The 57,671-nt window shown below is 61.4% G+C and carries 46 protein-coding genes (1 of these 46 running past the window's edge); 28 read left to right on the top strand and 18 right to left on the bottom strand.

Features of this window, described 5'->3' with window-relative positions:
- Window positions 1-1,839, top strand: the 3' portion of a protein-coding gene (locus VSP_RS01275; protein ID WP_009958191.1) for a beta strand repeat-containing protein. Its footprint begins 804 nt before the window's first position; the window shows 1,839 of its 2,643 coding nt (coding positions 805-2,643); its start codon lies off the left edge, out of view; the stop codon is at window positions 1,837-1,839.
- A gap of 15 nt (window positions 1,840-1,854) precedes the next feature.
- Here VSP_RS01275 and VSP_RS01280 read toward each other — a convergent pair whose 3' ends face one another.
- From VSP_RS01280 to VSP_RS01295, 4 genes are all read right to left on the bottom strand, one after another.
- Window positions 1,855-4,218 (bottom strand): hypothetical protein, encoded by a 2,364-nt coding sequence (locus VSP_RS01280; RefSeq protein WP_009958192.1) that lies wholly within the window; start codon window positions 4,216-4,218, stop codon window positions 1,855-1,857.
- Window positions 4,219-4,318: 100 nt separating this feature from the next.
- Window positions 4,319-5,797, bottom strand: coding sequence for a glycoside hydrolase family protein (locus VSP_RS01285; protein WP_009958193.1), 1,479 nt, complete (start codon window positions 5,795-5,797; stop codon window positions 4,319-4,321).
- A 24-nt stretch (window positions 5,798-5,821) separates the two neighbouring features.
- Window positions 5,822-7,012, bottom strand: coding sequence for a sialidase family protein (locus tag VSP_RS01290; protein WP_198141289.1), 1,191 nt, complete (start codon window positions 7,010-7,012; stop codon window positions 5,822-5,824).
- 26 nt (window positions 7,013-7,038) lie between these two features.
- Window positions 7,039-8,196: a sialidase family protein gene (locus VSP_RS01295; RefSeq protein WP_009958198.1), complete on the bottom strand. Its 1,158-nt coding sequence runs from the start codon at window positions 8,194-8,196 to the stop codon at window positions 7,039-7,041.
- Window positions 8,197-8,399: 203 nt separating this feature from the next.
- Between VSP_RS01295 and VSP_RS01300 the strand changes: the two genes are divergently transcribed.
- The 4 genes from VSP_RS01300 to VSP_RS01315 are packed head-to-tail and all read left to right on the top strand — an operon-like array spanning window position 8,400 to window position 11,984.
- The gene (locus VSP_RS01300) at window positions 8,400-9,398 is read left to right on the top strand and encodes a Gfo/Idh/MocA family protein (RefSeq protein ID WP_009958199.1); all 999 of its coding nucleotides are present in this window, start codon (window positions 8,400-8,402) and stop codon (window positions 9,396-9,398) included.
- Complete coding sequence (locus VSP_RS01305; RefSeq protein WP_009958201.1) at window positions 9,395-10,357, top strand: Gfo/Idh/MocA family protein; 963 nt, start codon at window positions 9,395-9,397, stop codon at window positions 10,355-10,357. Before VSP_RS01300 ends, VSP_RS01305 begins: the two co-directional genes overlap by 4 nt.
- 26 nt (window positions 10,358-10,383) lie before the next feature.
- Window positions 10,384-11,196: an HpcH/HpaI aldolase family protein gene (locus tag VSP_RS33330; protein ID WP_009958202.1), complete on the top strand. Its 813-nt coding sequence runs from the start codon at window positions 10,384-10,386 to the stop codon at window positions 11,194-11,196.
- Between the two features lie 8 nt (window positions 11,197-11,204).
- Window positions 11,205-11,984 (top strand): SDR family oxidoreductase, encoded by a 780-nt coding sequence (locus tag VSP_RS01315; protein WP_075087735.1) that lies wholly within the window; start codon window positions 11,205-11,207, stop codon window positions 11,982-11,984.
- 362 nt (window positions 11,985-12,346) lie between these two features.
- Here the strand turns inward: VSP_RS01315 and VSP_RS01320 are convergent, their stop codons facing one another.
- The 4 genes from VSP_RS01320 to VSP_RS01335 are packed head-to-tail and all read right to left on the bottom strand — an operon-like array spanning window position 12,347 to window position 15,208.
- Window positions 12,347-13,339, bottom strand: coding sequence for a Kelch repeat-containing protein (locus VSP_RS01320; RefSeq protein WP_009958204.1), 993 nt, complete (start codon window positions 13,337-13,339; stop codon window positions 12,347-12,349).
- Window positions 13,336-13,908, bottom strand: coding sequence for a hypothetical protein (locus tag VSP_RS01325; RefSeq protein ID WP_009958205.1), 573 nt, complete (start codon window positions 13,906-13,908; stop codon window positions 13,336-13,338). The genes VSP_RS01320 and VSP_RS01325 overlap by 4 nt, the downstream gene beginning before the upstream one ends.
- On the bottom strand, window positions 13,905-14,420 hold the full coding sequence (locus VSP_RS01330) for a hypothetical protein (protein ID WP_009958207.1): 516 nt from the start codon (window positions 14,418-14,420) through the stop codon (window positions 13,905-13,907). The genes VSP_RS01325 and VSP_RS01330 overlap by 4 nt, the downstream gene beginning before the upstream one ends.
- The gene (locus VSP_RS01335) at window positions 14,417-15,208 is read right to left on the bottom strand and encodes an HpcH/HpaI aldolase family protein (RefSeq protein ID WP_009958208.1); all 792 of its coding nucleotides are present in this window, start codon (window positions 15,206-15,208) and stop codon (window positions 14,417-14,419) included. The genes VSP_RS01330 and VSP_RS01335 overlap by 4 nt, the downstream gene beginning before the upstream one ends.
- Before the next feature lie 110 nt (window positions 15,209-15,318).
- Between VSP_RS01335 and VSP_RS01340 the strand changes: the two genes are divergently transcribed.
- Complete coding sequence (locus tag VSP_RS01340) at window positions 15,319-16,797, top strand: sodium:solute symporter family transporter (protein WP_009958210.1); 1,479 nt, start codon at window positions 15,319-15,321, stop codon at window positions 16,795-16,797.
- Here VSP_RS01340 and VSP_RS01345 read toward each other — a convergent pair.
- From VSP_RS01345 to VSP_RS01355, 3 genes are read right to left on the bottom strand one after another with little or no spacing between them, the layout of a single operon-like run.
- On the bottom strand, window positions 16,769-17,530 hold the full coding sequence (locus VSP_RS01345; RefSeq protein WP_009958211.1) for an SDR family NAD(P)-dependent oxidoreductase: 762 nt from the start codon (window positions 17,528-17,530) through the stop codon (window positions 16,769-16,771). The genes VSP_RS01340 and VSP_RS01345 overlap by 29 nt on opposite strands.
- Window positions 17,508-18,482: an amidohydrolase family protein gene (locus VSP_RS01350; RefSeq protein WP_009958212.1), complete on the bottom strand. Its 975-nt coding sequence runs from the start codon at window positions 18,480-18,482 to the stop codon at window positions 17,508-17,510. The genes VSP_RS01345 and VSP_RS01350 overlap by 23 nt, the downstream gene beginning before the upstream one ends.
- Window positions 18,483-18,506: 24 nt before the next feature.
- A complete protein-coding gene (locus VSP_RS01355) occupies window positions 18,507-19,289 on the bottom strand; it encodes an SDR family oxidoreductase (RefSeq protein ID WP_009958213.1) in 783 nt (260 codons plus the stop codon).
- 122 nt (window positions 19,290-19,411) lie between these two features.
- Between VSP_RS01355 and VSP_RS01360 the strand changes: the two genes are divergently transcribed.
- The 10 genes from VSP_RS01360 (at window position 19,412) to VSP_RS43895 (ending at window position 29,028) form a co-directional block, all read left to right on the top strand.
- Window positions 19,412-20,503 (top strand): substrate-binding domain-containing protein, encoded by a 1,092-nt coding sequence (locus tag VSP_RS01360; protein ID WP_009958215.1) that lies wholly within the window; start codon window positions 19,412-19,414, stop codon window positions 20,501-20,503.
- A 27-nt stretch (window positions 20,504-20,530) separates the two neighbouring features.
- Complete coding sequence (locus VSP_RS01365) at window positions 20,531-21,166, top strand: flavin reductase family protein (protein ID WP_009958216.1); 636 nt, start codon at window positions 20,531-20,533, stop codon at window positions 21,164-21,166.
- Window positions 21,167-21,244: 78 nt separating this feature from the next.
- Window positions 21,245-21,985: a Bax inhibitor-1/YccA family protein gene (locus VSP_RS01370; RefSeq protein WP_009958217.1), complete on the top strand. Its 741-nt coding sequence runs from the start codon at window positions 21,245-21,247 to the stop codon at window positions 21,983-21,985.
- Window positions 21,986-22,182: 197 nt separating this feature from the next.
- A complete protein-coding gene (locus VSP_RS01375) occupies window positions 22,183-22,605 on the top strand; it encodes an antitoxin Xre/MbcA/ParS toxin-binding domain-containing protein (RefSeq protein ID WP_157210677.1) in 423 nt (140 codons plus the stop codon).
- Window positions 22,606-22,697: 92 nt separating this feature from the next.
- Window positions 22,698-23,207, top strand: a complete 510-nt coding sequence (locus VSP_RS01380) for an RES family NAD+ phosphorylase (RefSeq protein WP_009958219.1) — start codon at window positions 22,698-22,700, stop codon at window positions 23,205-23,207.
- 101 nt (window positions 23,208-23,308) lie between these two features.
- Window positions 23,309-24,046 (top strand): 3-keto-disaccharide hydrolase, encoded by a 738-nt coding sequence (locus VSP_RS01385; RefSeq protein ID WP_009958221.1) that lies wholly within the window; start codon window positions 23,309-23,311, stop codon window positions 24,044-24,046.
- 104 nt (window positions 24,047-24,150) lie between these two features.
- Window positions 24,151-26,901 carry a DEAD/DEAH box helicase gene (locus VSP_RS01390; protein ID WP_009958222.1) on the top strand — a complete coding sequence of 917 codons (2,751 nt, stop codon included), beginning with the start codon at window positions 24,151-24,153 and terminating at the stop codon, window positions 26,899-26,901.
- An 18-nt stretch (window positions 26,902-26,919) separates the two neighbouring features.
- Window positions 26,920-27,837, top strand: coding sequence for an SWIM zinc finger family protein (locus VSP_RS01395; protein WP_009958223.1), 918 nt, complete (start codon window positions 26,920-26,922; stop codon window positions 27,835-27,837).
- Between the two features lie 51 nt (window positions 27,838-27,888).
- Complete coding sequence (locus VSP_RS01400; RefSeq protein WP_009958224.1) at window positions 27,889-28,659, top strand: SH3 domain-containing protein; 771 nt, start codon at window positions 27,889-27,891, stop codon at window positions 28,657-28,659.
- Between the two features lie 180 nt (window positions 28,660-28,839).
- Window positions 28,840-29,028: an addiction module protein gene (locus tag VSP_RS43895; protein WP_081452340.1), complete on the top strand. Its 189-nt coding sequence runs from the start codon at window positions 28,840-28,842 to the stop codon at window positions 29,026-29,028.
- A gap of 614 nt (window positions 29,029-29,642) precedes the next feature.
- Here the strand turns inward: VSP_RS43895 and VSP_RS01405 are convergent.
- From VSP_RS01405 to VSP_RS01415, 3 genes are all read right to left on the bottom strand, one after another.
- Window positions 29,643-30,338 (bottom strand): hypothetical protein, encoded by a 696-nt coding sequence (locus VSP_RS01405; protein ID WP_009958226.1) that lies wholly within the window; start codon window positions 30,336-30,338, stop codon window positions 29,643-29,645.
- A gap of 126 nt (window positions 30,339-30,464) precedes the next feature.
- Entirely contained in the window at window positions 30,465-30,881 is a 417-nt protein-coding gene (locus VSP_RS01410) for a type II toxin-antitoxin system VapC family toxin (RefSeq protein WP_009958227.1), read from the bottom strand.
- Window positions 30,878-31,120 carry an AbrB/MazE/SpoVT family DNA-binding domain-containing protein gene (locus tag VSP_RS01415; protein WP_198141290.1) on the bottom strand — a complete coding sequence of 81 codons (243 nt, stop codon included), beginning with the start codon at window positions 31,118-31,120 and terminating at the stop codon, window positions 30,878-30,880. Before VSP_RS01415 ends, VSP_RS01410 begins: the two co-directional genes overlap by 4 nt.
- Window positions 31,121-31,363: 243 nt before the next feature.
- Here VSP_RS01415 and VSP_RS01420 point away from each other — a divergent pair, with 243 nt between their 5' ends.
- The 11 genes from VSP_RS01420 to VSP_RS01475 all read left to right on the top strand — a co-directional run bounded on the left by VSP_RS01420 (window position 31,364) and on the right by VSP_RS01475 (window position 50,493).
- On the top strand, window positions 31,364-35,881 hold the full coding sequence (locus tag VSP_RS01420) for a PVC-type heme-binding CxxCH protein (RefSeq protein ID WP_009958230.1): 4,518 nt from the start codon (window positions 31,364-31,366) through the stop codon (window positions 35,879-35,881).
- A gap of 472 nt (window positions 35,882-36,353) precedes the next feature.
- Window positions 36,354-37,721, top strand: coding sequence for a tRNA (N6-isopentenyl adenosine(37)-C2)-methylthiotransferase MiaB (gene miaB / locus VSP_RS01430; RefSeq protein WP_009958233.1), 1,368 nt, complete (start codon window positions 36,354-36,356; stop codon window positions 37,719-37,721).
- A gap of 32 nt (window positions 37,722-37,753) precedes the next feature.
- The gene (locus VSP_RS33335; protein WP_009958234.1) at window positions 37,754-38,350 is read left to right on the top strand and encodes a hypothetical protein; all 597 of its coding nucleotides are present in this window, start codon (window positions 37,754-37,756) and stop codon (window positions 38,348-38,350) included.
- Between the two features lie 52 nt (window positions 38,351-38,402).
- Window positions 38,403-39,362, top strand: coding sequence for a glycosyltransferase family 9 protein (locus VSP_RS38755; RefSeq protein WP_009958235.1), 960 nt, complete (start codon window positions 38,403-38,405; stop codon window positions 39,360-39,362).
- Window positions 39,363-39,392: 30 nt separating this feature from the next.
- Window positions 39,393-40,052 (top strand): adenylate kinase family protein, encoded by a 660-nt coding sequence (locus VSP_RS01445; RefSeq protein WP_009958236.1) that lies wholly within the window; start codon window positions 39,393-39,395, stop codon window positions 40,050-40,052.
- A gap of 24 nt (window positions 40,053-40,076) precedes the next feature.
- Window positions 40,077-41,021, top strand: a complete 945-nt coding sequence (gene fmt / locus VSP_RS01450) for a methionyl-tRNA formyltransferase (RefSeq protein WP_009958237.1) — start codon at window positions 40,077-40,079, stop codon at window positions 41,019-41,021.
- 101 nt (window positions 41,022-41,122) lie between these two features.
- On the top strand, window positions 41,123-41,788 hold the full coding sequence (locus VSP_RS01455) for a hypothetical protein (protein WP_157210679.1): 666 nt from the start codon (window positions 41,123-41,125) through the stop codon (window positions 41,786-41,788).
- Between the two features lie 164 nt (window positions 41,789-41,952).
- Window positions 41,953-43,479, top strand: coding sequence for a S1C family serine protease (locus VSP_RS01460; RefSeq protein ID WP_009958240.1), 1,527 nt, complete (start codon window positions 41,953-41,955; stop codon window positions 43,477-43,479).
- 68 nt (window positions 43,480-43,547) lie between these two features.
- Window positions 43,548-45,149 carry a PDZ domain-containing protein gene (locus VSP_RS01465; RefSeq protein WP_009958241.1) on the top strand — a complete coding sequence of 534 codons (1,602 nt, stop codon included), beginning with the start codon at window positions 43,548-43,550 and terminating at the stop codon, window positions 45,147-45,149.
- A gap of 814 nt (window positions 45,150-45,963) precedes the next feature.
- Window positions 45,964-48,990, top strand: a complete 3,027-nt coding sequence (locus tag VSP_RS01470; protein WP_198141291.1) for a DUF1553 domain-containing protein — start codon at window positions 45,964-45,966, stop codon at window positions 48,988-48,990.
- A gap of 18 nt (window positions 48,991-49,008) precedes the next feature.
- On the top strand, window positions 49,009-50,493 hold the full coding sequence (locus VSP_RS01475) for a DUF1501 domain-containing protein (RefSeq protein ID WP_009958243.1): 1,485 nt from the start codon (window positions 49,009-49,011) through the stop codon (window positions 50,491-50,493).
- Between the two features lie 223 nt (window positions 50,494-50,716).
- Here VSP_RS01475 and accD read toward each other — a convergent pair whose 3' ends face one another.
- The gene (gene accD, locus VSP_RS01480; RefSeq protein ID WP_009958245.1) at window positions 50,717-51,562 is read right to left on the bottom strand and encodes an acetyl-CoA carboxylase, carboxyltransferase subunit beta; all 846 of its coding nucleotides are present in this window, start codon (window positions 51,560-51,562) and stop codon (window positions 50,717-50,719) included.
- 137 nt (window positions 51,563-51,699) lie between these two features.
- Window positions 51,700-53,106, bottom strand: a complete 1,407-nt coding sequence (locus VSP_RS01485) for an aspartate aminotransferase family protein (RefSeq protein ID WP_009958246.1) — start codon at window positions 53,104-53,106, stop codon at window positions 51,700-51,702.
- 212 nt (window positions 53,107-53,318) lie between these two features.
- Here VSP_RS01485 and VSP_RS01490 point away from each other — a divergent pair, with 212 nt between their 5' ends.
- The gene (locus VSP_RS01490; protein WP_198141292.1) at window positions 53,319-54,071 is read left to right on the top strand and encodes an AraC family transcriptional regulator; all 753 of its coding nucleotides are present in this window, start codon (window positions 53,319-53,321) and stop codon (window positions 54,069-54,071) included.
- Between the two features lie 430 nt (window positions 54,072-54,501).
- Here VSP_RS01490 and VSP_RS01495 read toward each other — a convergent pair whose 3' ends face one another.
- Both VSP_RS01495 and VSP_RS01500 read right to left on the bottom strand, forming a co-directional pair.
- Window positions 54,502-54,972: an OsmC family protein gene (locus VSP_RS01495; protein WP_009958248.1), complete on the bottom strand. Its 471-nt coding sequence runs from the start codon at window positions 54,970-54,972 to the stop codon at window positions 54,502-54,504.
- A gap of 793 nt (window positions 54,973-55,765) precedes the next feature.
- Window positions 55,766-57,430, bottom strand: coding sequence for an FAD-dependent oxidoreductase (locus VSP_RS01500; RefSeq protein WP_009958249.1), 1,665 nt, complete (start codon window positions 57,428-57,430; stop codon window positions 55,766-55,768).
- Window positions 57,431-57,671 lie beyond the last annotated feature (241 nt).

The following is a 57,671-nucleotide window of genomic DNA, read 5'->3' on the forward strand; positions in this document are numbered from 1 at the left end:
AGCACGGCGGATCTGGTGCTGGAAGGAGTGATCAATGGCAATGACAACTTCACCTTCGGAGGCGCAGCCGTAAAGTCACTCAAAGGGGTGAATACCTTCTCGGGCACCGTCACCCTGAATGCCGGGACGCTTGAGTTCAATTCGGTGGCGGACTCCGGCACGGCAAGCGCCCTGGGTCAGGGGACCATCATCAACGCTGGCAATGCGGCGGCGGCGGTGACGCTGCGCTATTCTGGCACAGAGGCTGGGGGACACTCCACCAACCGGACCCTCAATCTCAGTGGCACGGCGGGTTCAGGGGTGACGTTGGAGGCCAACGGCACTGGCGCGCTGAAGTTCACGGCCGACTCCACCGCAACCGGCGCTGGTGCGAAGACGCTGACACTGGGCGGCACCAGTGCCACTGGCGTGCAGAACGAGTTCCAAGGAGCGATTGTGAATGGTAGCGGCACGACGAGCGTGACCAAGACCGGGAGCAATGAATGGACGATCTCAGGCACCAACACGTACACGGGGCTGACCACCGTGAGCGGCGGTACCCTGACGGTGAAAGGAGATCAGAGTGCTGCGACGGGCGGCTATCTGCTCAATGCAAGCACTGCTTCCGCCTTGGATTTCGCCAGCGGGGCGACCATCAACGCCATTGCGGGCAAGAGCATCTCGGTGGCGACGGGTGCCAGCGTCAACCTTACTCTGAGCTCGGCGGCCACTGTGACCAATGCGGGCACATTGAGCCTTGGGCGCGGCGCATTGTTGAATATGACCGCAGGCACCTGGGCCCAGAGTGGTGCGCTCAGTGTGACGGGCAACGGCGGCTTCAATGGACGGCTGTCAATCACCGGAGGTGTCTTCACCTACACAGGCTCGAGTGCTTCGATCGGGTTCGATGGTTCCACGGGATCCCTGGTCGCTGTCTCTGGTACGGGTGAGCTGCGCTTTCAAGGTACGGGTGATGTGGCGGTGGGGCGTGGGGTGGTGAGTGCCAGCAGCAACGTCGCGGGTGAGATCACCGTGGGGGCGGGCGGCACGGTGGTGACCCAGCAGAAGTTTGTGCAGAACGTAGAGGAAGGGCGGATCAATCTCTCCGGCGGGACAGTGAAACTCTCCGCGAACCTGGCCGACTTTTCCGACAATCTGGCTCTGGTGCTCAGCACCGCCACGGCCACCAGGTTCGACACCAATGGATTCACCACTGCCATTGATGATGTCATCTCTGGCACGGGGGTAGGCGGCCTGGACAAGCAGGGAACTGGCAACTTGAAACTCAGCGGAGGCAACACCTACACAGGTGGCACCAGGGTCTCTGGCGGCATGCTGACGGCCAATCACGTGAATGCCCTGGGATCGGGCGCGGTTACGATCACCTCAGGGGTCAGTTTGAAGGTGGGAGATGGGGCAGCAGGGCAGCAACTGGTCTTTGGTTCCACCCTGGTGAATGACGGCTCCATCCTCATGGACCTCTTCAGCACCAGCGGCAGCAGCGGTCTTGATACGGCCTCCTCGGACTATCTCACCTTCAACGGGGCCTTCTCAGGTGATCTGGGGAACATCACACTCACCAACCTTTCTGGATCCGAGGCGTTCGCGGTGGGCGCGAAGTTCCACCTGGTGGATTGGTCTGCTGTCACGGCTGGCATCGCAGAGCGCAGTTTTTCATTCAGCTACGACAGCAGTTTCGCGGGTCTGGGCAGCGCGTACACCTTTGACGAGTCCAGTTTCCTCTCCGGCGGCTACATCACGGTGGCTGCCGTGCCAGAGCCCGGCAAGGCCGTCCTGCTTCTTCTGGGCGGGCTGGGTATTCTCCGCCGCCGCAGGCTTCAGAAGCAGGGGGCTTGCTGAGGCCCCCGGCTGGAGTCACTCTCCGGTGGCGGGCTGTCCAGCCTGGGTGCGGGGTGGCGGTGAGGACGTTGTTTCCTCTGTCTGGCTGGCAGCTGGAGCAGGATCCATCAGGTGTCCGTATCCCAGGCTTTCCAGTGCCTGTTGCACCTCCGCGGGATCATACGGTGGCTCCTCTGGCGACGGATCCGGCTGGTCCAGCAGGAGGCCTTCCGGTGGTCCGCCCGACGAGGTTGCGGCGGCGGCACTTTCCGGAGCGGGAGACTCACGCTCCCGGAGGAGGGGACCAGCACTTTCGGGCTCCTGAGGGGCTGACGAATGCGGAGCATCCGTCTCTAGAAGGCCGAACTCATTCTTCCTGGCATCCGGGGCCCCAGTACCAGAGGCGGAGTCATCGTAGTCCGGCAGCCCTTGATGGGTGGAGATGATGACGGCCCCCACCGAGGGATTGCCGGTGGTGCCGTGCACGGTGATGGCCACCATGGAACCTTCGAGGTGGCCCTGACCATTCTCACCCTGCACCTGGGCCACCACCACCTCGGTATGGCCTGCATCAAGGTAGCCGTAGTGTTCAGGGCCGGCATGGAAACTCCACGTGCCGTCCACGCTGAGCTGGAAGCCGGCGGGGAGCTCGCCAATGTACGAATACTGGAACAGGCCGGCCGCTGCCTCAGCATGCACTCCCAGTGATCCCTGCACCGTAGAGCCGCCTTCCATGCCGCTCATGACCATGGCGCTGAGCAGGGGCATGGCACTGGTGCCGTGCAGGGTAATGCTGATCGCCTTGGTGTCGAACGTAGTGCCGTGGTCATCAATGGCAGTCACGGGCACCGTGATGATGCGCACCGTGCCTTCACGAACGTCCGCGTAGGATGGGTGCGCGGAATCAAATGACCACGTACCATCCGGGCGCAACGAGAAGCCGGGCACGAGACTGGAGGTGCGAAAGGAGAGATGGGCGGGGCTGCCCGGCCCCTGCTGAAGGCGATCATGCAGGACGCAGCCGCCATGAGGAATGCCATGTGCGGAGATGCCTGAGGCCACAGCCCCGTCTTCCCGGCCATTGATGCCCACCACCAGCTCACGCAGGTCCGACTGGCCATCGGGAGCAAATGCCGTCACCGGGATGGCGTACACCTGGCGTTCACCGGGCAGCAACTGCAGGTAAGCGGCATCATTGGGATCAAGGAGATAACTTCCATCGTCGTTGAGGATGAGTCCGGGCACATCCACCGTGGTGGAGTACTGAAGTGCGCCCCCGGCCGCTGCACGATCTGCCGGGACGATCTGTCCGGTCACGCGCCGGTCGCCCTCATAGGTGAACACCTGGGTCACGGCTCCGATCATGGGGCCTGAAAGGGTGCCCTGCACGGAGATGACCAGATGCTGGGTGGGGCCATGGGCGGCCATGGCGTGCGTGGCCAGCACCGGGATGCTCAGGATGACTGGAGGATCGCCCGCATTCAGATGTTGATAAGCCACGTGCGTGGCGTCGAGAGACCAAGTGCCGTCGCCGTGAAGGATGAACCCCGCGACATGTCCCGTGGTGCGGAAGGTAGGGGCTGTTGACGCGTATTCTGCGGTGACGGGTTCTGGTTCTGGCTCCACCACGGCAGGCGTCTCCTCAGCGGGAGCTTCCGCCTTATGCGGTGCCGCTGCGGCCGTTTCTTCCATCGCGGGAAAGGCGGGGAGAGGTGCGGTGACGATGGCCGGCACCTCTGGCGTCGCGGCAGAGGGGGCTTCTACAGTGACGGGGGCAGGTGTCGGGGGGGACTTCTCTACAGCTGGCCCTGCCGGGGCGGGAGGGGGAGAGTCTGCGAATACCGGTGCCGCACTCCTCCCAGACAGGGTGGATGGAGGGGCCACCTTTTCCAGAATGAACGGCTTCGGAGGATCCGGAGCCAGGGCAGGGGAGAATTTGGACGGCTCTGTTGAAACCGGAGGCAGGGGCGGACGCGTGTAGTTGGGGGGTTCCGGAGCCAGGATGGGCGGCTTGAAGCCACGGCGGGAGGTTGTCGGGGCCGGAGCGGATTCCGCGCTGATGTCGGTAGCAGGTGGTTCTGGGGCACTGGCGGGTGCGGGCGCGTCGTTGGCCTTCGCGGGCACTTCCGGTGCGACGGCTTCGACCACTTCAGGTTTGGTCTCAGCCGGGGGGGCTTCATTCGTGGCTTTTTCAGGCCCAGGCACAGCCGGAGCGGCAGCTGGCGACAGGGGGATGCTGGGGGGAGTGGGGACTGGGTCTGTGGTGCTGTCCGATCCAACGGCTTCAGAAAGAGTAGTGACGGGGGCGGAGCCATGGGCTACGCCTTCATCCAATTTCGCGGGGCTGACCGAGGGGGCCGGGGCAGGCTTTTGCTTTTTTTTGAATGGCCAGAAGTTCATGTTCGAACTCCCACTCTAAGAGGTACTTACCGGAGGGTGGTATCAATTTCGCAACTCGCACTCAATTTTAGATACCTTGTTCAAGAATCTGGAACGTGTTTCAAGGTTTGAACTGGAAGGCAAAAACGTCGGCATCCTTCAGCACGAAGCGCAGACGCACGGGCTTGCCTGCGAGAGAGGAGACGTCGGATGTGGACCTCCAGCGTACTTCTCTCTCGATAGCGTTACCGATGAGTTCATTGTTTTCGGTGAGCAAAAATTGCGGGACAGGCTGTCCGCTGGCATCTTGCAGCTCAACCTGCACAAACCCTGCAGCGGATGTGCCAAAATTAAGGACGAGCCTGGAGCCTGAGAAGATGAACGGGCGGGTGATCAACTCACCACCCTCATAGTCCGCGTGCACGGAAGCAAATCCGTCCAACCGCATATTATAGCGGCGCAGATGGGCGGTAGGCTGGGCATAGTCCTGATTGGCATACACCGACATCTCCTCCGGTCCGGTCTGGACAACGTTCAGGGCTGGATAGCCGGTGCGGGAGACCCACTCAGAAAGGCGGGTGCCCGGCCGGATGAATCCCTCGCGGAAAGTCTGGTCGTAGGTCTCACCGTCGCGGGAGGTAAGCAGCACGCTGTCGGAGACGTCTTTGGCCGACTTGTAGTAGGAGGGCTCCACCTTCAGTCCGGCGGCCTCCTCATCCGTGAGGGCGGCCTTTTTGGGCAGGAAGCGGGCCGCGGTGGCCACATAGAGATGGGGTGCGCGGAAATAAGGGTGGGTCTGGCTGGTGTAGAGGTGGTGCTCCTGAGCGGGCAGGAACTTCATGGGCACCGGGTCGGACCAGTTTACGAAGTCCTGGGAGGTGCTCCGGGACATGGAGCGCAGGCCGGTGGGTCTCCACTCCTTATCACTGACCGTGCCCTTCGTGAAAATACGCATGACGCATACGTAGCAGTTCTCCAGGGGTGACCAGAACGCGACATTCTGGGAGTCGAAAGCCCCCTTCGTCACCACAGGGCGGTTGTAGAGGTTCTTCCAGTGGATGCCGTCCTCCGATGCGTAGGCGTGAAGACCGCCTGTGGAGGCGTTGTTTCCAATAATCCCACCCAGCGCCTTGAACCTCTCCGCCGCGGGCACTCCCGGCCGCGTGTCCAGAAAAGGGCTGAAGTTGTGGGTGATGCCGCGGTCCGTGAGAATCACGTTGTTGTCGCGGGAGCCGCCCACTTCATGCAGCCCCAGCTTGGGCTTCACCCACTTCTGTCCGTCATCGCTCGTGGCATAGCAGGTGACTTCCCGGCTGCCATCGGCTCCGCCCTCCTTGCCCCGGTAGTAGAGGTGGTACTTGCCACCTTCGTGAATGACGGTGCAGTAGCCTGCGAACTGCCCCTCCCACGGCTGGTCAAAGCGGAGCACCTCGCCCTCATCATGGGGATGATGAAGTTGAAGGTTCACGCCCTTCATGGTCTCAACCAGGAAGCGATCCACGAACAACTCGCGACGCGAACCGATGTCCGGCACCGTAGGGGTGGAGGCCAACAGGGAGGATGCCAGACCCAGTGCGCAGAGGAGGGAGGTGATCTTCATATGGGAGGGAGGTGTGGGCGCGGGCTAGCCTTGCAGAGTCCACTTGGCCTGACGCAGGACCGCCTTCTTGGGTTCTTTCATCGACTCGTACCAGACCGAGAGGAAAGAGCCGTCGCCAAGCTCCACGGTGCTCGGGTAGCCGAGGTCACCGCCGATGCCGTCTTCGGAGAGGATGCTGGCTTCACCCCAGGTCTTGCCATTGTCCTTGCTCACGCGCACCTGGTTTCCGAAGGGTTTGCGGCGGTGGCCGTAGGTCATGAGGAGTCGGCCATCGCGCAGTTTCAACAGATGGGATGGCAGCCCCCAGACGCCGATGGAGTGAGGCGTGCTCCAGGTCTTGCCTCCATCACTGGACTCCGTCTGCAACGTTTCGCCTGCGTGTTGTTTGTTGTGGTTGCGGATCTGCACGATGATTGTGCCATCCGCTGCCTCGATCGCATGCAGTTCGTGGTAGCCATTGGGCACAGCATCACCTTCGCGGGCGGGAATCTCGGAGAGCCACTGCCAGGTCAGTCCATCGTCTTTCGACTCGCAGATGCCGATCTTCTTGTCCTCAGACCAGAGCTGCTTGCCGGCGTAGAGCAGACGCCCGTCTTTGAGCTGGGTGGGGCCGTGGGGGCTGTTCACGATGGTCTTGATGGGCGTGGACCAGGTGATGCCACCATCGATGGAGCGCAGACACCACTCGCCCAGGCCCGCCTTGCGTTGCTCCGGCGTGAGTTGATCGCGGGTGGCCTTCCAGAGGGTCAGCTTTTCCGCAGGCCAGTTCCCGGCCTTCTCCGCCTTGGCCAGGCTTGGTTCGTACGCCAGCGAGGTGAAGGTGGTGACAACGAGCGTGCCCTTGGCGGTCTCCAGCACACCGGCATCGCGGTCATCGATGGCTCCGTCCAGCAGCACCCGGGCCCGGGTCCAGGTTGCGCCCTCGTCCTTGGAGGACATGGCGACCACCTGGCCGAAGGGGCAGACGTGCTCCTCGCGTCCGCCAGACCATACCACCCAGAGCTCCCCGTTGGCGCGGCGTCCCACGGTCGGCCAGCCGTGATAGAACTCGGGCTGTTGGGAAATAACCTTGGTTTCGGTGATGGTGATGCCGCCGGCGGTGGCGGGGGCTGGTTTCGCCGGATCCTCCGCTTTCAGGAAAGTACTGGCGGAAAGACCAGCCGTGGTGGCCAGGAAGTGGCGGCGGGAGAAGGAGGGCATCGGGGTCGGGTTCATCAGGTGAAAGGGGGATGAAGGAGGAATCAGGGTTGATGGAGCCAGTCCATCGTGATGCGACGGATGCGCAGGCGGTTCAGGCCGCCCACCGTCTTGTCACCCGCGCAGTAGCCGAGCAGGACGGCATCCTTGGTGAAATGGATCGCATTGTAGCAGTACCAGCCATCGGGGTTGTCCTCCAACAGCTTCACTTTGGGCCAGGTCTTGCCCCCGTCGGAGGACACCGCAGCCACCAGCGGGGTGCGTTTTCCCTGCGGAAAAGGGAAGCCTCCGGAGTGGTCGTTGAAGATGGCGAGGAGGTGCGTGGTGCCCGGCAGGGTCTTGATGCTGGCCGGGGAGGTGGGGGACTTCAGGGCGGTAGGTTCGGGTGCGGTCCAGTTCGTTCCTCCATCCTTGGAGGTGAAGCCGTATTGCGCGCCCTGGTCCGTGCGGCTCCAGGAGAACAGGCTGCCATCCGCCAGCTCCACCACGCCGGGCTCCTGCAACCCGCTGCCGCTGCGCACCGGGATCGCCCACCAGGTGGCGGCTTCGTGCCAGGAGGCACCTTCGTCATCGGAATACAGCCACATCGTGATGGCCCGGGCGTCGAATGACTTGGATGAATGGGGATCGGAGTTGCGGGACCGGTGAAACGCGAGCGGCGCGATGAGGCGGCCTGCCTTGGTCTGGATGACACGGTCATTGTTGAGCACGAAGTACCCCGGAGCCTCCAGGATGTTCCTCGGGGAGGACCAGGTCGCTCCGTCATCCGAGGACAAGCACATTTGCGGGCGGCAGTCCTGCCAGCTGTTTTTCAGGCAGTAGAAGAAGGCGAGCTTGCCGCTGGCCAGGCGCAGCAGGCTCACGCTCATGATGTTCTTGCCGGCGTTGTTCTCCACAATGGTCACGGGCTGGCTCCAGGTGCGCCCGTCGTCGTCGGAGTGAATGCCCACGATGCGGGCAGGGCTTTCATCGGCAGCGCCCCCGTAGAACTGGGTGTAGTAGAAGATGATGCGGCCGGAGGCCAGCGTGGCAAAGGAACCCTCGGAATGCCGCGGCAGTTCTTTGGTGGGTTCGATATCGCGCACCACCACGTTTTCCGCCGCGCTCATGGCGGGACTTGCCAGGGTGGCGGCAGTGAGGATCACTGCCAGGAGCGAGGACAGACCGGTGCGAAGAGGATGAGCAAGGGGACGTTCAAGCATGAGACTTGAGGGCGAATGGAGTGGAGTGGAAGCGCGGGAGGTTCTGGCTCAGGGCACTCCGGCCGCAGAAGGAGCGCGGCGAGGACTACGGGCAGTAGGCAACGGGTTTGTCGGCCTCACCATCACATCATCCTGGTCACTTCGCCTGACCAGGGGAATCCTCTTTACCCCTATCTGCCCCGGGCATTGAGTGGTCGCCTCACATGCCATCCATACTCATCATCGGCTGCGGCAGCATTGGGGAACGGCACCTGCGCTGTTTCCTAAGCACGGGGCGCTGCACGGTTGCGGCGGTGGAGACCCGCGAAGAGCTTCGCCTTGCGATGCAGGAGCGCTACGGGGTGCCATGTCACTCCTCGATCGAGGAGGCTCTCACGACTGGCGGATGGGATGCAGCCGTGATCTGCACGCCGGCTCCCTTGCATCTGCCCATGCTCCAGGTCTTGCTGGCGCATGGTCTGCACGTACTGGTGGAGAAGCCGCTGGCGGTGGATCTGGATGAAGTGCCTGCAGCACGTGCCGCTCTGGCGCAGCATCCTCGCTACGTGGCGGTGGCTTATGTGTATCACCTCATGCCCTGGGTGTTGGCAGCGCGGGACTATGTCGCGACAGGCAGCTTGGGCACCGTCCTGCATGCCACCGTGATGGCGGGGCAGCACTTCCCCACCTTCCGGCCCGCTTATCGCGAGATCTACTACGCCCGGCATGAGCAGGGTGGCGGTGCAGTGCAGGATGCGCTGACTCATCTGGTGAATGCCGTGGAGTGGCTCATCGGCCCCTGCACTCAGGTGTATTGCGATGGCAGCCACCAGATGCTGGAAGGCGTGACAGTGGAGGACACGGTGAATGTGGCCGCCCGCCACGGCATGGCCATGGTGAGTTATGCCATGAACCAGTTTCAAGCGCCCAATGAAACGTTCATCCTCCTGCATGGCACAGAGGGCAGCCTCGCGATTGAGGGCCACCGTCAGCGTTGGGGAGTCCTGCAACGGGGCAGCGCAGACTGGACCTGGCACACGGTGCCCCCTCTGGAGCGGGACGAACTTTTCATCCGGCAGGCGCACGCCTTTCTGGATGGCATGGAAGGCCGGCCCTCGCCGCTCTGCAGCTTTGAAGAGGCCGTGCAAACCCTGCGCTTCAACCGGGCGGCGTTGCAATCCATTGCGGAAGGCGTGCCGGTGACCATCTCGCAAGTTTCATGACGATCCCGAAACCACCACTGCGTCTGGCCATGCTGGGCATGATCGAGGGCAATGGTCACCCCTACTCCTGGAGTGCCATCATCAATGGCTATGATCCCGGCGCCATGGCGCAGTGTCCCTATCCCACCATCCTGGACTATTTGGGCAGGCAGGACTTCGCCAGCATCGGCATCCCAGATGCCCGTGTGACGCATGTCTGGACGGATGACCCTGCGGATGCCTGCAAGGTCGCAGCGGCGAGCCTCATCGAGCACGTGGTTTCCCGGCCGGAAGATGTCATTGGCCTGGTGGATGCGGTGGTCATCGCCACGGATGACGGGGACGATCATGTGGGCCGGGTGGCTCCATTTGTCGAAGCGGGGCTCCCTGTATTTGTGGACAAGCCGATGGCGACGAATCTGGCAGACTTGCGGCAGTTTGTGCAATGGCAGCGCGCCGGGGCCGTCCTGCTCAGCAGCAGCGGCATGCGTTATGCCCCCGAACTCCAGCTGAGCGCGGAGCAGCGCCAGCAACTGGGGGAGCTGCGCTGGATCACCAGCTTCACCTGCAAGAGCTGGGAGCGGTATGGCATTCATGCGTTGGAAGCCGTCTATCCTCTGCTGGGACCGGGCTTCGAGACGGTGCAGACCCAGCATCGCCAGGGCTCGGACATCGTGCATCTCACGCATCGCAGCGGGGTGCCGGTGACGCTCGGGGTCGTGCAGGATGCGGTGGGGAGTTTTGGCTCCGTTCATCTCTATGGCACCGGGGCACAGATGCCCTTCCTCTGCCGGGACTACTACAACGCCTTCCGGGCGCAACTCGTGGCCTTCATCCAGATGCTGCAGACCGGCCAGCCGCCGTTCCATTTCAGCCAGACGGTGGAGTTGATGGGCATCCTCATTGCCGGCCGCCGCAGCCGGGAGCGGGGTGGGCAGACTATTTCGCTCGCCAGCATTCTGCAGGAAACCCTTGCTTGATTTTTGACTCCTCATACCGCCACCCCATGATCCTCCGTCCCAGCCGCATCCTCAGGGAGCTCCGCAACGGTGCCAATCCGTGCACGCTGAAGCTCAATCTCAACGACCCCCGCGTGATCGAGATGGCGGGCCTTTCTGGAGCATCAGGCGTCTGGATCTGCAATGAACACGTTCCGAATGACTGGTCGAATCTGGAGCACCAGGTGCGGGCTGCCCGGCTGCATGACCTGGACAGCATCGTACGGGTCAGCAAGGGGGCGTACAGTGACTATGTGAAGGCCTTTGAACTGGATGCCACGGCCATCATGGTGCCGCATGTCTCCACAGAAGAGGAGGCCCGCAAGCTGGTGGAGATGACTCGCTTCCAGCCGCTGGGCAGGCGTCCCATTGATGGGGGCAACATCGACGGCGGTTTTTGCCAGGTGCCTATAAAGCAGTACCTGCACCACAGCAATACGGAGAAGCTCCTGATCTTCCAGATCGAGTCTCCTGAGGCGTTGGATCGGGTCGAGGCAATTGCCGCAGTGCCAGGTTATGATGTCCTGCTCTTTGGCCCGGGCGACTTCAGCCATCTGATCGGAAAGGCGGGGCAGATCCATGATCCGGAGGTGGTCGCGGCTCGGAAGAGGGTGGCGGCGGCAGGCCGTCAGCATGGGAAACACCTCATGATGCCGGGTATGATCGGCCCGCGACGTGAACTTGAAGAGGAGGGCTGGCGCATCTTCAATCTGGGGGCGGATGTCCTTTGTCTGGGCAGCGCCTTCAATCAACTGGTGGCAGAGTATCAGGGCACTCCTGCGGTGGCCCCTGCGGCCGTGTACAACTCCAGTGACAAATGACCGGCAATATGAGCACCCTCAGCAATTTCAGTCTTACTGGCAAGGTGGTCCTTCTCACCGGTGGTGCTGGCCTGTTCGGCCGTGGTCTGGTGCGCGCCCTTGCTGGAGCGGGGGCCACCTTGATCCTCGCTTCCCGGGATGTGGCCAAGCTACAGGTGGTGGCAGAGGAGGAGCGCGCGTCAGGGGCCACGGTGCAGGCGGAGTTTCTTGATCAAGGGGATGAGGCTTCTATCAACGCGTTGTTTGAGCGCATTCAGGTGGAGCACGGGCCTTTGCATGGATTGGTGAACAACGCGGTGCTCCGTCCCATGAAGGGCGCTCAGGGGACCGTGGCCCAATGGGAGGACTCCATGCGGGTAAATGCCACCGGGTTGATGCTCATGCACCGGGTCTTCGGTGCAGCCATGGCCGAGGCCGGGCGGGGAAGCGTGGTCAACATCGGCTCCATCCAGGGCATGATCGGCCCCAGCTATGAGTTGTATGAGGGCACGGCCATCGGCGACATGCCGCCAGACTATTTCTTTCACAAAGGAGGGATGCTCAATCTCACCCGGTTCTACGCGGCGTTGTACGGGCCTCGGGACGTGCGCGTGAATTGCGTGTCACCGGGTGGTTTCTTCAATCACCAGCCGGAGGCGTTTGTGAAGCGGTACAGCGAGCACACCATGTTGAACCGTATGGCGGATGACAATGACCTGGGCGGGGCGGTGGTGTTTTTGTTGAGTGACGCGTCCAGGTATGTGACCGGTGTGAATTTGCCGGTGGATGGCGGGTACACGGCGAAGTGACGGGAAGAATCGTGGGTGGATGAGAGATTCGGGACGGAAATTCATCGAACCCGGAGGGTTCACCATGAATAGCCATGGGTGAAATGAGCGTAGCGAGTGCAACCCATGGTAGGCGAATGGGCAAATCCTACCGCGGAGCGGTAGGCCTAGTGGTCCGCATTGGGATGGACGTGAAATTGCGGAAAGGCGTCAGGGGTGGTCGACGCGATGGGCGAACCGCTCCGCGGTTCAGGATGTTGTGCGCCTACCATGGGTAGGGCTCGCAAAGCTCGCCCGACCCATGGCTATTCATGGTGAACCCTCCGGGTTCGATGAATGCGCGCTTGCGACCCTGACGCGGTGACGGCATCTGCTGGACTTCCTCACTCCTCCTTCAACAACGCCGCCACCGGAATCCGGAAACACGCTGCGCTGCGGTGCTTCTTCTGATCCTCACCACCGAGCACGTAGATGAAGCCATCTCCTCCCTTCACCAGACACACCAGCGCCTTGATCGGCAACGGCAATGCCTTGCGATACTGCTGGGTCCGCACGTCGTGGATCCACGCTGCATCCAGAAACCCTTGTTCATCGGTGCCGTAGCCACCCGCAAGATAGATATGTTGATCATCCAAAGCCACGGCGGCGACACCGCGGGCACTGACGGGATACGGATCCAGCTTCGTCCACGTCTTGGAGGCGATATCATATGCTGCCGCTTCCGCGGAGTTCTGCACCTGGCCATTCTCCGTTGACATCCATGCCCCGGTGAAGGCATAGACCTTCCTGCCGCTTCCCACCACTGCAGGCAGGCCAATCCCCGGACCTTCCCGGCGCAGGGGATTTTCATTGGAAGCCTTGCCACTCGTGGAAACCGAGCTCAACGCCGTTGTGACCTGCTTCCAATCATCGGGATCAGGTGTGCCGCCATAGATCCACAAACTGCCCTCCATAAAAGCTCCACCCGAAAAAGCAACATGGTGGTTCATGGTGCCTACATGTTGCCACGAGCCTTCCTTCGTCAGCGCCAGCACTTCGTTTCGTGCCATCTTTCCATCGGCACCGCCCGCAATCCAGAGTTGCTGACCATCGCTTGCCCCGGCGCCGTAGGCCAGAGGGTGGGGCAGGTCGGGTCCGGGTGTCCATTGATTGGTCCCGGGATTATAGACCCAGGTCTTGTTCAGCCAGCGTTTCACGCCTTCCGGCCAGTTGGTCCCGCCTGCGATGACCAGTTTTCCATTCACCCATCCTGCGGCAAATCCGGCATTGGGTTCGGGCAGCGGGGCGATGGATACCCAAGTCTCCGCAGCAACGGGCTGCGTGCTGGTGAGGGCAATCACAGTGAGGGTGATGAGAAGGTGGCAGGGAGGTTTCATGACGAAGGAGGAGGGAGAGGGCATTTGTCGTCAGGGTCTGTGGCCCGACGATAGAGATCATGAGGACTGGATGGCGTCTGCCATCCGGGGTGGAGGCGCACATCGGCCGCTCCGGCGAGTTGGCCCTCTTCAGAGGGTCCTGCGGTGCTCTCTTCACGGCGGATCTCCCACCAGCACTGGCCGCAGTGGTTGTGTTCGTGATCAATAACGAATCCGGCGTCTTTCATCATGGGACCGATCCAGCCCATGCAGTGGTCGCAATAGTCCCGGTACTGCACCAGTCCGTTCTGGATGAGGAATCCCTTGGACGGGCATTCATGCATGTCGATGCGGAACACTTCTTCAGTGGCGTGAATGGCGTATCCTGCCGCCTCGTGATCCAGCGTGTGGCCCCAGTAGGCGCGCATGCCGGCAAAGCCCTGCGGAAGGATCAGCTCCCGCGCATGCTGTTGAGAGTCCCTGGAAATGCCTTCTTCCCAATACTGGCAGACCAGGTCGTGGCCGCCCTCCGCCTCCAGCCAGGCAAAGGTCCACTCATAGTGTCCGCAGAAGTCGTAGCAACCGATCATGACAGGGATGCGAGGGTGATTTCCTCCAGATCCTGCGGCGGCCGACCGGTGCTGAGAGGAATGAACCTCTGTACACAGCGGCCGTTGCCCCCTTGAACCCGTACGGTGAAACCAGCGGGTGCCGCCATGGCTTCACTCACAAAATAGCAATGCTCGCAGAAGCAGGGCACAATCTCCCTCTTCTGCTGGCGCAGGTGCGCGATGGCCGGGCACACTTTCACGTCCAGCCGGACTTCGCAGTCGTCCTGGGTCACGCTCACCTCACTGCCAGGTTCGGCCTCGTAGAAGGCCTGCCAGTATTGGGCGATGCCCGCGGCTCCGTGCGTCTGCCATCGTCTGGAAACCGGGGCAAAGTAACGGTGGCCCATGTCCGACCAGTAACGGCGCAGCCCTTCCTGTCCCAGCCGGTTCAAAATGAAACGGAAGGTGGCATTGATGGCCATGTAAAAGTCGGCAGCGCCTTGAGGTTTGGTGTCGCGATACGGCAGTGCGACCGAAGGCTCTACGTTCATGACGGATCTCCTTTCCCCAGCAGTTCATCCAGCTTGAAAGAGCAGGCTTCCAGTTCCCGATAGATGCCAAAGAATTCACTGCCCATTGCCACCAGTTGGGCACCCATTTCCACGATGGTGCGGGCATCTTCCACGCTGCCGACTGGCATGCCCCAGGGCTTGCCCTGCTTGCGACAGGCAGCGGCCAGAGTGGCCACCGCGTCTCGCAGTACAGGATCCTGCACTGACGGCTTGCAACCGAGTCGGAGCGAGAGATCGCCCGGACCAAGGAAGAGCAGATCCACACCTTCCACAGCGGCAATGGCCTCCACGTTTTGAATGGCGAGCGGGGTCTCGATCTGGACGACCAATGCAGTCTCCCGGTTGGCCCGTGCGGGATAGTCATCCGGCTTGTGGATCCAGTAGCCCGCGTCCAACCCGGAGCCATCGAGCCCGCGATCTCCCAGAGGTGGGAACTTCGTATGCATCACCAGTTCCCGGGCTTGTTCCGGCGTGTTCACATGCGGAATCATGAGCCCAGCGGCTCCGTCTTCGAGATAGCGTGACAGCGCTGCCTTTCCAGACAGTGAAGGCCGGAAGATGCAGTCGATGCCCGCATGATGATGCCGCAGGATCATCTCGCGAATGTCGCCCGCCTCCCAGGCACGATGTTCCGCATCCATCCACACGGCGTCGTAGCCGAAGCGGGCGGCGAGTGCTGGGAAATAAATGACAGGGGAGCCGGTGGAGCAGGCGCGGGCCACTCCTCCGTTGCGGATCTTTGCAAGCAGTTTGGATGTCGTGATCATGACTATGGAGGATGAATAACGTGAAATTTGAGATGAGGCTTGTTGCAGAAAATTATACATTTATGATCATGCAGAAAGTCTGCACAAACCATCCCCGTAGTATCCCGAGCATGGCACGATTTACTTTGCTCGACTATGGTATCTTCGCTGTCTATCTCGCGGCGTCTGTGTTCATCGGCATGTGGTTTTCCCGGGGCGAGAAATCGCTGAAGGAGTACTTCCTGGCCGGAGCTCATATGAACCGCTTCGTGGTCGCCATGACGATTCTTGCCGCACTGTTCTCGGGCATCAGCTATCTGGCAGGGCCCAGTGAAGTGTACACCAACGGCATCGCCTTCTCCCTGGTGCTGCTGTCCTTCTTCATCGCCACGCCATTCACCTGCATCTGGATCCTGCCGCACTTCTACAACAGCCGTTACTTCACGGCTTATCATTTTCTTCAAGAGCGGTTCTCCCTTTCGCTTCGTCTGCTGGCATCGGGCCTGTTTATCCTGCGAGTATCCCTCTGGCTGGCGGCGGCCACTTATGCACCGGCTCTGGCGTTGAAGGAGGTCACCGGAATGCCGCTCTGGTTCACCATCATCTGCACGGGCGTCGTTTCCACCATCTACACCATGATGGGCGGCATGCGGGCCGTGATCTGGACGGACATCATGCAGCTGGGCGTGCTCTTTGGCGGGCAATTGATCATTGTGCTGGTGGCGCTGGGGAAGATTCCCGGCGGTCTGGCCGGTGTGTGGGACATTGCCCAAGCCGGTGGGAAACTGGATGTGAGCCTCTCCTTTGATCCCAGGGAGCGCGTCACCCTCTGGGGCGTCATCATCGGTGGTGCTTTCCTGAACCTGGTGCAGATGGCCACGGATCAGGTCTCTGTGCAGCGTTATCTCACGGCCACCAGCCTGCGCGAGGCGCAGCGCTCCTTGTGGATCAAGCTCTGGATGATCCTGCCGGTGCTGGTGCTCTTTTACGGCACGGGGCTCGTGCTTTACGCCTTCTATCACAGCACTGGCGACCCGCTGACCACTGGGCAGATCAACCGCGCCGACCAGATCCTGCCTTACTTCGTGATCACCCAGCTTCCGGTCGGCCTGCCGGGTCTCCTGATTGCCGCCATCTTTGCGGCCAGCATGTCCACGGTGTCTTCCGGGGTGAATTCTCTTACCTCCGCCACGATGTGTGACTTCTACCAGACGCTCACCAAGCCCGGGATGTGGAGCGAAAAAGCCCTGCTGTTCCGCGCCAAGCTGTTCACGTTGTTCTACGGAGCGCTGGTCACCGGGCTTGCCTTCGGTATTGCCTCCATGAAGAGCAATCTGGTGGAGTCGGTGAACAGCGTCATAGGTCTCGTGGGCGGTCCCATGCTGGGGCTGTTCCTGCTGGGCATCTTCAGCCGCAGGGTGGACAGCCGTGGGGCCATCCTGGGTTGCGTGGCCGGGTTTCTCGCGCCGATCGGTCTGATGTTCTACAAGACGGTTCCTCCGGGTGGCGGTGATCCGGTGCCGATCTCCTTCCTCTGGTTCAGCATGATCGGCTGTCTGGTCACCGTGTTGGTGGGCCTGCTTACACCTTCCCGATCTGTGCCACGGTGAGCCCCCCGTCCACCACGATGACTTCGCCGGTGATGTAGCGGGCGGCTTCGGAACAGAGGAAGACCACCGCACCAGCGCAGTCCTCGGGCGCGCCCACATGTCCGAGCAGGATCTTGTTTTCATAGTGTGTGAGCAGTTCTTTGGCTTGGGGCACCATCCACTCCTCGGTGAGCGGGGTGCGGATCAGTCCTGGTGCGATGCCGTTCACCCGGATGCCGTGGGGGGCCAGGGAGACGGCCAGGGAGCGGATGAGCATGAGCAGCGCCCCTTTGCTGGCATCATAGGCACAGGAGTTGACCTCTCCTTGAAAGCCGTTGGTGCTGGAGGTAATGACGATGTTTCCCGGCCTGCCTGCCGCCACGAGATGGCGGGCGAACGCCTGTGCCAGGAAGAAGGTGGAGGTCAGGTTGAGCGCGAAGGTGCGCTCCCAGCGCTCCCGTGTCATTTCCAAAACCGGCAGGTCAAAGAAGCTGCCGGCATTGCACACCAGTAGATCCAGTGCGGCATCCGCCGCCAGGGCATTGGCCATCAACTGCTCTGCCGCCGTCTCCTGGGTGAGGTCGGCCAGCAGATAGACCGCCGGTTCCGGCACGCCGGACGGACGTGGCTGATGGCCGTGATAGATCACCCGTGCCCCGGCTTCGGCCAGGCCCTGTGCGACCGCGAACCCGATGCCCTGCGAAGACCCAGTGACCAGGCCGGACCGGCCCTCAAGAGAGAATGCTTTCATCATGCAGCTTCAGGTACGCGAGGGTGTTGGTGGAGGCAATGCGCGTCACCACCTCGGGCGGGCTCGCTTGCAATGCCCTCACCTCCTTCTCGTAGGTGCTGATCAGCTTCACCACCCGGTGGTTGATCTCGGCGGCATAGCTGTAGAAGGGGGAGTCACTGCCCCACAGGAATTTGGCAGGATACGCCGCCGCCAGATCCGCGATCACGCGATCAGGCCGGGTGTAGTCGCTGTCGAACCGGCGCGACCGTGGTGCGATGTACGGCAGATCGTCCACCGCCCCCACGCAGTGGATGCAGTGCGCCGAGCAGTCGAACCACGTGTTGGACAGTTCATTCACACGGTCCAGGCACTCGCGGTCATACCGGCAGGAGTGCGCCAGGCAGAAACGAACTTCCGGGTTGGCCTCGGCGAGATCGAGAATATCAGACGCCTGAGCCCAGAGATCACTCTCCGCGACACTGCTGTGGATGAGAAAGGGGACATCCCACTCCCGCGCCAGTTCCAGGAAGACCTTCCCTTCATGCGCGAGCCGTTTGATGTCGGCCTGAATGATGGTGCTCTGGATCTTGATCCCGTGAAAGCGATACTGCCCCCTGAGCTGGCGTAGCTCGGACGCCTGGGCGGCGGTCTCACGCAGGGGGTCCACCATCACAAATGGGAGTGTCTTGCGCCCTTCTTCAGGAAACAACTTCTGACACTCTTCCAGCAGACGGCGGTTCTCAAACGCGTAGGGCACCTTCTCCAGTCCACCGGAGCCAAAGCCCACCTCCCCGGCGCGAAATCGGGTGGTATCCATGGCGGCATAGGAAACAAACGGAAACACCACCCAGTGCGTGACCCCCAGTGCGCCGCCCTCGTGGATCATGGCCACGAGCTGCTGGGCGTAAGGGAAGTCCCCGTGCAGATAAAAGAGCAGGTCCGCTCCTACGTGGTTGTGGCAGTCGATGAGCATGAGGGGGAATGTAGGGTTCGTGCGTCACCAGGCCGTCCAGCCGCCGTCCACGGCGAGGTTCTGGCCGGTGATGAAACTTGCGGCATCGCTGAGGAGAAAGACCACCGCACCGGCGATTTCCGAGGCGTGGCCCACCCGGCCCATGGGGACCTTGGATGAGAGCCGGCTGACAAAGTCCGGATGATCCACCTGCACCTGGGGATTTGGGAAAGGCCCTGGCGAGATGGAGTTGCAGCGCACGCCATGAGGGCCGTGATGCACGCCGAAGTAGCGGGCCATCTGCTGCACCCCGGCCTTGCCTACGCCGTACTCGATCGGATTGGGCGTCATCGGCTCCTTGTACATTCTTGGATCGGGCGACACCGTGCCATACATGCTGGAGAAGAGAACCATGCTGCCGCGGCCCTGGCGGGCCATGGCGGCTCCGACTGGCCGGGCCAGGCAGAAGGTGGCGGTGAGATTGCCGTGGTTGGCTGCATCGAACTCCGCCGCGCTGAGCTCGTCCAGCCGACGAGCGCTGGACTGGAACGTCATCACCACCAGGCCATGGGGCGTGCCCCGTGTGGCCAGTTGTGACTCCACGAACCGGGCGGACTCCTCCACATCGTTCACATTCAACGAGGCCGGGGTGACCTGCCCGGTCCAGCCCGTCTCGGTCACTGCCTGTGCGGCCCGGTCTTCCAGATCCACGCACAACACGCGTGCGCCCATCTCCACGAGCTGCGTCACCACGGGTCTGCCCAGGTAGCCTGCGCCGCCAAACACCCAGATGTCCCGCTGATGAAGATGAAACAACGGGGCGTGCATGTTTCTCTGGAGGTAGTGAGGGAAGAGGATGAGGGCCGACGTGTCAGTCAGGCCGGTTGGGGATTTTGGCTTGCGGCCTGCGGGCGAACAAGCGTAGGCTCCTGGTCACTTCCCCTGACCAGATGTCGTCCCCTGATCCGTCATCGCAACTGGCGCTGCCCCAGCGGTACTCGCTTACAACCCAGACTGTGCACAGCCTGAAGGAGGGGGTGCGCTCAGGTCACTGGCAGGCGTATCTGCCGGGGGAGAGGGATCTCTGCGCCCAGCTTCAGGTGAGCCGCCCCACCCTGAGGGCGGCGCTGGAGGTGCTGGAGGCGGACGGCTGGGTCACGGCATCGGCCCGCCAGCGTCGCCTCATCTGTGCCGGAGTGTCGGCTGTGACGGAGGTGGGGCCGTCCCGTCTGATTGCCGCCATCTCCTCCCGTCCCTTGCTGGAGATGGCCCCCACCTCCATGTGCCTGGTGGACGACCTGCGCGCCAGCCTCAATAGCGCCGGGTTTGGTTTTGAGCTGCACATCAGTCCGGCCAGTTACACGGAGCATCCGGACCGGTCGCTGGATGCTCTCGTGAACCGCGTGCCCGCAGCGGCCTGGGTGATCTTTGGGTCCAAGGATCCCATCCAGCAGTGGTTTGTGCGCCGTAAGCTGCCTTGTCTGGTGGTGGGGTCCAGTTCGCCGGAGATCGCGCTGCCCTCGATTGACTCTGACTTCCGCGCCACCTGCCGCCATGCGGGCGGCTTGTTGAGGCGCAAGGGGCATCGGAGCATCGCGCTGGTCCTGCCTAAAGGAGCCTTCGGTGGCGATGCGGACAGCGAGACGGGTTTCCTGGAGGCCATGGCTGCGGAAGCTGCCGCCGCACCTGCCGTCATCCGGCACGACGGCACCGCGCCACATTTGTGCAAGCTCATCGACCGCGCCATGAGCGGCCCCCATCCTCCCACCGCCTTCATTGTGGCGAGGGGGCTGCATGTGGTCACCGTCATGATGCACCTCATGCGGAAGGGCAAACGGATCCCCGAGGACGTTGCCGTGATTTCCCGTGATGACGACGCTTTCCTCGAGCATGCCGTGCCTCCTGTCGCCCGCTATGCCACCAGCCTCAGCCAGTTCACCCGGCGGGTCTCCAGTGCGGTGCGCCGCCTGGCAGAACACGGTCGGGAGCCGGTGCGTGCCATCCGGCTCACCCCCAAATTTCTCCCCGGTGGCACCGTCTAGTCCTCGAACTCGTATCCCTTCCAGTTCATGAACACTCATCACGCATTTGATCCCAAGGCTCCCGATCTGGGCTTTGATCCCTACGACCTGCTCATTCACGCCGTCGCACCGCGTCCCATCGCCTTTGTCTCCACGTTGTCTGCCGACGGAGTCCCCAATCTCGCCCCGTTCTCCTTTTTCATGGGGGCGGGCTCCAATCCGGTGAGCGTGTGTTTTTCCCCCTGCACCAAGGAGGACGGCTCCTTCAAGGACACCCTGCGCAACATCCACGCGACCGGCGAGTACGTCATCCATACCGTCTCTGGAGCGATGACGCAGGGAATGGTAGCCACCTCCCGCCCGGTGCCCTATGGGGTGAGCGAGTGGCCCGACAGCGGCTTCACGGCGGTGCCTTCGCTCAAGGTCAAGCCGCCCCGCGTGCAGGAGGCTCCCTTCGCCATGGAGTGCAAGCTGCACACCGTGGTCCACCACGGCAGCGGGCCGGATGCGGCGAACTACATCATCGGCGAGGTGGTGATGTTTCACGTCGCCCAGGGGCTGATGACGTCTGATCCTTCCGAGATCCAGCCGGGGGCAGTGGACTATGTCTCGCGTCTGGGTGGTGCGTCCTATGGGCGCGTTTTACCCGAATCGTTGTTTGTCATGCGTCGCCCCGCCCCTTAAAGTACAATCTCTGGAGAAACAGCCCCTTCGTATCAGCAGGGCTGGCCATCGTATCACCCCCAACCCATCCTCGAGCCCATGAGAACCTCGAATCCCGCACTTTCAGATTCCACCTTTGCCGAGCTTCGGGTCGGTGCATCGCAACCCGCCATGACTCTGCAGGGCACGGTGAACAAGACCGCCCTGTTCATGGTGCTGGTCTTCACCTCCGCCTGCTACACCTACAAGCTCGGCATGGCAAACCCCTCGGCGGCCATGCCGTGGATGATCGGTGGTGCCATCGCTGGGCTTGTCCTTTGCCTCATCACCGTCTTCAAAAAGGAATGGGCCGCCTTCACGGGTTCCCTCTATGCCGTGGCTGAGGGGCTCTTCGTCGGTGCTCTGTCCGCCATGTATGCAGCGCAGTTCCAGGGCATTGTGCTACAGGCTGTGCTGCTCACCTTGGGCGTTCTGTTCGCGCTGCTTGCTGCATATTCCCTGCGTCTCATCAAGGCCACGGAGAACTTCAAGCTCGGCATCTTCGCCGCCACCGGCGGCATTGCCCTGGTGTATGTCATCACCATGGTGCTGGGCTTCTTCGGCATCGAGATCCCCTACATCCACGGCAGCGGCCTGGTTGGCATCGGCTTCAGCGTGTTTGTCGTGGTGATCGCCGCTTTGAACCTCGTGCTGGACTTTGATTTCATCGAACAAGGCGTCGAGCACGGTGCCCCCAAGTACATGGAGTGGTATGCCGCCTTTGGTTTGCTGGTCACGCTGATCTGGCTGTACGTGGAGATCCTGCGGTTGCTGGCGAAGTTGGCGAGCAGGAAGGATTGAGCGAGAGTCAACCTGATCGCCTAGGGATAATTGGTGGACTTTCGGTGGATTTTGGGTAGACTGTGAAAATGCCCCCCGCCGTCAGTCCATTGATTTCGCGTCGAAAGCTTGTTGCTGGGAAAAGTTCCCTGCGCGATGCGGCAAAAGGAAAGGCCAGCGCTCGGACGAAAAACTCTGATCAGCCTGGGTCCGCAAAGGTGACGAAGATTCGCGCTCAAATTGCAGAACTCGAGGCCCAACTGCGTCAGCTGAATGCTGTCGACGCTCCCAAGGTGATCCTGTCAGAGCTTCATGATTCCCCAACGGGGCGCATTGACGCACAGAAGCTGGCGGACTTCATGGGCACTCCGCTAAAGCCGCTCGCCGAGGGGCTGGGTTTCAACTACAAGGCCGTGCATCGCAATCCTTCGGCCGCGACGTATCAAGTCGCGCTCCGTCGGGTGAAGCGGTCCCTGGAATTGCTGCATGAGTTCTTTGGTAAGGATGAGGCCATTCGCATCTGGTTGAACACACCTCATCCGGATCTGGAGGGGGCGACGGCGCTTGAAACGATTCTTGCCGGTGATGCGAACGCCGTACTGCTGATTCTTGAGAACGCGTGGAATGGGGTTCCGGTCTGATGTTGCACGGTGCGAGGCTCAAGACCGCCCTCTCCAAGGTCAAATTGATCGCTGTTCATGGACCGTGGTCCCGACTGGTCGGGATACACCATATGATGAAACCGGCCGGTGGCCGAAAGTCCGTTCCTCAACCCTTGTGGGGCGGGGCGGCGAAGATCAAAGGAGCGCGTTTTACGCCGGTGGGAGGATTCGATAGCGTCTATCTTGCGTGGGAACCGATCACGGCCTTGCTGGAGGTACAAGCGCTGGTGCTGATGCCTGGAGGGAGTGTCCCCTTGCGGACAGCGCCATGGGCCTTGGTGACTGTGGACGGAGTTGTGAGTCAGGTGCTGGATCTCACGGACGCATTGACGCTCCAAACCCTTGGCACCAACGAGCAGGAGATGACAGGGGTCTGGGTGAAGATGAAAAATCCCCCCACTCAAGAGCTTGCCTTGGCGGCCTATGCATCGGGCAGGATTGCCGCGATCAAATATGGTTCTGCGAAACATCCCGGAGGTGTGAATCTCGTCGTTTTTCCCGACCGACTGGTTGCACCTTCCACGGATTATCTGGAGGTCTATGATCCGCACGGAAGTCTTCCCCAGCGGATTGGTGGCTGAGCGGTCTCCAGTCTTGTCGCCTCCTGCCTCCCGCGAAAGCGGGACAAACTTTTCCATCCTCCATGCTGGAAAGCGGTCGAAGTCTCCGTTTAGCTGCACTCATGAAACGCGCATTTCTCTATTCCCTCGTTGCCGCCGCACTCACGCTTCACTCTGCCTCGGCGGAGGAAGGCAAGGCCATCTTCAATGGCAAAGACCTGACCGGCTGGGAGGGGAACAAGGATCTCTGGTCCGTCAAGGACGGGGCCATCACGGGTCAGACCCCGGCTTCTGAGGCGGATCCCAAGAAGAGCCCGCTGAGCCACAACACCTTCCTGGTCTATAAGGATGGCAAGGTGGGTGATTTCGAGCTCACTTTCAAATATCGCATTGTCGCCGGGAACAGCGGTGTGCAGTATCGCAGCAAGGAGCTGGCCCCCGGCGCTTTCGGTCCCGTGGTGAGTGGCTACCAGGCCGACTTCGAGGCTGGCACGACCTACAGCGGCATCCTTTATGAAGAAAAAGGCCGTGGCATCCTTGCCCAGCGTGGCCAGAAGACGGTGATCAAGCCCCAGGCCAAGAACCCCGCTGATCCCAAGAGCAAGGACTTCGCGGTGGAAGCCACCGGCACGGTAGGTGACAGCAAAGAGATCCAGGCCTCCATCAAGAGCGAAGACTGGAACGAGTACAAGATCGTGGCCAAGGGCAACCACCTCCAACACTTCATCAACGGCAAGCAGACCGTGGACGTGACGGACGAAGACGCCGCCAATGCTCCCAAGGAAGGCATCCTGGCCCTCCAGATCCATGCCGGTCCTCCCATGATCGTCCAGTTCAAGGACCTGATCCTCAAGCAGTAGTCTGACCCGGATCTGAGATTCTCTATCTCTCCCTTAGAGCCCGCCTTGCGCATCCCCTTGGGAAGTGCGAGAGCGGGCTCTTTCTTTGTCTCCCGACCTGTCGCATGTCTGCCGATCTTCTGCCCCTGTTTCATCTCACGCCCGAAGGCGTTCTGGTTTTGACGCCAGAGGGGCTCGCGGCCACCGAGGAGGTGTCTGCCAAGCTTGAGAAGGCACTGCGGGCGACCCACGCGGACGAAGGCAGTGCTACGGCCGCCCTCTTGCACCTCGCTGGCGAGATGGCGGATGGCGATCTGCCTGCCGATCTCGCCTGGTGGCGGCATCTGGTACGGGAGTTCATCATGCAGTTTTGTCAGGTGCCCGGGCTGCGTGAGGGGGCGTGGCAGAACCCGGTGCAGCTGCCCGCTCAACCCCTTTTGGACCAGTGGATCCAGGAGGCTCCGCCCGTGCAAGGCATGGAGTACCTCACCCCGGCCAGTTTGGCCGTCTTGTGGCAAGATCTGCATCGCACGCTGGCGGCGCGCATCGTCGCAGCTGGAAATGATGTGGAGGCCGTCTTGCGCGAGCTGCATCCCGTGTGGCGGATGGTGGGCCGGGTCACCCTGCATCTGGCGGAGAACAAGCGTGATCCCCAGCGCCCCTTCGCCTTCATCGCCACCTACACCCATCGGGTGAATGCCCGGAGCGAGCCGCAGCACCAGCCGCTGGCCCGCGCCTTGCAGGACAGTGCAGGGCGAAATGATCGCAGTGCGCTGCAGACGCTGTTAGAGCCGCTTAATGCGGCGTCAAAACGCAGCGCCCTGGTGCAGCAGCTCATTGCTTCCAAGCGCGTCTTTCAGGCCCTGGCCTGGGAGCCGGCGGAAGCCTTCGCCTTTCTCCAGGAGATCCCGGTGTTTGAAGAGAGCGGCCTGCTTGTGAAGGTGCCAGACTGGTGGCAGGGGCGTCGCCCTCCGTCGCCGCAGGTCCAGGTCACCCTGGATGCGGGCGACAAACAAAGCACAGTGGGCGCGCAGGTGTTGCTGAGTTTCAATGTGAATGTGGCCCTCGGCGGCGAGCCCTTGACGCGGGAGGAGATCGACAAGATTCTCGCCAGTGATGCCCCGCTTATTTCCTTGCGGGGGAAGTGGATCGAGCCGGATCGTGAGCGGCTTCAGCAGGCATTAAATCACTGGCATCGTGCGGAGGCAGCCAATCGCGATGGTGTGCCCTTCCACGAAGGATTGCGTTGGCTGGCGGGCTGGCAGGGCGGTGCGGCTGCCGCAGACGGTGTCACCCTGGATGACACCGGCGGACTGGTCAGTTTCATGGCGGGCGATGCCCTCCGCAGTCTGCTCGCGGGCATGCGGGCTGAAGCGGAGGGGGCTGGCAGCCGCCCGCCGTCAGGACTGAAGGCCACGCTCCGTCACTACCAGCAGCGGGGGCTGGACTGGCTGGACTTTATGGGCCGTCTTGGCTGTGGAGCCTGTCTGGCGGATGACATGGGCCTGGGAAAGACGCTGCAACTCATCGCGCTGGTGTTGCGGCGGCGGGAGGCTCGCAGCAAGGCCGGGCAGCCCCTCACGCCCAGCCTCGTGGTGGCACCCGCCTCCCTGCTGGCCAACTGGGAACGTGAGTTCAAGAAGTTCGCACCTGCCGTGCCGGTGGTCATTGCACATCGCTCCTCATTGAGCGCCGGGGAACTGGCGAAGGTGGAGTCTGGAGAACATCCTGCCATGAGGGACGGCGGCGTGTTCCTCACCACCTACACCACGCTGGGCAAGCTGACGGGGTTTAATGAAATCACCTGGGACCTCGCCGTGCTGGACGAGGCCCAGGCGATCAAGAACGCCGGCTCCTCCCAGGCCCGCACGGTGAAAAAGCTTCAAGGTACCCTGCGCATCGCCCTCACCGGCACCCCGGTGGAAAACCGCCTGGGGGACCTCTGGAGCCTCTTTGATTTCCTGAACCCGGGGTTGCTGGGTTCTGCGGGCTCCTTTGCCGCCCGGGCACGGCAGATGTCCAAGGCCGGCAGCGGCTACGCTCCGTTGCGCAAGCTGGTGCGTCCCTTCATCCTGCGCCGGGTGAAGACGGATCCTGCCATCGCGCCGGACCTCCCGCGCAAGACGGAGATGACCGCCTTCTGCTCGCTTACCAAGCGGCAGGCCCAGCTTTATCAGCGGGTGGTCACCGCGCTGGCCCGGGAGCTGGGGGATACAGAGGATCAGATCCAGCGGCAGGGCGTGATCCTGGCCGCGCTCATGAAGCTCAAGCAGATTTGCAACCATCCTTCCCAGTGGAGCGGTGACAGCCGCTATCTGCCGGCGGACAGCGGCAAGTTCCAGCGTCTGGAGGAGCTCTGCTCCGGCATTGCCGACCGCCAGGAGAAGGTGATCGTCTTCACCCAGTTTAAGGAAATGACCCTGCCGGTGGCGGACTACCTGGCCACCGTCTTCGGCAGGCCTGGCCTGGTGCTGCATGGCGGCACGGCGGTGGGGAAGCGCGGCCAGCTGGTGGAGGAGTTTCAGAGCCCCGGTGGGCCGCCGTTCTTTGTCATCTCGGTCAAGGCTGGCGGCACCGGATTGACCCTTACGGCCGCCAGTCATGTGATTCATTTCGACCGCTGGTGGAATCCCGCGGTGGAAGACCAGGCGACTGATCGCGCCTACCGCATCGGCCAGACCAAGGCCGTCATGGTCCACAAGTTTGTCTGCCAGGGCACGCTGGAAGAGAAGATCGACGGCATCATCCGGGAGAAACGCGCTCTGGCGAACGAGATCCTCGGGGGCGAGGGTGATGGGGCCGTGAAGCTCCTGACCGAGATGAGTGATAAAGATCTTGTCGAGTTCCTGCAGTTCCGTGCTATTGGCGCTGAATAATCTGCCGCCCGCCTGCTCATGTCCTGGTACTCCTACAGCTACGACAACTACGAAGATCGCGCCGCCGCCAAGGCGAGGACGAAACGCAAGGTGGATCAGCGCCGCAAAAAAGGCGAACTCCTGGCACCTGTGGTGCCGAAGGCCAAGCTAGGGCTGAGTATCACCTTCTGGGGGAAGGCTTGGAATCGCAATCTGGAGGCTTACAGTGACTACTCCAACCGCCTCCCACGGGGGCGTACCTACCTGCGTCAGGGAGCGGTGATGGATCTCGCCATCGAGCAGGGAGAGATCACCAGCACCGTGATGGGGTCAGATCTCTATGAGGTGCGCATCACCGTCAAACCGCTCTTGAAGAACCGGTGGCAGAGTTTGAAGGAGGCCTGCACAGGCGGCATTGGCTCGCTGGTGGAACTGCTGGGAGGCAAGCTGAGTGACCAGATCCTGCAGCAGGTGACGGATCCCCAACAGGGTTTGTTTCCGGCGCCCAAGGAAATTCTCATCACCTGCTCGTGCCCGGACTACGCAGGCCTCTGCAAGCATGCTGCCGCCACTCTTTATGGGGTGAGTTGCCGGCTTGATGATGACCCTGCACTCTTCTTCAAGTTGCGCGGGGTGGATGCAGCAGAGCTCATTGGCACGAGTGCTGTGGACGCGGTCCATGCGCTGACGGCAGTGGATGCGGATGCGCAGGAAGGGGTGATTGGTGCTGCGGATTTGTCCGACGTGTTTGGCATCGACTTGGGCAATCTGGAAATCCCCGATGGGCTGCTGGATGCGGCACCTGCGGCGGGGCCGAGGGCCGGAGCGAAGGTGCCGCCCAAGAAGAAGGTGGAGACCAGGAAAATTGTCAGAAAAAAGGCTGCCAGCAAGAAAGTGGCGAAAAAAGCAAAAAAAGCCGTCACAAAGAAGAGCGCGGTCAAAAAGAAGAAGGCATAGGGACGTGGGCAACTCAGCCCACTCTGCTCCGTACTTCTTTTTGATCGTCTTATGAAAGCTCTTCTGTCCGCATGGCTCGGTCTGGTCTTGGCCCCGACATTGTTTGCGGTGGATCCTCCGCCGAAGCTGAGCGTGGACCTCACAGGCAACGGGATGTCGCAGACTTATACCGTGGAACTGAGCCGGTCGAATCCAGATTCCGATTTCGAATCCGCCGTGCTCAAGGCGGGCAAGGAATCCATCCCGTTGGGCAAGGATTTTACCGGCTTTACCGTCGCCCTGGAGGCTCACCGTGTCTCGGGGGATCAACCGGCCAAGGTCTTGGAAGTCACGGCCGAGGGGGACAGCGACTACCTTGTTCGCTACTTCTTCGCCATGGTGAACGGCCAGCTCAAACAAGTGGGCAAGGTGAAAGGCCAGGGGGATCTGAAGGTGCCGGGGAACGGCACGTTGATCGCCACGGACTGGATGGGTTTCTGGATGAAGACAGAGAAGTACGTCTTTGGCAAGGATCTGACCCTCACCCAGATCCCGCAGGAGTTTTATTCACTGGCCATTGAGGAAACTTCCGGCATCGAGGGCACGGTGGTGACCTCCTTTCCTGTGTATCAGACGCGCGATGGGAAGACGGTGCTCGCCAACACTCGCAAGGGCAGCAAGTTCCGCGTGTTGCTCTGGGATCCCTCATCAGCGAAGCCCGGCGATGACATCGAGCTCATGGGGAACCAATGGTATTTAATCCGCACGGAAAGCGGTTTCACCGGCTGGGTTCGAGCCAAGTACCTGGAGATGGAGTTTGCCGAGCTGCCTTGGGCAGGGTGACGCTTTCCCAGACAGGATTAACAAGATGAGGGTGGGGAGATTCTTGCCGGGTTGACGCGAAACGCAGTCATGCTGGAGGGTTTCCCCTACGGTTTCGTTGCGCATTCTCCTTTTCTTCGGTTGTTTTAGGGGGAACTTCTCCCGACAATGCTGACTGCCTTAGCCATCGAATAGGAAGCCCTGGAACTCTCTGAACCCGAGCGTGCTGTGCTTGCAGGCCGGTTGTTTGCGAGTTTGGCTCTCTCACCGGCGAAACTGAAGAAATCTTGGGCCGCCGAGGCGCAGTTTCGTTTTCAGGCATTCAAAAGAGGTGAGATGGTCGCTTTAGACGGGCCAGAAACGCTCAACGCCCTCAAGAGGCGGTTTTAAAAATGAGATGGCGGTGATTGGACATTTGAGAGGTGTTCCAGCTTCGTTGCACGAGCGTGCACCTCAGACTTGAGGCGGATCTGGATCTCTTGCCTGAAGATGGCGGACACAGGCCTACGACGTGATGGGTCTACCGCTCCGCGGTAGAATATCTGGTCTGACTACCATGGGTTGCACTCGCTACGCTCGTTTCACCCATGGCTACTCGTGGCGAACCCTTCGGGTTCAATGCCTATTGGTGAATTAGGTAGCGTGGTGTGTTCTCCTCTCTGGGGAATACTGCGAGCAAAGGGAGAAGCTACACTGTTCTCAAAGCATGCGGAATTGAGGTTTTGACCACCGCCATGCCGACTGCCTGACGCATCACCTGCATTCGAACCCGGAGGGTTCACCCATCCTTAGCCATGGGTCGGCCGAGTGTAGCGAGGACTACCCATGGTGCGGTCGTCTGTAATTCTACCGCGGAGCGGTAGGCCCATTGCGTTGCTTGCCGCAGACGGTTTTTGCCGATGAAACGTCGCCCGAGGCTTGCTGCATCGCACGTTCTTGCCGCCACCACTGCCTTGTGCAGCACCCATCATCTATTCGATGATGGGTGCTGTCATGTTGGGAAACTACTTTTTCGCCACGCCCTTGATGCTGAAGTCATCGTACTGGACGTCCACGGGGTTCGTGGTAAGACTGATCAAGGTCTTGCTTTCGTGGGCGATGCCCTCGGACTTGAACTTGCCCACGGACTTGCCGTCCAACAGCACTTCGATTTCATCGCCCAGGGTGCGGGCGGTCAGGGTGTGCCAGTCTTGCAGAGTCAGCTTTACGGGGAAGCTCTTGTTCTTGGTCTTGAGGAACTCTTTTTCCTCGGCGCTCAGGCCGCCTGGCTCTTTCTTCTTGGCGTAGATGTCATTGCGGAAGTTGCCGGTCTTGGCGTCGCCGATGTTCACCGCAGTGGGGCTCACATTGACGTTGCAGATGTGGCCGGCGTGAGAACCCTTGAAGGTCTTGTCATCGAACCAGAGATTGAAGCTCTTGGCCTTGTCGCTGGTGTAGCGGAACTTCACGTTCACTTCCAGGTCCTTCTCGGGTTCAATCACCACGTTGTCCACGGCGGAGTGGTCGGAACCCTCGGGCGTGATGCCCTGAAGCACGCCGTCTTTCACCACGCTGCCGCTCTTGTAATGACCCCAGCGTTTGCCGAAGCCGTCTTTGGCGAAGTCGTCAGCGAAGATGGTGCGGCTGTAGGTGCCAGAGTCCTGGGCCAGGGCGGAGGCAGCAGTGAGGGTGGCGAGGAGCAGGGGAAGGCAGGATTTCATCTTGAATTGTAGTAGCAGACCTGAAGCTGGATGTGCGTCGACTGGAGCCATTAACGAGGCGCTCACTGGCAATCCTGCATCGGTCCTCAGATTTAGAGCGCATCCGACAGAGGTCTCGACAGGGCTTCAATCTTCAAAGGGATTGATCACCTGGACTCCCGTGTGTTGAAAGTCTACAGTGTTGCGGGTTACAATATCGAGGCCATGTCGCAAGGCAGTTGCTGCAATTTGGCCGTCGAGTGACGGCAAGGCCCTCCCAGTTGACTCCATGTTGGCTTTCAATTGCCCCCATATGTGTGCGGTACTGACATTGAATGCCAGAATGCGCCCTTTCATCGCCTCGCAAACTGCCTGAAGCCAATGATGAAGCTTGGCCTTCTTTGTTCCGTCGGAGAGCCGTTCGATTCCGCGGCGTATCTCCCCAATCGTGACAGCACTGAGATAGATGCTGGATTCATGTGCGCGCAGCCAAGAAACCACCTTGGGGTCAGGCTTCGCGCGCAGTGGTTCGCAATAGACGTTGGTGTCTACCAGATAATTCACAGTCCAAGCGGTCTCGTGTCGTCTTTGTCCCGGTCGGGAAGTTCAAATTCAGCCGGGCACGCCAACAGTAGGTCGATCAGACCGTGATTGGCGGGTTTGGAGATGCGTCGGAGGGTGATGGTTTCGGCGTCTTCGATTTCAATCTCAAAATCGTCTCCTGGAGACAGGTGCAATTCTTCCCGGATCGCAGCAGGAAGTGCGATATGGCCCTTGGGAGACATCACGGTCGTCATGGTCATAGGGATCATCCTCTCTACGCTTGATGCCGTCAAGTGCCCAAGGAAGAAGACCGGGAGCCCCGGGAGCCGCTTGACGTGTGTCGATCTCGGTTTCTCCCAGAAGTCCGCAACTGCGAAGAAAGGGGCATTCCGACGGGTCCCTTTGACACCCCTGATTTTTCGTCACCTCGGGACATCCCCGGTTGATAATCTTGCCCCGCCTTGTGCGTATGGGGTAGGCTCTTCATTCACCCATTCCATCGCATGAGAAAACTCACTTTCTGGCTGGGAGTGGCTTTGACGGCGTCTCTGACGTCCGCCTTTGCCGCCGACAGCAAATCGAAAACGATCGTCCTGATTGCTGGCAAGCAGTCCCATGGCCCCGGTCAGCACGAACACAACGCCGGCGTGCAGTTGCTGGCCAAGTGCCTCAAGGACGCAGGCACCCAGGCTGACATCAAGGTGCACCTGAATGCTGACTGGCCCTCTTCGGAGGAGCTGGGCAAGGCGGACACCATCCTCATCTACTCGGATGGCGGCGGGGGGCATCCCGCGTTGCAAGGCGATCATCTTCAACAGCTTGACAAGGAGATGAAGCGTGGCGCGGGCTTTGTGGCGCTGCATTACGCGGTGGAGCCGACCACAGACAAGGGCAACAAGGAGTTCATCGAGTGGATGGGCGGCTGCTTCGAGACCCATTGGAGCGTGAACCCGCACTGGGACGCGAACTTCAAGGAGTTCCCCAAGCACCCGGTGGCCAATGGGGTGAAGCCCTTCACCACCAATGACGAGTGGTACTTCCACATGCGCTTCCGCCCGAACATGAAGGGGGTGACCCCGGTGTTGAGCGACATTCCGCCAGACACCACGATGAAGCGTCCGGACGGTCCGCACAGCGGCAATCCGACGGTGCGTGAAGAGGTGGCCAACAAGAAACCGCAGCACGTGGCCTGGGCAGCCGAGCGGGATGGCGGCGGTCGAGGCTTCGGTTTCACCGGCGGTCACTATCACAAGGGCTGGGGCAATGACGACCAGCGCAAGCTGGTGCTCAATGCCATTCTCTGGAGCGCCAAGATCGATGTCCCCGCCGAGGGCGTGATTTCCAAGGTGACGGAAGAAGATCTCAAAGCCAACCTGGACCCCAAGCCCGGACAGGGCCTGCCGGAAAAAAAGCCTGAACCCAAGCCAGCCGTAGCACCTGCCAAGCCCGCCGCCACCAGCGCGGTGGAGCCCAAGGCGCTCTTTCGCCGTGAGATCGGCAAGGCGGATGGCTTGGTGGAAGTGAAGGTGGATCTGAAAGGCGCGAAGGAACTGTATCTGGTGGTCACGGAAGGCTCAGACGGCATTGCCGCTGACTGGACCGACTGGGTGGAGCCCACCCTGGTGACTGCGGACGGCAAGCGCACCAAGCTCACCGAGGTGAAGATCAAAAAGTCCAGCACCGGCTGGGGGAACATCGGCATCAATCGCAATGTCAGCGGCGGCACCCTGCGGCTGGAGAGCACTCCCGCGGGGCAGTCCCTGCAGGGCTTCGGCACCCATTCGAACTCTCTCATCGGATTCGACCTCCCCGAGGGGACGGTCGCCTTTGAAGGCAAGGTTGGTATTGACGAAGGCGGCACCAAACAAGGCGGGCAAAACAAGATTGTGGCCCGTGTTTTCACCAGCGAGCCTCCGGCTCCCATGATGGCCAGCAAGGGCACCGGCGGGGCCGAGAAGGAATATGGCGTACAGGACGCTCAGGATCAGATGCGCGGGTTCAAGACCCCTGAGGGCCTGGAGGCCGCGCTCTTCGCCGTGGAGCCCCAGATCCAGAACCCGACCAACCTCGACATCGATCCGCAGGGCCGCGTGTGGGCGGTGGAATCCGTGAACTACCGCTCCAGCATGAAGCCCTGGGGCATTCTGCGTGAAGCCGGGGACCGTGTGGTCATCCTGACCCAGCAGAAGGGCGACGGCGTGGCTGGCGAGAAGACCTTCTACCAGAGCCGTGAGCTCACCAACGCCCTGGGCATCTGCGTGCTCCCCCAGGAAAAGGGCACCAAGGTCATCGTGAGTGCCTCCCCCAACATCTGGCTCCTGACCGATGCGGATGGCGACGACGTGGCGGAGAAGGCCGAGAAGATCTTCATGGTCGGCGGAAACTTTGACCACGATCACAATGCGCACGCCATCGTCTTCGGACCCGATGGCAAATTCTACTTCAACTTCGGCAACGAAGGGCGCGAGCTCAAGTGGCCCGACGGCTCCCGGGTGAAGGACAATCTGGGCAACGACATCTCAGACCAGGGCAAGCCCTACCGTCAGGGCATGATCTTCCGTTGCGATATCGATCTGGGCACGGCCAAGGCCACCAATGTGGAGACGCTCGGTCACAACTTCCGCAACAACTATGAAGTGTGCGTGGATTCTTTCGGCGGCATGTGGCAGTCCGACAACGATGACGACGGCAACAAGGGCGTCCGCATCAATGCCATCCTGGACTATGGCAGCTACGGCTACACCGATGAGATCACCGGTGCCGGGTGGCGCACTCCTCGAACCAACATCGAGACTGAGGTCCCCCTGATGCACTGGCACCAGAATGACCCGGGCACCATCCCGAACCTGCTCCAGACCGGCGGCGGTTCCCCCACGGGCATCCTCATCAATGAGGGGAAACTCCTGGGCAAGACGTTTGAAAACCAGCTCATTCACTGCGACGCTGGCCCCCGCACGGTGCGGGCGTATCCGGTGAAGAAGGTCGGTGCCGGTTACACCGCAGAGATGGTGGACATCCTCACCACGGACGACAACTGGTACCGCCCTGCGGACGTGGCCATCGCTCCAGACGGTTCCTTGTTTGTCGCTGACTGGTATGACCCGGGTGTGGGTGGCCACAACATGGGCGACAACGTGGCGGAAAAGATCCGCGGTCGCGTTTACCGCGTGGCCCCGAAGGGCAATGCGTATCAAGTCCCCGCCAAGGTGGACTTCAACAGCGCGGTCGGTTGCGCCGAGGCATTGAAGTCGCCGAACAACAGCACCCGCTATGTGGCCTATGTGAAACTGCAAGCTCTGGGTGCCAAGGCGGAAGATGTCCTGCAGGCTCTCTGGAAATCGGACGACGCGGTGATCCGCGCCCGTGCCTTCCACCTGCTGCTGCGCCTGCCCGGCCAGCATGAAAAATGGCTGGCCAAGGGGCTGGAAGACAAGGACGCTGACATCCGGGTGACTGCGGTGCGTGAGCTTCGTCTGGCCAGCGCTACCAATACGCTGACGGCGGGCCTGAAGGACCTGCCGGCTTACCTGCTGCCCCGCATCAAGAAAGAGGCGGACAAACAGGTGCTGCGTGAGTATGCCGTGACCCTGCGTACGATCATCGAACCCGTGAAGGAAGGCGGCGCGGATGCCAAGGCTCCAGACACGTTCGCCGAATGCTGGGTGGCGCTGGCCTCCAAGCACGATGGCAAAGACCGCTGGTACCTGGAGGCCCTCGGCATCGGCTCCATGGGGCGTGAAGACCGCGTCTTCTCCGCCTGGCTCGCCTCGGTGGGAGACAAGTGGGACACGCCCGCTGGTCGCGACATCGTCTGGCGTGTGCGTAGCACCGCCGCACTGGATTACCTGGCCCGGCTGCTCACCAACAAACAGGCCAATGACGCCGACCTTCCGCGCTACCTGCGTGCTCTGGACTTCCTCCCTGACAGCGACGTTAAAGGCAACGCCCTGGTGAAGGTCGTCTCCACCTCCACGGATCGCAAGCTGGTGGCCGGTGAGGTCTTGAACCGCCTGGGCAAGTCCAGCTTCCGTGACAAGCCGGAGGTCAAGTCCGTGCTCGACAAGGTGTTGGAATCCGCCAAGGGCACGCCGGAGTACATTGAGGTGGTGCAGGGCTTTGGCCTGTCGGGGAAGGATGCTGAGGTGCTGCAGGCCGCTCTGGCCGAGCCTCACAACCCGCTCGCGGTGGAAGCCATCAAGCTGCTTCTGAAGTCGCCCGGCGGCCGCACCCAGCTCACGAGCGCCCTCACCTCACCCAAAGCGGATGCGGTGGTCGCTCTTCTGGGTGGCAGCGGTGACAAAGGGGCGATCAACCTCCTCTCCGAGATCCTGACCAATGCCACCCGCGAGCTTCCTGTGCGGGCTGCCTCGGTGAAGGCTCTCTCCCTGAGTGCTGCTGGTGCGGAAGCGCTGCTGGCGCTGGCAGAGTCCGGCAAGTTCCCTGAGGAGCTCAAGGCCAACGCTGGCACCGCGCTGAGCATGGTGGCGTATCCCGGCATCAGCGATCGTGTGGCGAAGACCTTCCCCGCTGCGACTGCGGCCGGTGGCAAAGCGCTGCCCTCCATCGCAGAACTGGTGAAGATCAAAGGCGATGTGGAGAAGGGCAAGGCCATCTACGCCAAGGCGGAGAGCACCTGCACCCTCTGCCACCGCGTGGGCAACATCGGGGCGGACTTCGGTCCCGGCCTGACCGAGATCGGCTCCAAGCTGGGCAAAGAAGTGATCTACGAGTCCATTATCAATCCCAATGCGGGCGTCAGCATGGGCTTCGAGACTTGGCAGATCACGCTGAAGAACGGCACCGTCGCCATGGGCATCGTGCGCAGCGAGACCAATGACGAACTCGTGCTCGCCCTTCCCGGCGGTGTGGCCAACTCCTTCAACAAGCAGCAGATCGCCGAGCGCAAGAAGCTGCCGAACACCATGATGCCCTCTGGCCTTCAATCGATGTTCTCCCAGGAAGACCTGGTGAACCTCGTGGAGTACCTGGCCTCCTTGAAGGCACCGGTGGCGGCGAAGTAGGTTTGTGTAGGTATCGAACCTCAGTCGAGGATCGAGCAATCAAGATCATGCCGGGTGGCTTTGCGCTGCCCGGCATTTTTGTGTTGAGGGCGGGTCAGGTGAGCGTAGCGCAGATTGGCAATCTGCTGTGCCGCCGATTGGTAATCGGCCGTTCGTGAACTCCTTGGGGAGGCGCTTGCGGAAGCCGGATGGCATGAAAGACACCTACCGTGATGGCGACCTGAGCCTTCCGCAGGATGCAGAAGGCACCACGCTGGAAGCGTGGGGTCCCCACTGACCGGGAGGCATCGCAGCAGAGAAACTTGGGGGAGCGAAGGCCGCGCCGCCAACTGCCAACTGCCAACTGCCAACTGCCAACCGACGCACTGACGCACTGACGCACTGACGCACTGACGCACTGGCCACCACCCCTCCACGCACGCCACTTGCCTCCCGACTTCTCCGGGCGTATCCTCCCTGCTCCCCATTCCCCATGCCCAAAGTTTACATCAAGACCTATGGCTGTCAGATGAACGAGCGCGACTCCGAGCAGGTGTCGCAGATGTTCATCGAGCGCGGCTATACCATGACCCGGGAGGAGCCGGAGGCGGATGTCGTGCTCATCAACACCTGCTCCGTGCGTGATCAGGCGGAGCAAAAGGCCATTGGCAAGATGGGCATGCTGCGGAAGATCCACCGCCAGCGCACCCATGTGGTGACGGGTTTCATGGGCTGCATGGCCCAGAGCCGCGCCGGGGAACTCCTCAAGACCGCGAAGGTGGACCTCGTGGTGGGTACGCAGAAGTACCATCGCGTGGTGGAGTATGTGGAGGAGATCGTCCGCGCCAAGGAAGCGCGCCAGATGGACGACGAGAAATTCTCCATCGTGGACGTGGAGGAGGAAAGCTCCTCCCAGAACGCGATTCGGGACCACATCCTGAAGGAGAAGCAAGCCTCGGCCTTTGTCAGCATCATGCAGGGCTGCAACATGAAGTGCACCTTCTGCATTGTGCCCTATACCCGGGGTGGGGAGCGCGGCCGGCCGATTGCGGAGATTGTGGAAGAGGTCAGGCGCCTTGCCGACCAGGGCATCAAGGAAGTCACCCTGCTGGGCCAAATCGTGAATTTGTACGGCCGCCATGAGTTTCCCATGAAGGACGGCAAGAGCCCCTTCGTCCAGCTGCTGGAAGGCGTGCACGAGGTGCCGGGCATCGAGCGCATTCGTTTCACCAGCCCGCACCCGATTGGGTACAAGTCGGACCTGATCAACGCCTTCACCTACCTGCCCAAGCTGGCAGAGCATGTGCACTTGCCTCTCCAGAGCGGATCGGACGCCATCTTGAAAAAGATGCACCGCCCGTACAGTGCGGCCAAGTTTGAGGACCTTGTGGCCCGCATCCGCGCTGCCCGTCCAGGGATTGCCGTCAGCACGGACATTATTGTGGGTTTCCCAGGGGAAACGGAAGAGCACTACCAGGAGACCCGCGCGCTCTGTGACCGCGTGCAGTTTGAGAATGCCTTCATCTTCCGCTACAGCAAGCGCCGTGGCACCCCGGCAGCGGAGATGGATGACGCCCTTCAGCTCTCTGAGCGGGTCAAAGAAGAGCGCAACCAGGACCTGCTCGCTCTGGTGAACCAGCATGCCCAGGCCAAGTACGTGCCGCTGATCGGGACCAAGGTGGAGATCCTCTGCGAAGGGCCCAGCAAAACGGACGCCTCCCGCCTGGTCGGCCGGACCCGCACGAACAAGATTGTCGTCTTCGAGGGCCCGGCAGAACGCCTCACGGGCCAGATCTTTGACGTTCATGTGACTGATTTCGCAAACTTCACCCTTTACGGGGAAGCGGTTCTGGCGAACTAGACCGCCCGCCTTCTGCCTTACCGACGCCCCGCATGAATCTTCAGGAGCTCTACAATTGGATTTTCCATCAGAACCCCGACTTTTCAGGGCTGCCACTGAAGGCTACCGGGATCGTCTTGGGACTGGCGCTGGCCTTGGCCCACCTTTTTGCCTGGTGGAAGGCTGAGGCCTCGATCGCGATCGCCCGTCGCTTTCCGCGCAACCGCACCTGGGGCGTGGTCATTCTGGGCATTTGCCTGGTCTGGAGCCTCTTCCTCGCCGCCTATATGGACATGGGCGAGTTCTTCACCTTCCGTCGGTATCTGCTCATGATCCTGCCGGTCACCTTTGCGCTGGTCGTCATGTATGTGCCGGAGTTTCTGGCCGTGCGCGCTCTTGGCACACTGATGCTCCTGGCCGCCTCTCCAGTGCTGCATGCTGCTTTTCTCCAGCCGCAGATCAGCCGTCTGTTGCTCCCCATCTTGGCCTACGTCTGGATCATCGTCGGCATGTTCTTCGTGGGCATGCCCTACCTGATGCGCGACTGGATCACCTGGGCGACCAAAACAACCGGGCGCTGGAAGCTGGCCTCCCTGGCTGGGGCCGCTTATGGGATCGTGCTGCTGGTTGTGGCGCTGGTGAACTATTGATTTGAGGCAGAGGAACCTGCTCCTTCTCAGGGAGTGGAAGTGATCTGTACCCATGGCTGCCCCTCGAGTCCTCGTCATCCGCGGTGGGGCTATTGGGGACTTCATCCTCACGCTGCCAGCCATCCGGCTGCTCAGAGAGAGCATCCCGGGCATCCAGCTGGAGATCCTGGGATACAAGCCGATTCTGGACCTCGCACTGGCGGGTGGGCTGGCGGAGGCGACCCGGCATCTCGAGCATGTCTCGATGGCCAGGCTCTTCGTACCCAATGCACCCCTGGACGAAGCGCTTCTGGGTTACTTCCGGAGTTTCAATCTCGTCGTGAGCTACTTGTACGATCCAGACGGCTACTTCCGCGGGAACATGGAGCGCATCGGTGTGAGGACTTTCCTGGAGGCCTCGCATCGCGTGCTACCGGGAGAGGGCCATGCGGCAGAGCAACTGGCCCGTCCGCTGGAGCGGCTTGCGATGTATCTGGAGGACCCGGCTCCGCGCTTGGACCTGGCTCCCAGCGGGGCGGTGCCGCAAGACCGCCCCATCTTGGCGGTGCACCCTGGGAGCGGATCGACGAAGAAAAACTGGCCGCTGGACCGTTGGATCGCCACAGGGCGGGAGCTGGCCTCCCGTTTCCCTCAATGGCGGCTTGCCCTCGTCACGGGGGAAGCGGAACTTGAGCGGGGCACCACCACCGCCATCCTGAGCGGCTGGCAGGGCATCGATTTCCTGCACTGGGATCAGCTTCCTCTGCCGGAGCTGGGAAACCGTCTTGCTGCCTCGACCGCGTTTCTGGGGCACGACAGCGGGATCGGGCATCTCGCTGCCGCAGTGGGCTTGCGGTCCTTGTTACTGTTCGGCCCCACCGACCCCGCGATTTGGGCACCGAAGAATGACGGGGTCCGAATTCTTCTGGAGGAGACGGGGGATTTGGGCGAGCTGAGCACCGCTCGCGTGTTGGATGAATCGGTCACGCTGCTGGCTGATGCACCGCAGAAAACTGATTCGTCAGCCTTGTGAGGAGCATTCCCGCTGCTACATTTCTGTTCCATGTCAGAGAAAATCGAGAAGCCATTCCAGAAATTCCGCACCTTCCTGATGTTCGGCGCTCCCGGCAGTGGCAAGGGCACCCAGGGAAAAGTGTTGGGTACGATTCCTCGATTTTATCATATGGCCTGTGGAGATGTTTTCCGCTCGCTCGATACTCGTACGCCGCTTGGGCAGGAGTTTGTGAACTACTCCAGCCGTGGGCAGTTGGTGCCAGATGAAACGACCGTCAAACTCTGGCGCGCGAACATCCACGACCACGACAAGACCCACCGCTTCAAGCCCGACATCGATTTTCTCGTGCTGGATGGCATTCCCCGGAATGTGGAGCAGGCCAAGTTCATGGAGCAGGACATCGAGGTGCTGCAGGTGTTTCACCTGAGCTGCCCGGACCGTGCAGAGCTGGCCCGCCGCCTGCGCAAGCGGGCGCTCAAGGACAACCGTTTCGATGACGCCAACGATGAGGTCATTCAGAAGCGCATCCGCACCTACGAAGAGGAGAGCAAGCCGATCCTGGAATACTACTCCTCCGGCAAGTACAAGGGGCGCAGCATCGTGACCGACATTGATGCTGGCCAACCTCCGGCGAAGGTGGTGCACCAGATCCTGAGTCGCATCATGGAGTTGGACGCCTGGACCGTCATGCAGAGTCACCGCGTCTAGGCCGTCCCGTTTTATACCTGCTGCATGCGCATTGTCTTTCTGGGCACGGGTGATATTGGCCTGCCCTCGCTTGAACATCTCCTCACGGCCACCTCCCATGAGGTGGTGGCCGTGGTCACCCAGCCTGACAAGCCCGTGGGGCGCAAGCAGGTGCTCACGCCCCCGGCGGTGAAGGTGCGTGCCCTGGAGGCGGGCATCCCGGTGTTGCAGCCCCAGCGGCTTCGCACAGCGGAGAATGTGGCCGCGCTGGCTGAGTATCAGGCAGATGTCTTTGTGGTCGTGGCCTATGGTCAGATCCTCTCCCGTCAGGTGCTGGATCTGCCGCGTCTGGCTTGCTTGAACATTCACGCCTCCATCCTGCCCAGGCATCGAGGGGCCTCGCCCATTCAGGCCGCGATTCGAGAAGGCGACGCAGAGAGCGGCGTCACCATCATGTGGATGGATGAGGGGCTGGATACGGGTCCCATTCTCCTCCAGGACTGCTTTTCGCTGAACCCGGATGAGACCGGCGGTTCTCTGCATGACCGTCTGGCCCAGTTGGCTCCTTCATCTCTGGACAAGGCGCTGGCCCTTATTGAGGCCGGGACGGCTCCCAAGATCCCGCAGAACAACGACCTCTCCACCCACTGCAAGAAGCTGGAACGGGAGGATGGTCATTTGGACTGGCAGCGCCCGGTGGAGGAACTGGAGCGTCTCATCCGTGCCTATCAGCCCTGGCCCGGAACATTCTCGCGCCTGCCCGTAGGAGACAAGCTCCTGCAATTGAAGGTGCTGCGGGCGCAGGTCGCGGATGCCTCTTCAACCACCGTAGATCCAGGCGCTCTACAGATCGCTCAGGGCCGGTTGTTCGTGTCTTGTGGAGATGGTGCCCTGGAGCTCTTGGGCGTCCAGTTGGAGGGGCGGAAGCCCATGCCAGCCGGGGATTTCCTCCGGGGACAGGGGGCGCTGGAGGGCGTCATCTTGAGCTGAGTTTTTCTCCCGCCGGGCTGCCGAGCAGGCAGGCTGACTGCTGCTCCCTGCAAAATCCCAGCCTTGCCCTCAGAAGGCCGTTCCGCTAGCATCCCCAGGAAATGAATTTCCGTCCTTGTACGTTCGCCCCCAGACTTCCGGTGTTGCTCGCGGGCGTGGCGGGCGCCTGGTTCGCACTCGCCGCAGGGGCGGAGGCCCAGCAGATCGTGGATACCTCCATGCATGCCAAGGCCGTGCTGCACCAGGATGGCACCCGTACGGACTCGGTGAAGGATTTTACAGGCCGTCAGCTCACGGAGACCACCTATGACTCCCGGAATGTGGCGATCGCGAAGAAGACGTTTTTGCTGAATGAAAACGGCGATCCGTTGCAGGGGTTGATTCACGACGGGGCGGGGAACCTCATCGCGCGGGTGGAATTCTACTTTGACAGCCTGGGCCGTCTCATTGAGGAGCGCTGCGTGAACACGCGCAGCGAGGTCTTCCGCCGGGTCATTCGCCAGTATGACGCTTCGGGCAAGGCGCTTGCTCCCAAGGCATTCGACTACGCCGTAAATGCGCCCAATATGAAGCCGGCGACCTTGAACTTCACCACCGTAGTGCCTGGCCCGGAGCCTGCCAGCACCACCGTGAGTCAGGCACCCGGGTCACCGCAGATCATGACGGTGAATCCCACTGGGCGTGCCGCGGTGAAGGCGGATTCCGGTGCCAAACAGGGCACGGAAGAGAAGAAGAAAAAAGGCTGGTTCGGCTTTGGGAAAAAGTAGTTTCTGGTGGACCGGCGCATTCGACGCAGGTGGGTCCAGCGCGGCGGCGTCTCTGCGAGGCAGGGGGTGCCAGGAATTTTTTCGCATTCTACAAACAAAACTTTTGGAAGTTCTTGCGCCTCCGTTGTCTGAGACGACTCCTTCCGCGCGTTATCCCCAAGATTATGTCAAGACTCCTGCTTCTGCCGGCCATCGCTATTGCGGCCATGGTGCTGCCCCTGAAGGGCGAGGAAAAAACCGCCGCACCTCCTCCTCCGACCCCCGATGCGGAGAACCGGACCAAGCCGGGCGAGACGGACCCATTTGAGGCGATCGTTCGCATCGAGGCGTCATTCCTCCAGCCTGACTACCGTATCCCGTGGCAAGGTGGCCGCCCCTCCAGTGGCAGCGGCACGGGCTGGCTGGTGGGCAAGAACCGCTTTCTCACCAACGCACACGTGGTGAGCAACAGCACCAAGCTCATCATCCGCACGATGAATGATCCGGAGCCCTTCGAGGCCCGCATCCTCTTCATCGCGCATGATTGTGACCTCGCCATGATCGAGGCGGTGGATCCCAAGCCGTTCGAGCACCTGAAGCCGTTCCAGATCGACGGCATTCCCAAGCTCAACACCGAGGTGATCGCGGTCGGGTATCCCATCGGCGGTGACCGCGTCAGCGTGACCCGCGGCGTGGTGTCCCGTATCGACTTCCAGAGCTATTCCCACAGTGGCATCGACCAGCACCTGGCCATCCAGGTGGATGCCGCCATCAACCCCGGGAACAGCGGCGGTCCCGTCTTGCAGAATGGCAAGGTCGTCGGCGTGGCCTTCCAGGGTTACAGCGGCTCTGTGGCCCAGAACGTGGGCTACATGATCCCAGTCCCGGTCATCAACCGCTTCCTCAAGGATGTAGAAGATGGCAGCTATGATCACTACATGGATCTCGCGGTCACGGACTTCCCAGTGGAAAACCCGGCCCAGATCAAGGCCCTTGGTCTTGAGGACAATGGCATCGGTGTCATGGTCGCCAATGTGGATGGTGCGAGCTGTGCGGCTGGATTGTTGGAGGTGGGCGATGTCATCCTCTCCCTGGACGGCAGCCCGGTGTACACCAACGGCCTCATCCGTGTGGATGGCGAGCTGGTGAACATGAACGAAGTGGTCGAGCGCAAGTTCGCCGGTGACAAGATCAAGGCCGAGATCCTCCGCAAGGGCGAGAAGAAGTCGGTGGAACTGACGCTCAAGCGGTACCTGCCCTACCTCACCCTGGGTGAGCAGTACAACCAACGGCCCAAGTACGTGATGTACGCAGGGATGTTGTTCCAGCCCATGAATCGCAACCTCATGGAGGCCCACTCCATCCGCGATCCGCTGGTGAACTACGTCTTCGACAACTACATGACGAAGGAGATCTTCAAGGATCGTCCGGAAGTGGTCATCCTCACCACCATCCTGCCCGATGAAGTGAACAGCTACCTCCAGGGGTATCAGCACAGCATCGTGGACGAGGTCAATGGCGTGAAGATCAAGACCATGAAGGACCTGGCCGAGGCGCTCAAGAAGAAGGAAGGCGACGGCAAGTTCGTGGTCATCAAGCTTCTGGAGAAGAACCGTCCGCTCGTGCTCAAGCGCGAACTGGCGGATGCCGCGCATCCAGTGATCATGCAGAAGTATGACGTGAGCGAGGAGAGCTACCTGGGCGACGAATAAGCCTGGCTTTGTTTCCTCGATTCCCCGCTGCCCTTCTTTCTGACAGACCTTTTTCCTCAGAATCCATCATGAATCTTTTTCGCGCTACACTCACCTTTACCTCGCTGTCGCTCACGCTGCTGACCAGCGGCGTCTGCCTGGCCCAGGCCGGCCCGGGGGACATGCCCAAGGCCGGCGGTGCTGGCGGCGGTGCTCCCGCTGCGGCAGAGGAGGCTCCGGTCGCCCCTGCTGGTGGGCCCGCTCCCATCATCGAGGCTGCCGGCAAGAACACCGCCCTCGTGAAGGTGAACGTCACCTTCCAGCCCTGGAACTACCGCATCCCGTGGCAAAAGTCCTCGCCTGGTGCCCGTCGTGGCCTGGGCGTGCTGCTGGACGGCAATCGCATCCTCGTCACCGGCCAGATCGTGGCCGATGCCACCTACATCGAGCTGGAACAGGCCGACACCGGCCGGAAGATTCCCGCCAAGGTGAAGGCTGTGGACTACGAGGCCAACCTTGCACTCCTCGAACCCGCCACCGCCGTGAAGGACTTCTTTGAAGACCTCACTCCGCTGAAGGTGGACACGGATTCCCGGGTGGGCGACAAGCTTCAGACTTGGCAACTCGGCCGGGTGGGGGACCTCATCGTCACCCCGCTGGAGATCAACAAGGTGCTCACCTCCCTCTACAATGTGGAGGGCAGCATGTTCCTTGTGTACGAGACCATCGGCATCATCCGCAGTGAGGCCAACAGCTTCACCCTTCCGGTCATCCGGGACGGCAAGCTCGCCGGCCTGTTGCTGCGTTATGATTCCAAGAACCAGACGGCCACGATCCTGCCCGGACCCATCATCCAGCATTTCCTGAAGGACAACGCGGATGGCCAGTACGAAGGGTTTCCCAGCTTGGGAGTGGAGTTCCAGATCACGTTGGACGACCAGTTCCGCGAGTACCTGGGGCTCAAGAAAGACCAGCAGGGCGTGTATGTCAGCGGTGTGAGCAAGGGCGGCTCTGCGGAGAAGATCGGCCTCAAAGAAGAGGACATCATCCTGGAGATGAACGGCTTCAAGGTGGACTCCCGTGGCGACTACAAGGATCCCAAGTACGGCACCCTGAACATGAGTCACATCGTGCGCGGCAGCAGCTATGTGGACGATGAGCTGAAGGTGAAAGTGCTCCGCGAAGGCAAGGAGCAGACTCTGACGGGCAAGCTCACCCGGAAAAGCCCCAAGGACTTCCTCGTGGCTCCGTATCTGTTCGACCGCGGCACGAACTTCCTCGTCATGGGCGGGCTCATCTTTCAGGAGCTCTCCATCCCGTTCCTCCAGAGCTTCGGCAACGACTGGGAAACCAGCGCCCCGCTCCGTCTGGTGCACGTGGCCAAGCACACGGATGACTACGAGAAGGAAGGCAAGCGCAAGATCGTGATCCTCGCCGCCGCCCTCCCCACCCGCAGCACCCAGGGCTACGAGCGCGTGGGCGGTGCGATTGTGAGTGAGGTGAACGGCCAGCCCATCAATGACCTGGCGGACCTCGACAAGGTCTTCAAGGAGTCGAAGGAAAGCATCCACACCATCAAGTTGGATGACTTCCCCAAGCTGCTCTATCTCGATGCCGTGACTGCCGAGCTGGACAACCAGAAGCTGTTGAATGGTGCTTACCGTTTGGGGTTGCTCAAGCGGATTGAGTAGGTCCGGTTGGCTCCTCGAATTGGGGAGTTCAGTGAATTGATTGCAAGGCGCGTCTGTGAAAGCGGACGCGCCTTTTTTGGGTGGGGGAATAGATGAAACAGCTGCGGCGCGGGAGGCTGCAACAGCGCGATAGAGCACCTTGTCTACGGATGGGTTTCGCGCTGTGATTGAAGTACCGCCTTCAGGCGGCGTATTTGAGAAGCTCTCGCCGAAGATTGATGTGATAGAGACTTGCGACTGAGCCCACTGAAGGCGGTACTCCAACCCTGGCATGATCGTTTGCTCTTTGATTGAGAGCGGCGGGCGCTGCTGGGATTGAATTCCCAACAGCGTGACTGAGACTTCTATCATTCATTAAATACTCGCACCGTGGTTGGAGTTCCGCCTTTAGGCGGGCATTGGAATTGTTGAAGCGAAGCGACGTGATGGAGACGCACGACTGAGCCGCGTAAACGCGGAACTCCAACCACGCCACGAGCGCTTTCTCGTGGCGTGGGGACGATGGGCGCTGTTGGCATGTTGTTGCATGAACCACGAGCTCAAGACTCAACAGGGCGCAGCGCTGCCTATCCTTCATTGAACATCCGCAGCGTGGTTGGAGTACCGACTTTAGTCGGCTCAGTCGCAAATCTCCGTCACGTCAATCTCCGGCGGAAGTTCCCAATACGCCGACTAAAGTCGGTACTCCAACCCTGGCACGGATACTCTCCGGCAACTCGGTTGCGCTCACCCCTGCTGGCACTTTTTACCAATCTCGCACCTGTCCCGCGATTGCGTTTCAGAGACCGTCCCTGTCTCCGCCGTTATTGCCTGCGTGACATCGCTTCTGCAACGGCCCTCCGTCCTCGTCCTAAGCTTCCTCAGCGGCGTGGGTCTCTCCGCCGCAGCGACTCCGACCCCGGTGGACTTCATCCGCGACATCCGGCCGATCCTGGAAAAGCACTGCTACGACTGTCACGGACCGGAGAAACAGAAGAGCGGTTATCGTCTGGACCTGAAGCAGATAGCGCTGCACGAAGGCGACAACCACGCACCGAACATCGTGCCGGGTGACAGCGCAGGGAGCCCGCTGTTTCGCTTTATCACGGGGGCGGAGGCCAAGATGTCGATGCCGCCGGTGAAGTCGTCGGTGCCGAAGTTAACCTCAACAGACCTCGACACGCTCAAACGCTGGATCGATGAAGGCGCGAAGTGGCCAGAGGGAGTGGATGTGGCCAAAACGGAAAACCGCATGGACTGGTGGGCCTTCAAGCCGTTGCAACAGCCCACGGCCGTGGATCTCTCCGCCACCAGCGATACGCTGGACACGTTCATCGATCGGGCTCTCTCCGCTAAAGGCCTCTCCCAGGCTCCCTTGGCAGACCGGCGCACCTTGATCCGGCGTCTGTCCTTCGATCTCACCGGGCTGCCGCCTTCACCTGAAGAGGTGACCGCCTTCCTCCAGGATCCGGACCCTGATGCCCGCGCCTACGAGCATCTGGTGGACCGTCTGCTGGCCTCGCCCCGCTACGGCGAACGCTGGGCGCGGCACTGGCTGGACGTGGCGCACTACGGGGAGACGCACGGGTACGACAAGGACAAGCCTCGCAACAACGCGTGGCCGTACCGCGACTACGTGATCCGCTCCTTCAACGAGGACAAGCCGTACGCACGGTTCGCGGAAGAACAGATCGCGGGTGACGTCCTGTTTCCTGGCTCTCGCGACGGCATGGAGGCGCTGGGGTTCATCGCGGCAGGGCCGTGGGATCTCATTGGCCACGCGGAGGTGCCGGAGTCAAAGATCGATGGCAAGATCGCCCGGCACCTGGACCGGGATGACATGGTGCAGAACACCCTGGGCACCTTCATGAGCCTGACGGTGGGTTGTGCGCAGTGCCACAACCACAAGTTCGATCCCATTACGCAGGAGGACTACTACTCTCTCCAGGCGGTGTTTGCCGCGCTGGACCGGGCAGACAAGAAATACTACGCGGATCCCGTGCTGACTCAGAAGCGAGCGGAACTGGAGTTCCAACAGCGGCAGCTGAGCGATCGGCAGAAAAAGCTGGAGAAGAGCCTCCAAGACAAGGCCGGGCCGGAGCTCGCCACACTGGATGCCCGGATCTCCGAGGCACGCAAGGCCACCAAGGGGAATGCGAGCCCGAAGTTTGGTTATCACAGCGCGCTGGCAGCATCCCGTGACGAGGTGAAATGGGTGCAGGTGGACCTGGGGCGCTCCACGGCGGTGGACCGCGTGGTGCTGGCACCTTGCTATGATGACTTCAACGGCATCGGCGCTGGGTTTGGATTCCCGGTGCGGTATCGCGTGGAGATCAGTGATGATCCTGCCTTTGCCGCAGGTCAGGTGACGGCGGCGGCGCATCGCGATGCGGAAGATCAGCCGCGTCCTGGAACGGCCTTGCAGACGCTCAAGCTGGAGAGTGCCAAAGGGCGCTACGTCCGCTTCACCGCCACAAGACTGGCGGAGCGGAAGCAGGACTACATGCTGGCGCTGGCGGAACTCCAGGTGCTGGATGAGCAAGGAAACAACCTCGCCACTGGGGGGGCGATCACCTCACGGGATGTCATTGAGGCACCGCCGCGCTGGGCCAGGGCGAATCTGATCGACGGCGTCGCCCCGGGGTTCGAGCCCGGCAACGATCCGCGGCTGCTGGCGGATCTGGAGGCGCAGCGCAAAGCCCTTCTGGCCAAGCATGCCAAGCCGGAGGAACTGAAGGAGCTGGCAGTGACGCGGGAAAAGGTGGGGGGCATCAACCGGGAACTGGCCGCCATGCCCGCGCCGCAGGTGGTCTATGCCGGGACCGTGCACTACGGGACTGGCACGTTTACCGGGACGGGGCCTTCTGGCGGCAAACCCCGGCCCATTGCTCTGCTGAAGCGCGGGGATGTGAAGACACCGGACAAGCTGATGGCACCGGGCGGCATCGCGGCATTCGATGCTCTGGCGGGCAAGTTCGCCTGTGCCGATGCGGATGACGAAGGAGCCCGGCGGGTGGCTCTGGCGCAATGGATCACGAGCCGGGACAATGCCCTCTTTTGGCGCAGCATGGTGAACCGGGTCTGGCAGTATCACTTTGGCCGCGGTCTGGTGGATACGCCCAATGACTTCGGTCGCATGGGGGGCACGCCCAGCCATCCGGAATTGCTGGACTGGCTGGCGCGCACCTTCCGCGATGACTTGAAGGGTTCTGTGAAATCACTTCACAAGCTCATCGTCATGAGCCGCACCTACCGGCAGCAGAGTGATGCCACGCCGGACGTTGCAGAGCGGGCGACCACGGTGGATGCGGACAACCGGCTGCTCTGGCGGCAGAACCGGCGCAAGCTGGAGGCGGAGGCAGTGCGGGATGCCATCCTCTCCGTGAGCGGACGGCTGGATCTGACGATGGGCGGACCGTCGTTCCAGGACTTCGTGATCGAGAAGCCGGAGCACTCGCCGCACTATCAGTATCATCTGCATGATCCCAATGATCCGCGCAGCCATCGGCGCAGCATCTACCGCTTCATCGTGCGCAGCCAGCAGCAGCCCTTCATGACGGTGCTGGACTGCGCGGATCCCTCCATGCGGGTGGACAAGCGCAACGAGAGTCTTTCTCCGTTGCAGGCGCTGGCCATGCTCAACAACGGGCTGACGGTGGCGATGGCGGAGCACTTCGCTGGGCGGGTGACCAGGGAGGCAAAGGACCCTGATCAACAGGTGAGCCGTGCTTTTGTGCTGGCGCTGGGTCGCGAACCCACCGGCGAGGAGGTGACGGCACTGGTGTCTCACGCGACTCAACATGGCCTGCCCAACACCTGCCGCCTTATCTTGAACCTGAATGAGTTCACGTTCGTGGATTGATCCCTTTATGCAACGCCCATGAAGAAGCCATCGATGTTATCACCAAGAACTCTGAGCCGCCGGGATCTGCTGGCGGCCAGTGGGCAGGGGTTCGGTCTGCTGGCGCTGGGATCGCTCCTGCAGAGTGAGTCGCTTCACGCAAAAGCGTCGGCAGAAGGGCGGGCACCCATGCGTGCCCCGCGGGCGAAGCGGGTGGTGCAGCTCTTCATGGCGGGGGCCGCGAGCCACATCGATCTTTTTGACTACAAGCCCGCGCTCATCAAGCACCACGGCGAAGCCTCGGACTTTGGCGAGCCGGTGGAGGCGTTTCAAAATGGTCTGGGTCCCTGGAAGAAGCCGGTGTGGGACTTCAAGCCCTACGGCGGAAGCGGCAAGATGCTGAGTGAGGCGGTGGCCCCGCTGGGGGCCTGCGTGGATGACATGGCGTTTGTGCACAATCTGGTGGGCAAGACAGGGGTGCACTCGCAGGGCACACTGCTCCAGGCCACGGGATTCAACCTGCCGGGATTTCCCGGCATGGGCTCGTGGGTGAGTTACGGACTGGGATCGCTTAGCGAGAACCTGCCCTCCTTTGTGGTGCTGCCGGATCATCGCGGGTTCGCTTCCAACGGGCCCAAGAACTGGGATGCGGCGTTCCTTCCTTCCCAGCATGCGGGCACCATCATCTATCCCGGTGCCGAGGTGCCCATTGCGGATCTCTATCCGCACAAGTCGGGAACTTATGTCAGCGCCCGGTCCGAGGTGGCGGGGCAGGATCTGTTAAGCCGCTTGAACCGTCAGCATGCGGCGCTGCATGGTGGGGACCCGCGTCTGGACTCCCGCATCCGCAGCTATGAACTGGCGGCGAAGATGCAACTGGCCGCCCCTGAGGCGCTCGATATCTCGGGCGAGCCTACGCGGATCAAGGAAATGTACGGCATCCAGGAGCATCGCAAGGTGTGGCCCACGGAGATCAATCCTGCCGAGGAGGCCGACTGCATGGGGCGCAAGTGTCTCACGGCGCGTCGCCTGCTGGAGCGCGGCGTCCGTTTTGTGCAGATCTGGAGCGGCAACGACAATGGCTTTCCACGACGCAACTGGGACAGCCATGAAGACGTCGAGCGGGATCATGGGCCGCTGGCTTGGGGCATGGCCAAGGCGGTGAGCGCCCTCATCCTGGATCTCAAACAACGTGGCCTGCTGGAGGATACACTGATCCTCTGGACCACCGAGTTTGGCCGTATGCCCTCCACGCAAGGCGGCTCAGGGCGGGATCACAATCCGTACTGTTTCACCAACTGGCTCTGCGGTGGCGGCATTCAGGGCGGCGTGACCTATGGCGAAAGCGATCAATGGGGCTACAAGCCGCTGGACCGGGATCACCCCACGCAGGTGTATGACATCCACGCCACCATGCTGCACCTGCTGGGCATCGATCACGAAAGACTGACCGTCCGCCACAACGGCATCGACCGCCGTCTGACCGACGTGCACGGCCATGTGATCAAGGAAATACTGGGGTGAGGGAGGACGGCTTATTTAAACCACAGAGGCACAGAGAACACAGAGGGAATGCAACTGAGGTTTAGACAGAATTAACAGAATTAACGGAATTAGGGTTCAGCTTCTGATTGGCGGAGCTGAACTCAAAAACCAATTTTGTAAATTTTGTTAATTCTGTCTAAAAAATCATTCCCTCTGTGTTCTCTGTGCCTCTGTGGTTAAACAGAATGGCCCTCTTGCCCGCCTACGCCGCCTTCTTCTCCTGCTGCACGTACTTGAGCAGCTTGGCGAGGGTCTCGCGCATGACGGGGCGCTGAACGATCATGTCCACGAGGCCGTGTTCCATCATGAACTCGGCGGTCTGGAAGCCGGGCGGGAGGTCGCTGTGGGTGGTTTCCTTGACCACGCGCGGACCGGCGAAGCCGATCATGCACTTGGGTTCGGCCAGGATAAGGTCGCCCACGGTGGCGAAGCTGGCGGTCACGCCCCCGGTGGTGGGGTGGGTGAGTACGGAGATGTAGGGCAGTTTGGCCTCGCCATGGCGGGCCAGGGCACCGCAGGTCTTGGCCATCTGCATGAGGCTGAGAATGCCCTCATGCATACGGGCACCGCCGGAGGCGCTGAAGATGATGACGGAGCACTTCTCGCGGGTGGCAGTCTCGATGGCACGGGTGATCTTTTCCCCCACCACGCTGCCCATGCTGGCACCGAGGAAGCGGAAGTCCATGATGGCCAGCACCACGGGGGTGCCTTCGATCTTGGCCCGGCCGGTGACGACGGCCTCCTTGAGACCGGTCTTGACCTGGTAGGCCTTCACTTTGGCGAGGTAGTCCTTGAAACCAAGGGCGTTGACGGAGTCGAGGTTGGCGTCGATTTCTTCGAACGTGCCGTCATCGACGAGTGCAGCGATGCGCTCCCCTGAGCTCATCGTGAAATGATGGCCGCAATGCGTGCAGACCCGGAGATTCTTGGCCAGGGCGGATTCGTAGAGGCTCTCTCCGCAGGAAGGGCACTTCACCCACAATCCCTCAGGCATGTCCTTCTTCTTCTCACCGAGGTCACTGACTGAGCGTTTGCTGAAAAGTCCCATGTAGTTAGAGTTTGGCGTTGGAGGGGCAGCTTAGCAGGGGATGGGGGAAACCGCAACCCCTGGTCACAAAGCGACAGGGAGGCTAGGCACCGGAGCGCCTGCCTCCCTGAGGGGAATTCTGGAGAATTGACCGGCAACTAGGCCAGCGAGAGCTGGGTCGCGGAGACTCCGGCGGCCTCGGCAATGGCTTGATCGGTGGCGGCGGCGAGAACTTCCAAGCCCTCCTCCAGCGCTTCCTGCGGGATGGAGAGGGGCGGGGAAATCTTGACCGTCTGCCCCCAGGCACCCACCGGGGCGAAGAGGAGCAGGCCGCGCTGGTAGCACAGCTCGATGATGCGGTGGGCCAGATCGTGATCCGGCTCCGAGGTGCCAGGTTTCACAGTCTGCATGCCAGCGACCAGCCCCTTGGCCGAGACGTGACCGACCACGAGCGGGTGCTTGGCCTTGATCTTCTCCAGCCCAAAGAGGAGGACGGGCTCCAGTTCGGCGGCATTTTCCGTGAGGTGGTCACGCAGGAGCTTGTTGATCGCGGCGGTGGCGGCGGCGCAGCACACTGGGTTGCCGGTGTGGGTGCTGGTCATCGAGCCAGGGCCAAACTGGTCCATGATCTCGCTCTTACCCAGGACGGCCGAGAGGGGGAGGGAGCTGCTGATGCCCTTGCCGCAGCAGATGATGTCTGGAGTGACGCCGTAGTGCTCGAACGCCCAGAATTTGCCCGTGCGACCGAATCCGGCCTGCACTTCGTCGAAGGTGAGCACGATCTGATGCTGGCGGCACCAGGCGGCGAGCTCGGCCACGTACTCCACCGGGGCGAAGTCAGGGCCTACGCCCTGATAGGTCTCCATAATGACGCCGGCGATGTCTGAGGGCTTCATCCCCTGCTTGGCGAGCGAGTCGAGGAAGCAGTCAAATGACACATCCTGCTGCCAGTAGCCATCGGGGAAGGGGACATTGATGATGGCGGGATCTTCATTGACGATCCAGTTCTTCTGCCCGGCCATGCCGCCTGCCTGCTGGGAGCCCATGGTGCGACCGTGGAAGCCGCGTTCAAAGCCGACGATGCCGATCTTGCCGCGACCGCCGACCTTGATGCCGTGAGCGCGCGAGAGTTTGATGGCGCACTCGGTGGCTTCTGAGCCGGTGGTGAGAAGGAAAACCTTGTTGAGCTCCGCCGGGGCAAGTGAGGCAAGGAGGCCCACCAGTTCGGCACGTTCTTCGCTAGGGAAAACGTAGTTATGAAGCAGCCCGCTGTTCACCTGGTCAATGATGGCCTGCCGCACCTCTGCCACGCCGTGGCCGGCATTCGTCACGAGCACGCCGCTGCTCCAGTCGAGCCAGCGGTTGCCGTATTTATCATAGACAAAAATGTCTTCGGCCCGCTCCCAGACGATGGGCGGCATGCCGCGCATCGACGTGGGTTCCAGCGTTCGCAATCGCTCCAGGGTGGACAAGGAGTCCGGATGGGGCAAAGCGGTGGCGATGTGACGGTACTTGGTCGCGACTGGCGGGACGTTGACTGGTGAAATATTGAACTCTTTGCCCATGTAAAGAAGCTATCACCTCGGCATTGCACCCTCCACGCCGTGTGTCATGATTTCCGGTACTTTTGTCACAGATGAAGCCTGCCAACCAAGTCAGAAAACCGATCCGGGAAACCGTCCCGTTGTCTGAACATGAGTCATTTCACTGCGAAGAAGTGCAGGGGCCAAATTACGGCGCCCAATGGCATTTTCATCCGGAACATCAACTGACGCTCGTGCTGAAGAGCCGTGGTTACAGGGTTGTAGGCGACAGCCTGGCTCCCTTGACCGCCGGTGATCTCGTCCTGGTCGGGTCAAATTTGCCCCACGTCTGGCATCAAGATGAGAGTGCTGGCCGTTCCCGAAAAGCGGTTCATGCCATCATCATCCGCTTTCTGGACAACTTCATGGGCGATGACTTTTTGCAAAGACCGGAGCTCGAAAACGTCCGTCAGCTGCTCAAACGGGCGAGTCGCGGACTGCATTTCACCGGAAAAACCCGGAACGAGGTGGCGGAGCGTTTGCGCCGTCTGGCGGACAATCAGGGCCTGCCCCGTGTGATTGAGCTGTTGAGCATTCTGGACCTGCTGTCCCACTCGAAGGACGTGAAGTCCCTGGCCAGCCCGCAGTATGCGCCAGAACTCAAGGGATCTGACCAGGGGAGGATGGAGCGGGCGATCCGCTACATTCATGGGAATCTCCTGGAGACGGTGGACCGCGACGAAGCCGCCGCTCACGCCAGCCTCAGCCCCGGGGCCTTCAGCCGGTTCTTCCGCACCCGCACTGGCAAGACCCTGCCGCAGTATGTGAATGAGTTGCGCATTGGACGCGCCTGCTCCCGCCTGGTGGAGGAGGATATCAAGATTGCAGATCTCGCCCTGGATTGCGGGTTTGGGAATCTGGCGAATTTCAACCGCCAATTCCAGCGCGTGATGGGGATGACGCCGAAGGCGTACCGGCGGGAGTTCCAGAGGAATGCTGTTTTGTAGGAAGTAAAAAGTTGAGAGTAAAAAGTGAAAAGTGGGGGGCGCTTCGGGGTACGGGCGGTCAGTAAAGGGAGTGAGGGACATTCTTGTCCCGGTCCCTGCCAGATGTCCCATGCGGAGCGCTTGCTATTGGCTGCACATGGGATTGCTGTAGGGCGGGCGCTCCGCCTGCCACAAATGTCTCCTGATGAGGCAACCGAAGCGGTCGCCCTACAACCCAAGGGGGTTGGGGCAGGAAGGGGAAATGGGTGTCTGAGGGCGAGGCAGCTGATGGGAGGCCTGGGAGGGAGATCCTCTGTCAGCAGGCGAAAGCGGCGTCGAGCCGCCAGCACTCCAAGACGCTTCGCGACAACGGATGTGCTGGGTGGGGTTGGGCGTCCTGCGCGGGAGAGAATTACTGACGCACTGACGTACCGCCCACTGACGCACTGGTTTACGGAGTCACCGGCTTCACCAAAATCTCCGTCTTCACGGAGTTGGCGATGTAGCACTGCTCGTGAGCCTCGTGATGGAGGTGGTCTTCCTCTTCGGGTGACGGGGCGTTGGGGCCGTACTGGATGCGGACGTTCAGGGTGATGTGGCTGACCCAGGGGACCCCAGTGTCGTTCTTGGTCATGACGCCGACGGCTTCATCTTGATAGCGCTCAACCTGGAAGCCTTTTCGCCCCGCGAGGAAGAGATAGGTCAGCATGTGGCAGCTGGAGATGGCGGCGACAAAGGCTTCCTCCGGGTCCACGCAGTCGGGATTGGAGAACGGCGGGCGCACCACGGAAGGCGAGGGTGAGGCCGGGACGGTGACGCCGCCGTCGAATTTCCAGGTGTGCTCCCGCGAATAGCGTCCCTTGGTGAACTCTCCCTCGGCACTGGTGTTTTCCCACAGGATGAAGGCTTTGTGTTCGGACATGGGCGGAGGGCGTGTGGGAGAGGGTTGTGCTGGAGCCAGGAGGAACGTGTGGTAGGATTGATCCTCAATATGTCTGGTCCATTGGTTACGGATTCGACCTCCGATATGGCGATGCCAATTTCGGGGCGTGTCGGGTGTGATGGAGGCTTGGCGATAATTATGCGCCCAGTTCCTCGTCGGTGCACTGGAGCCGACCTCCTTGCAGCTTGGAAGCGGATGCTCCATCTTGATGCGGCTGAGGCTGAATTGTTCGAGGCAGAACTGGCCTCGGCACGGAAAAACCTGCGGTTGCTATAGGCTGACTTCGTGGACTGATCGCGACTAAGGGGCACCTCCTGCTCGGTAGATCGCTTGACTAGAGGGCGTTTCCGAACCCGAAGGGTTCATCATGCGTAGCCACGGGTTAGGCGAGTTTAGCGAGCCAAACCCGTGGAAAGCGTCAACGCCGTGCTACCGCAGAGCGGTAGGCCTTGGGCGGGGGTGCCTGCTTGGGAGGTATGACCGCCGTGATGGCCTACCGCTCCGCGGTAGGGTTTCTGCGCAACGTTTTCCATGGGTTGCACTCGCTCCGCTCGTTTCACCGCATGGCTATTCATGGTGAACCCTCCGGGTTCGAGTGCGCGGGGGGGGGCACCTCGCAGCGGGAGGTTCGTTAGCGGTCTGTTGGTTTGAGTCGGGACTCCGCAAGTGAGCCCGTTGACGCCAAAGGCGTCAGGAGCCCACTTCGCGCCCCTTCGGCGAGCCCCTGTCATGCGGGACAGGGCTCGCCAATGCTGGAGGCTTGTCCTCCCCATTACTTCTTCGTCACCTTCTTCTGCTCCTTCACGAACTTCTCGGGTTGGCCTTCGATGAAGTCGATGACCTGGCCCTGGTCGCGGAGGCGTTCCTGGAGGTTCTCGATGATGAGGTCCTGCACGGTCTTGTTCCAGAGTGCGGCGCGGGCGGCGGCGACTCCGGCGGCATGGCCGGTCTTCATCCAGGTGCTTTCCAGGCGGTAAGTGCAGAAGGCCACATGGGAGAAGCTGGCGGCGCCGGGAACGAGGAGGTTGGTGCATTCCTCGGCCTTGGGCTGGATGGCGCGGAAGGGAATCTGATACACCTGACCCTCCTCCCAGATGCGGCCTTCGTTCACGAACTCCGTGGGGGAGAGGGCGAGGCGCTGCACATGGTGGCTGTCGATGAAGTGGCTGCCCATGGCGATGCTGTCGGGCTTGCGGCGGTCCTCGGTGATGTCCTTCTGCGTCACCACATAGAGACCTTTCATACGGCGGGCCTCGCGGACATAAGGCTGGTAGGGCCAGTTGTCGTTGTTGGTGAACTCGTCCTTGGCCAGGCCCCACTGCTTGGTCTCGGTGCGCAGTGATTCCGGCACAGTCTCATCGGTGGCGAGGAAGTGGAACATGCCCAGGGTGTAGTCCGTGTGGTCGGCGATGATCCGGTCCCGTGTGGCGTAGTCGCCATCCGGGTAGTCGAACTGCCCGCCGAAATGGCCCACGGAAATAACGGCGGCCTGCTTGTTGTTGACCTCCTTCTTGTCCTTGCGACCGGGGGCGTGGGAGTAGAGGTCGATGATGTCGAGGAGCTTCACCGGTTCATTGGCGGCGGTCTTTTCCTTGATCCAGTTTTCCAGCACCTTGTAGCGGGCGCGGTCATAGCGCTTGGGCTGGGGGAAGGGCACGCTCTTTTCCGGGGCGTTGGAGAGGCAGAGGCGCCAGTTGTAGTTCATCACCTTTTTGTCGGCGGCACCTTCCGTCACGTCCTTGGCCCAGCCGCTGATGCCGGGGAGCAGGTTGCCGTTCTCATCCACCGTCGCGGCCTTGCGCGGTGTCTTGTCCAGACGGATGCCGGCGAGGGACTCGCCATACTCTTCGATCGACTCACGGCCCCAGGTGTAGCTCACGCCGCTGCGGGCCATGAGATCGCCTTCATACCCGGCGTCCACAAAAGTCTTGGCGGTGATCTTGGAGCCATCGCTGAGGGTGATGCTCTTGATGGTGGCGCCTTCTTTCTCCACCTTCTCCACTCGCACGCCGTACTTCACCTCCACCTTGGCCTCATCCAGCATGGCGTGGAAGACCTTGGCGGCGACTTTGGATTCAAAGTAGTACACCGGGTTCCAGCGGCCGTATTCCCAGCCCATGCGCTGATAGGCCTCCTGGGCCACGCCGCCGAAGGTCCACTTCAGCATGTGTTCGGTTTCGGCGGTGTTCAGCCCGCTGGTATTGAGGCCGCCCACCTCCTTGGTGGGCTCGATGAGCAGGGTCTTAGCCCCTTCGCGAGCGGCCGCCACGGAGGCCGCGACCCCACAGGGAACGCCGCTGTAAACCACGACGTCATAGGCCGGGGCATCTGCAGGTAGGGCCGCGACGGCGGGCGGGGTGGCAGTGGGTTCCTGGGCCAGGCCTGGGTGCAAGGCGGTGGCGGCAAACAGTGCGGCGACAAAGAAGCGGCGGTGCATCGTGTGAGGAAGGGAGGGAGGGTGAGGATCGCCAGCGAGGGGCCGGCAGTGGAATAAGTCAGGACCAGGGAGGATTGGACATGAGGATTTTTGGGCGGGGGTGGATAACGAAACTACTCCGAAGGAGTTGAGGCGGCCGGGTCTGGGCGTTGGCCCTTGCGGCGACTGAGCGGATGGGGACCATCGGACGACGCCTGTGGCGGGGCCTCGGGAGTAGTCCGACGGTCCCCGGCGGGTGGTG

It is taken from the genome of Verrucomicrobium spinosum DSM 4136 = JCM 18804, from assembly GCF_000172155.1.
GTDB lineage: Bacteria > Verrucomicrobiota > Verrucomicrobiia > Verrucomicrobiales > Verrucomicrobiaceae > Verrucomicrobium > Verrucomicrobium spinosum.

Bases quoted from the DNA above. Each gene is read 5' to 3' on its own strand.
- VSP_RS01280 (WP_009958192.1), bottom strand. From the start codon at position 4,218: ATGAACTTCTGGCCATTCAAAAAAAAGCAAAAGCCTGCCCCGGCCCCC.
- VSP_RS01285 (WP_009958193.1), bottom strand. From the start codon at position 5,797: ATGAAGATCACCTCCCTCCTCTGCGCACTGGGTCTGGCATCCTCCCTG.
- VSP_RS01290 (WP_198141289.1), bottom strand. From the start codon at position 7,012: ATGAACCCGACCCCGATGCCCTCCTTCTCCCGCCGCCACTTCCTGGCC.
- VSP_RS01295 (WP_009958198.1), bottom strand. From the start codon at position 8,196: ATGCTTGAACGTCCCCTTGCTCATCCTCTTCGCACCGGTCTGTCCTCG.
- VSP_RS01300 (WP_009958199.1), top strand. From the start codon at position 8,400: ATGCCATCCATACTCATCATCGGCTGCGGCAGCATTGGGGAACGGCAC.
- VSP_RS01305 (WP_009958201.1), top strand. From the start codon at position 9,395: ATGACGATCCCGAAACCACCACTGCGTCTGGCCATGCTGGGCATGATC.
- VSP_RS33330 (WP_009958202.1), top strand. From the start codon at position 10,384: ATGATCCTCCGTCCCAGCCGCATCCTCAGGGAGCTCCGCAACGGTGCC.
- VSP_RS01315 (WP_075087735.1), top strand. From the start codon at position 11,205: ATGAGCACCCTCAGCAATTTCAGTCTTACTGGCAAGGTGGTCCTTCTC.
- VSP_RS01320 (WP_009958204.1), bottom strand. From the start codon at position 13,339: ATGAAACCTCCCTGCCACCTTCTCATCACCCTCACTGTGATTGCCCTC.
- VSP_RS01325 (WP_009958205.1), bottom strand. From the start codon at position 13,908: ATGATCGGTTGCTACGACTTCTGCGGACACTATGAGTGGACCTTTGCC.
- VSP_RS01330 (WP_009958207.1), bottom strand. From the start codon at position 14,420: ATGAACGTAGAGCCTTCGGTCGCACTGCCGTATCGCGACACCAAACCT.
- VSP_RS01335 (WP_009958208.1), bottom strand. From the start codon at position 15,208: ATGATCACGACATCCAAACTGCTTGCAAAGATCCGCAACGGAGGAGTG.
- VSP_RS01340 (WP_009958210.1), top strand. From the start codon at position 15,319: ATGGCACGATTTACTTTGCTCGACTATGGTATCTTCGCTGTCTATCTC.
- VSP_RS01345 (WP_009958211.1), bottom strand. From the start codon at position 17,530: ATGATGAAAGCATTCTCTCTTGAGGGCCGGTCCGGCCTGGTCACTGGG.
- VSP_RS01350 (WP_009958212.1), bottom strand. From the start codon at position 18,482: ATGCTCATCGACTGCCACAACCACGTAGGAGCGGACCTGCTCTTTTAT.
- VSP_RS01355 (WP_009958213.1), bottom strand. From the start codon at position 19,289: ATGCACGCCCCGTTGTTTCATCTTCATCAGCGGGACATCTGGGTGTTT.
- VSP_RS01360 (WP_009958215.1), top strand. From the start codon at position 19,412: ATGTCGTCCCCTGATCCGTCATCGCAACTGGCGCTGCCCCAGCGGTAC.
- VSP_RS01365 (WP_009958216.1), top strand. From the start codon at position 20,531: ATGAACACTCATCACGCATTTGATCCCAAGGCTCCCGATCTGGGCTTT.
- VSP_RS01370 (WP_009958217.1), top strand. From the start codon at position 21,245: ATGAGAACCTCGAATCCCGCACTTTCAGATTCCACCTTTGCCGAGCTT.
- VSP_RS01380 (WP_009958219.1), top strand. From the start codon at position 22,698: ATGATGAAACCGGCCGGTGGCCGAAAGTCCGTTCCTCAACCCTTGTGG.
- VSP_RS01385 (WP_009958221.1), top strand. From the start codon at position 23,309: ATGAAACGCGCATTTCTCTATTCCCTCGTTGCCGCCGCACTCACGCTT.
- VSP_RS01390 (WP_009958222.1), top strand. From the start codon at position 24,151: ATGTCTGCCGATCTTCTGCCCCTGTTTCATCTCACGCCCGAAGGCGTT.
- VSP_RS01395 (WP_009958223.1), top strand. From the start codon at position 26,920: ATGTCCTGGTACTCCTACAGCTACGACAACTACGAAGATCGCGCCGCC.
- VSP_RS01400 (WP_009958224.1), top strand. From the start codon at position 27,889: ATGAAAGCTCTTCTGTCCGCATGGCTCGGTCTGGTCTTGGCCCCGACA.
- VSP_RS01405 (WP_009958226.1), bottom strand. From the start codon at position 30,338: ATGAAATCCTGCCTTCCCCTGCTCCTCGCCACCCTCACTGCTGCCTCC.
- VSP_RS01415 (WP_198141290.1), bottom strand. From the start codon at position 31,120: ATGACCATGACGACCGTGATGTCTCCCAAGGGCCATATCGCACTTCCT.
- VSP_RS01420 (WP_009958230.1), top strand. From the start codon at position 31,364: ATGAGAAAACTCACTTTCTGGCTGGGAGTGGCTTTGACGGCGTCTCTG.
- miaB (WP_009958233.1), top strand. From the start codon at position 36,354: ATGCCCAAAGTTTACATCAAGACCTATGGCTGTCAGATGAACGAGCGC.
- VSP_RS33335 (WP_009958234.1), top strand. From the start codon at position 37,754: ATGAATCTTCAGGAGCTCTACAATTGGATTTTCCATCAGAACCCCGAC.
- VSP_RS38755 (WP_009958235.1), top strand. From the start codon at position 38,403: ATGGCTGCCCCTCGAGTCCTCGTCATCCGCGGTGGGGCTATTGGGGAC.
- VSP_RS01445 (WP_009958236.1), top strand. From the start codon at position 39,393: ATGTCAGAGAAAATCGAGAAGCCATTCCAGAAATTCCGCACCTTCCTG.
- fmt (WP_009958237.1), top strand. From the start codon at position 40,077: ATGCGCATTGTCTTTCTGGGCACGGGTGATATTGGCCTGCCCTCGCTT.
- VSP_RS01455 (WP_157210679.1), top strand. From the start codon at position 41,123: ATGAATTTCCGTCCTTGTACGTTCGCCCCCAGACTTCCGGTGTTGCTC.
- VSP_RS01460 (WP_009958240.1), top strand. From the start codon at position 41,953: ATGTCAAGACTCCTGCTTCTGCCGGCCATCGCTATTGCGGCCATGGTG.
- VSP_RS01465 (WP_009958241.1), top strand. From the start codon at position 43,548: ATGAATCTTTTTCGCGCTACACTCACCTTTACCTCGCTGTCGCTCACG.
- VSP_RS01475 (WP_009958243.1), top strand. From the start codon at position 49,009: ATGAAGAAGCCATCGATGTTATCACCAAGAACTCTGAGCCGCCGGGAT.
- accD (WP_009958245.1), bottom strand. From the start codon at position 51,562: ATGGGACTTTTCAGCAAACGCTCAGTCAGTGACCTCGGTGAGAAGAAG.
- VSP_RS01485 (WP_009958246.1), bottom strand. From the start codon at position 53,106: ATGGGCAAAGAGTTCAATATTTCACCAGTCAACGTCCCGCCAGTCGCG.
- VSP_RS01495 (WP_009958248.1), bottom strand. From the start codon at position 54,972: ATGTCCGAACACAAAGCCTTCATCCTGTGGGAAAACACCAGTGCCGAG.
- VSP_RS01500 (WP_009958249.1), bottom strand. From the start codon at position 57,430: ATGCACCGCCGCTTCTTTGTCGCCGCACTGTTTGCCGCCACCGCCTTG.